Source organism: Oscillatoria sp. HE19RPO, from assembly GCF_024220515.1.
Lineage (GTDB): Bacteria > Cyanobacteriota > Cyanobacteriia > Cyanobacteriales > Laspinemataceae > Laspinema.
The window spans coordinates 1-45,227 of sequence record NZ_JAMXOT010000111.1 but is presented as its reverse complement, the minus strand read 5'-3'; the positions used below and the strand labels follow the sequence as shown (position 1 = coordinate 45,227).

The 45,227-nt window shown below is 47.6% G+C and carries 30 protein-coding genes and 1 other RNA gene; 17 read left to right on the top strand and 14 right to left on the bottom strand.

The features are described 5' to 3' along the window. Positions 1-638: 638 nt before the first annotated feature. The 3 genes from NG833_RS11135 (at position 639) to NG833_RS11125 (ending at position 7,109) form a co-directional block, all read left to right on the top strand. Positions 639-4,565 carry a Calx-beta domain-containing protein gene (locus tag NG833_RS11135; RefSeq protein WP_254565361.1) on the top strand — a complete coding sequence of 1,309 codons (3,927 nt, stop codon included), beginning with the start codon at positions 639-641 and terminating at the stop codon, positions 4,563-4,565. Positions 4,566-4,780: 215 nt separating this feature from the next. Continuing rightward, positions 4,781-6,214 (top strand): BCD family MFS transporter, encoded by a 1,434-nt coding sequence (locus NG833_RS11130; protein WP_254565360.1) that lies wholly within the window; start codon positions 4,781-4,783, stop codon positions 6,212-6,214. 88 nt (positions 6,215-6,302) lie between these two features. Then, positions 6,303-7,109, top strand: coding sequence for an inositol monophosphatase family protein (locus NG833_RS11125; protein ID WP_254565359.1), 807 nt, complete (start codon positions 6,303-6,305; stop codon positions 7,107-7,109). 44 nt (positions 7,110-7,153) lie between these two features. Here NG833_RS11125 and NG833_RS11120 read toward each other — a convergent pair whose 3' ends face one another. Genes NG833_RS11120 through NG833_RS11110 form a run of 3 tightly spaced genes read right to left on the bottom strand, consistent with a single transcriptional unit; the run spans position 7,154 to position 9,108 of the window. Then, on the bottom strand, positions 7,154-7,417 hold the full coding sequence (locus NG833_RS11120; RefSeq protein WP_254565358.1) for a hypothetical protein: 264 nt from the start codon (positions 7,415-7,417) through the stop codon (positions 7,154-7,156). Positions 7,418-7,431: 14 nt separating this feature from the next. Then, complete coding sequence (locus NG833_RS11115) at positions 7,432-8,337, bottom strand: ChaN family lipoprotein (RefSeq protein ID WP_254565357.1); 906 nt, start codon at positions 8,335-8,337, stop codon at positions 7,432-7,434. Between the two features lie 3 nt (positions 8,338-8,340). Then, entirely contained in the window at positions 8,341-9,108 is a 768-nt protein-coding gene (locus NG833_RS11110; protein ID WP_254565356.1) for a LemA family protein, read from the bottom strand. 388 nt (positions 9,109-9,496) lie between these two features. Here NG833_RS11110 and NG833_RS11105 point away from each other — a divergent pair, with 388 nt between their 5' ends. The 4 genes from NG833_RS11105 to NG833_RS11090 all read left to right on the top strand — a co-directional run bounded on the left by NG833_RS11105 (position 9,497) and on the right by NG833_RS11090 (position 15,400). Next, the gene (locus NG833_RS11105) at positions 9,497-11,080 is read left to right on the top strand and encodes a TPM domain-containing protein (protein ID WP_254565355.1); all 1,584 of its coding nucleotides are present in this window, start codon (positions 9,497-9,499) and stop codon (positions 11,078-11,080) included. Between the two features lie 95 nt (positions 11,081-11,175). Further along, a complete protein-coding gene (locus NG833_RS11100) occupies positions 11,176-12,930 on the top strand; it encodes a YgcG family protein (protein WP_254565354.1) in 1,755 nt (584 codons plus the stop codon). A 135-nt stretch (positions 12,931-13,065) separates the two neighbouring features. Beyond that, positions 13,066-14,427 carry a glycoside hydrolase 100 family protein gene (locus NG833_RS11095; protein ID WP_254565353.1) on the top strand — a complete coding sequence of 454 codons (1,362 nt, stop codon included), beginning with the start codon at positions 13,066-13,068 and terminating at the stop codon, positions 14,425-14,427. 241 nt (positions 14,428-14,668) lie between these two features. Continuing rightward, the gene (locus NG833_RS11090; protein ID WP_254565352.1) at positions 14,669-15,400 is read left to right on the top strand and encodes a 2-phosphosulfolactate phosphatase family protein; all 732 of its coding nucleotides are present in this window, start codon (positions 14,669-14,671) and stop codon (positions 15,398-15,400) included. A 65-nt stretch (positions 15,401-15,465) separates the two neighbouring features. Here the strand turns inward: NG833_RS11090 and NG833_RS11085 are convergent, their stop codons facing one another. Then, positions 15,466-16,212: a Mut7-C ubiquitin/RNAse domain-containing protein gene (locus NG833_RS11085; RefSeq protein ID WP_254565351.1), complete on the bottom strand. Its 747-nt coding sequence runs from the start codon at positions 16,210-16,212 to the stop codon at positions 15,466-15,468. Between the two features lie 118 nt (positions 16,213-16,330). Here NG833_RS11085 and NG833_RS11080 point away from each other — a divergent pair, with 118 nt between their 5' ends. Continuing rightward, positions 16,331-17,026: a Uma2 family endonuclease gene (locus NG833_RS11080; RefSeq protein ID WP_254565350.1), complete on the top strand. Its 696-nt coding sequence runs from the start codon at positions 16,331-16,333 to the stop codon at positions 17,024-17,026. Positions 17,027-17,257: 231 nt separating this feature from the next. On the opposite strand, the gene NG833_RS11075 is transcribed toward NG833_RS11080, so the two are convergent. Further along, positions 17,258-18,631, bottom strand: coding sequence for an AAA family ATPase (locus NG833_RS11075; protein ID WP_254565349.1), 1,374 nt, complete (start codon positions 18,629-18,631; stop codon positions 17,258-17,260). Between the two features lie 416 nt (positions 18,632-19,047). Here NG833_RS11075 and NG833_RS11070 point away from each other — a divergent pair, with 416 nt between their 5' ends. Both NG833_RS11070 and NG833_RS11065 read left to right on the top strand, forming a co-directional pair. Beyond that, the gene (locus NG833_RS11070) at positions 19,048-19,290 is read left to right on the top strand and encodes a hypothetical protein (RefSeq protein ID WP_254565348.1); all 243 of its coding nucleotides are present in this window, start codon (positions 19,048-19,050) and stop codon (positions 19,288-19,290) included. Positions 19,291-19,384: 94 nt separating this feature from the next. After that, positions 19,385-19,765: a hypothetical protein gene (locus tag NG833_RS11065; RefSeq protein ID WP_254565347.1), complete on the top strand. Its 381-nt coding sequence runs from the start codon at positions 19,385-19,387 to the stop codon at positions 19,763-19,765. 603 nt (positions 19,766-20,368) lie between these two features. Here NG833_RS11065 and NG833_RS11060 read toward each other — a convergent pair. Next, the gene (locus tag NG833_RS11060) at positions 20,369-21,700 is read right to left on the bottom strand and encodes a lipid-A-disaccharide synthase-related protein (RefSeq protein WP_254565346.1); all 1,332 of its coding nucleotides are present in this window, start codon (positions 21,698-21,700) and stop codon (positions 20,369-20,371) included. Positions 21,701-21,813: 113 nt separating this feature from the next. Between NG833_RS11060 and ssrA the strand changes: the two genes are divergently transcribed. Continuing rightward, positions 21,814-22,204: a transfer-messenger RNA gene (ssrA, locus tag NG833_RS11055) on the top strand. Positions 22,205-22,260: 56 nt separating this feature from the next. After that, entirely contained in the window at positions 22,261-23,241 is a 981-nt protein-coding gene (locus tag NG833_RS11050) for a hypothetical protein (RefSeq protein WP_254565345.1), read from the top strand. A 137-nt stretch (positions 23,242-23,378) separates the two neighbouring features. On the opposite strand, the gene NG833_RS11045 is transcribed toward NG833_RS11050, so the two are convergent. Next, positions 23,379-23,861 (bottom strand): 2TM domain-containing protein, encoded by a 483-nt coding sequence (locus tag NG833_RS11045; RefSeq protein WP_254565344.1) that lies wholly within the window; start codon positions 23,859-23,861, stop codon positions 23,379-23,381. A gap of 541 nt (positions 23,862-24,402) precedes the next feature. Here NG833_RS11045 and NG833_RS11040 point away from each other — a divergent pair. The 4 genes from NG833_RS11040 to nth all read left to right on the top strand — a co-directional run bounded on the left by NG833_RS11040 (position 24,403) and on the right by nth (position 30,877). Continuing rightward, positions 24,403-26,643: a CBS domain-containing protein gene (locus tag NG833_RS11040; RefSeq protein ID WP_254565343.1), complete on the top strand. Its 2,241-nt coding sequence runs from the start codon at positions 24,403-24,405 to the stop codon at positions 26,641-26,643. A gap of 653 nt (positions 26,644-27,296) precedes the next feature. Next, positions 27,297-28,580, top strand: coding sequence for a serine--tRNA ligase (gene serS / locus NG833_RS11035; RefSeq protein WP_254565342.1), 1,284 nt, complete (start codon positions 27,297-27,299; stop codon positions 28,578-28,580). A gap of 468 nt (positions 28,581-29,048) precedes the next feature. After that, complete coding sequence (gene rseP / locus NG833_RS11030; RefSeq protein ID WP_254565341.1) at positions 29,049-30,137, top strand: RIP metalloprotease RseP; 1,089 nt, start codon at positions 29,049-29,051, stop codon at positions 30,135-30,137. 62 nt (positions 30,138-30,199) lie between these two features. Continuing rightward, positions 30,200-30,877 (top strand): endonuclease III, encoded by a 678-nt coding sequence (gene nth / locus NG833_RS11025; RefSeq protein ID WP_254565340.1) that lies wholly within the window; start codon positions 30,200-30,202, stop codon positions 30,875-30,877. A gap of 456 nt (positions 30,878-31,333) precedes the next feature. Here the strand turns inward: nth and NG833_RS11020 are convergent, their stop codons facing one another. The 3 genes from NG833_RS11020 to NG833_RS11010 form a co-directional block, all read right to left on the bottom strand. Further along, positions 31,334-31,729 (bottom strand): pentapeptide repeat-containing protein, encoded by a 396-nt coding sequence (locus tag NG833_RS11020; protein WP_254565339.1) that lies wholly within the window; start codon positions 31,727-31,729, stop codon positions 31,334-31,336. A gap of 1,642 nt (positions 31,730-33,371) precedes the next feature. Beyond that, positions 33,372-34,280 carry a response regulator gene (locus NG833_RS11015; protein WP_254565338.1) on the bottom strand — a complete coding sequence of 303 codons (909 nt, stop codon included), beginning with the start codon at positions 34,278-34,280 and terminating at the stop codon, positions 33,372-33,374. Continuing rightward, positions 34,277-38,311: a PAS domain S-box protein gene (locus NG833_RS11010; RefSeq protein WP_254565337.1), complete on the bottom strand. Its 4,035-nt coding sequence runs from the start codon at positions 38,309-38,311 to the stop codon at positions 34,277-34,279. Before NG833_RS11010 ends, NG833_RS11015 begins: the two co-directional genes overlap by 4 nt. A gap of 630 nt (positions 38,312-38,941) precedes the next feature. Here NG833_RS11010 and NG833_RS11005 point away from each other — a divergent pair. Next, entirely contained in the window at positions 38,942-41,389 is a 2,448-nt protein-coding gene (locus tag NG833_RS11005) for an NACHT domain-containing NTPase (RefSeq protein ID WP_254565336.1), read from the top strand. Positions 41,390-41,876: 487 nt separating this feature from the next. Here NG833_RS11005 and NG833_RS11000 read toward each other — a convergent pair whose 3' ends face one another. The 4 genes from NG833_RS11000 to NG833_RS10985 form a co-directional block, all read right to left on the bottom strand. Then, on the bottom strand, positions 41,877-42,821 hold the full coding sequence (locus NG833_RS11000) for an endo-1,4-beta-xylanase (RefSeq protein ID WP_254565335.1): 945 nt from the start codon (positions 42,819-42,821) through the stop codon (positions 41,877-41,879). 131 nt (positions 42,822-42,952) lie between these two features. Continuing rightward, positions 42,953-43,567, bottom strand: a complete 615-nt coding sequence (locus NG833_RS10995; RefSeq protein ID WP_254565334.1) for a hypothetical protein — start codon at positions 43,565-43,567, stop codon at positions 42,953-42,955. A 398-nt stretch (positions 43,568-43,965) separates the two neighbouring features. Continuing rightward, positions 43,966-44,742: a hypothetical protein gene (locus tag NG833_RS10990; protein WP_254565333.1), complete on the bottom strand. Its 777-nt coding sequence runs from the start codon at positions 44,740-44,742 to the stop codon at positions 43,966-43,968. Between the two features lie 31 nt (positions 44,743-44,773). After that, the gene (locus NG833_RS10985) at positions 44,774-45,019 is read right to left on the bottom strand and encodes a hypothetical protein (RefSeq protein WP_254565332.1); all 246 of its coding nucleotides are present in this window, start codon (positions 45,017-45,019) and stop codon (positions 44,774-44,776) included. Between the last annotated feature and the right edge of the window lie 208 nt (positions 45,020-45,227).

Genomic DNA, 45,227 nt, shown 5'->3' with positions numbered 1-45,227 from the left:
GCGCAATGCTTGCGCCCTCCGGAGGGCGCAAGCATTGCGCCCCTACACATTCCTTCGTTTTAGCTGAACGTTTGGAGGATTTATATTTTGCAATCCCCTTAAACCTATTTTTAAAAGGATAAGCAAAATCCTACAATTGCTCAAGTCAGGACGAAAAATGCCAAAAAAAAATTACACCCAGAATCAGATTAGGTGACCCAAATTGAATGGATTAGGCGTGATTATTTGGGAGGGATTAGTCTTTTTATTGCAGTCCGGTAATTCTTGAGTCGCTGTCCCCCTCACAACATCAGGCTATACCCACAGTATTTTTCCCGTTAACGGTTTCTCTATAATTATCTAACAGAAATTTTGACGGTTAAACATACCACAAGTTACTTACCATAAGTGACTCAAAAAGTCAAGGCGATCGCCACCCACATCCGGTGAACTTATTCAGCCGAAATCCCTACAAGTGGGTCCCAGATTCAGGTCATTTATGAAAATACCGATGACATTCGAGGGTGCGATCGGGCATAACTGAGAAAGTAGGAGTCAGAGTTGGATTTCCATTCTTTCAGGGATGGAACCCGATCGGGGCGATCGCCAACTTATTGACTCAAGCACACTTTCCAGTCTAAAAGGGCAACTCAAACATTATGACAGTCATTCAAGGCACACCGTTCGATGATACCTTACTCGGAACCCTGGGCAATAATTTTATCTATGGGTGGCAAGGCAATGATGTCCTCAATGGTGCAGATGGGGAAGATATCCTCTATGGGGATCAAGGAAATGATAGTCTAACTGGGGGGAATGGCAATGACTTACTCGCTGGCAGTCAAGGCGATGACGTTTTAGATGGGGGGGATGGCAATGATATCCTCTATGGCGGACAGGGGGAGGATGTTTTAATTGGAGGATTCGGCAGCGATCGCCTGTTTGGAGAGGCGGGACTTGATACCTTTTATCTGGAATCGGGTGCGGATACCGTCACCGGAGGCCAAGATAAAGATACCTTTATTCTGTTTCCCACCCTAGGCGGTGGCACTTTAGCAGAAGCGGCGATTATTACGGATTTTAATCCCTTAGAAGATGAATTGGAACTGGCAAATGGACTCACCTTTGAAGGATTAAATATTTTTCAAGGAACGGAAAATTATGCCAACGATACGATTATCCAGGACCGGAATACCGGGCGATATTTAGCGATTTTGCTGAATGTGGCAACGCCTAGTTTTGTGCCAGAGGCGATCGCAGACACCCCAGTAGAAGAAACGCAAGTCCCCGCAGCAGAGGCAACGGAACAACCGGACATTGTATTTGCCACTCCCTCCCTTGTCATTTCACCGATTACCCAACCGGGAACGCCACCGGATAATACTCCAACGGATAATCCGCCAACGGATAATCCGCCAATTGATAATTCTATTCCAGGAACGCTGCAATTTACGGCGAGTCAATTTGCAGTGAACGAAGATGGGACTCCCGTTATGACCATCACTGTAGAACGGATAGAGGGGAGTGCGGGTGCAGTGGGTGCAACTATTACCCTCATCGATGGCACGGCAATTGCTCCCAATGACTATGATAATACACCTATTTTTGTGAACTTTGGCGATGGGAATGTTACCCCTAAAACCCTTGAGTTTCCGATTGTCGATGATGAGGTTTTAGAAGGGGATGAAACAGTTAATTTAACCTTATTTAATCCCACGGGAGGCGCATCTTTAGGGAGTCAAAATACAGCCATATTAACCCTTGTCGATAACGATCGCCCGTCGCAAATCCAATTTAGCACCCCTACCTACAGCATTCGGGAAGATGGGGGGAGTGCGACGATTACTGTTACCCGGGACAGTGCGATCGGGACAGTCAGCGTTGATTATGCGACCCAAACCCCCAATACCAATAATGCTGCCACCGCAGATGCCGATTATATTCCTACCCAAGGAACTCTGACCTTTAATCCAGGGGAAACCACGAAAACCCTGACGATTCCCATTTTAGATGATGACCTAGTAGAGGCAACAGAGACGGTGCAAATTGCACTTTCTAATCCTTCTGATGGGGCAATTTTAGGGGGAATTTCAACGGCAAGTTTAGAAATTTTAGACCATGAACCGGGACAGTTAGAATTTATCAGTGCCAGTTCCAGTGGATTAGAAGGCAACAGTGGGACGGCAGTGGAGACAGTTGTCGGAACAATCCGACGCAGTGGCGGCAGTGATGGGGAAGTCATGGTGCAGGTGGTGTTAGATAATCCGGCAGGGACCGCGACCTCTGGGGAAGATTATACCACAACCTTTCCGATTTCGGTGACCTTTGCTGATGGGGAAAGTGGCGATCGCGATGTGACACTCCCGATTGTCGGAGATTTGGTGAATGAACCGGATGAAACCATCCCGTTGCAATTAGTCAATCCCTCCAATGGTGCAAGGTTGGGAACCCAAAGCACCACGATTTATACCCTGGTGAATGATGATGGCGGGATTAATATTCCCACGGCGTCTAATTTCATCGCCGAGAATATCACAATCCCTGGGGGGACAACTCACACCTTTACCATTGATTATGCCGATAATGGGGCGATTGATATCAGTAGTTTGGATAATTCTGATATTCTGGTTACCCAAGCGGATGGGTCCCAAATTCCGGCGACGTTTGTGAGTGTCAATCCCCTGGGTGACGGCACACCGCGCACTGTAACCTATCAAATTGCTGCACCCGGTGGCAGTTGGGATACGGCAGATAATGGCACTTATACGGTCCTGTTACAATCCAATCAAGTCACGGATACCAGTGGGAATGCTATTCCTAATGCGACTCTCGGCAGTTTTAATGTTAATCTGGATACCCTCGCACCCACGGCGAGTAATTTGGGGGTGACGGATGTGAATACCAGTGGCGAAACGACTCACAGTTTTACCGTGGATTATGCGGATAATGTGGCGATTGATATCAGTAGTTTGGATAGTTCAGATATCCAAGTTACCGGATCTAATGGATTCAATAGTTTAGCGACTTTAGTTAGTATCAATAGCAGTGAAAACGGTACACCTCGCACTGCGACTTATGAAATGACTGCGCCGGGTGGGATTTGGGATAGTGAGGATAATGGTACTTATGCGATCGCCCTCGTGGGAAATCAGGTATTCGATACCAGTGGCAATGCTGTTCCTGCTACTAATCTGGGCAATTTCACGGTTAATTCTACCTTAACCCTTGACCCCACAGTAACCCTGGGAGTATCACCCGATCGCGTGTTTGAAGATAGTGGTGCAGAATTAATTTATACGTTTACTCGCACTGATAGCGTGAATACCCCCTTAACCAGTCCTTTAACGGCTAATTTTACCGTCGGAGGAACGGCAACCGTTGGTACCGATGGCAATGGAGACTACAATCAGACGGGTGCTGACACATTTGATACAACCGGAACCGTCACATTTGCACCCAATGCTTCAACGGCGATTGTCGCGATCGCACCCTGGGGAAATACCCAAATAGAACCGAATAAAATAGTCGAATTTACTTTAACAACGGGTGCTTATAACCTGGGTACTCCAGAGACCGTGACGGGTATAATTATAGATGATGATGCCCTCGTTTTAAATAATAACGATAGCGGGTATGGCTCATTACGACAAGCGATGATCAATGCCAATACCCAAGGCGGATCTCATGTAATTAACATGAATTTAATCAATGGAAATGAGATTATTCTGGAGTCCCCTTTACCGGCGATCGATAGTTTTCTAACCTTCAGTGGACCCGGTGCTGATTTACTAACGATTAGTGGGAATAATGCTTACCAAGTTTTTTATGTCAACAATGGTGCTTCAGCAAGTTTTCATCACTTGACGATCGCCGACGGTAGGGGTCAGGGGGGTGGCATTTATAATAACGGGGGTTTGGTACAATTAACCAACAGTGTTGTTAATAATAATTTTGGGATTATCAGTGGGGGAGGAATCTTCAATTCAGTAGGTCAAATTTACATCACAGCCAGCACAATTTCTAATAATTCTGCCTCCCAAGGTGGCGGAATTTGGAATAGTGGAACTCTCAATATCACTAAAAGTACGATTTCAGGCAATAGCGCAGATACCGAAGGTGGCGGCATTTACAATAATAATAACCCTGCAACCGTGAACATTACCAATAGCACGATTTCTAACAATTCGGTAAGCGGTACAGGTTCTGGGATTATGAATAACAATGGGGTCATTAATGCTAAAAACACAATCATTGCGGGCAATGAAAATATGTTCGTTTTGCACCCTGACTTCAGTGGTGTCCTCTCTTCTGGCGGCTACAATCTAATTGGTGATCCTACTGGAGGCAGTGGCTTCGCACCAACAGATATCCTGAATGTGAATCCGATGCTTGACCCCTTAGCCAATGCCGGTGGAACAACTCCAACTCACCGATTACAACCCGGAAGTCCCGCCATTGATGCGGGAGATGCCACCTTTCCCTCACCGTATATATCGCCCCTGCCTTTTGACCAACGGGGAGAGGGGTACGATCGCATCGTGAATGGAATCATCGATATCGGGTCCTATGAGTATCCCGGCGTTTAATTAAGCCACTGGGAGAGGAAGGCAGTCCCAGGTGCTGCCATTTCCTCTCCTCCAAAAATAAGGGGAATAAGTATCAGAAATTAGGCTAAAAGTCAAGCCCTCGCGCCTCAAATCTTAACCCTACCTTGGGGGTATATTTGCCCTCTATCTATCGGGCCGGGATTATCCTAACATGATGAAAGCTGAAGCTGTTGTTAGATAAATCCCAATTCGTTATGGCAACTGGCAAGATAACCGAACCCCCATCCGCCTTCTGTGAGGAAATCCTCAAGCCCAGAATTGACCTAGCAACCATGTTTCGTCTGGGTTTATTTCAGATGGGTCTGGGGATCATGTCCCTACTGACTCTAGGGGTGATTAACCGGGTGATGATAGAAGAACTCAGAGTCCCGGCATTGATTGCCGCAGGGGCGATCGCCATGCACCAGTTTGTCAGTCCGGCGCGCATCTGGTTTGGTCAGATGTCCGACTCCAAACCCCTATTGGGTCATCATCGCAGTGGCTATATCTGGATTGGTGCGGCCCTATTTACCGCCATTTCCTTCATTGCCGTACAAATTGTCTGGCAACTCGGCAGCAGTTTGGAGGCCACCGGCTGGAGTCCGACGACCTACCTCTGGGCGGGAGTTCTGGCCCTCGCCTTCGGAGTCTATGGTCTGGCCCTGAGTGCCAGTTCCACCCCCTTTGCCGCCCTCCTGGTGGATGTCTCTGATGAGGATAATCGCTCTAAACTGGTGAGTATCGTCTGGTCGATGCTGATGGTGGGGATTATCATCGGGGCGATCGTCAGCAGTAGTTTACTCAAGCAGATCACCCTAGATACCCCCATCGAACAGCTACAGGCATCGGTAAACCGTTTGTTTCTGATTGTCCCGGCGATCGTACTCGTCCTCACTGGGATTGGCACCGTGGGAGTCGAGAAAAAATATTCCCGCTTTGGCACCCGGTCAACTCCGGGGAACCGAGACGACCAAATTGGTTTGGGTGAGGCCCTGCGCGTCTTGACCGCCAGTCGCCAAACCGGGATATTTTTTACCTTTTTGCTAGTGATGAGCATCAGTCTGTTCATGCAGGATGCCGTCATGGAACCCTACGGTGGGGAAGTCTTCGGAATGCCAATCTCAGAAACCACCCAACTGAATGCCTTCTTCGGGATGGGGACCTTAATTGGGATTGCATCGACAGGTTTTTTAGTCGTTCCGCGCCTGGGTAAGCAAAACACCACCAAATTAGGCTGTATCTGTGCTGCCGTCTGTTTGGGACTGATTATCATGGCTGGATTTACCGAAAAACCGGAAATGTTGATGGGGTCCTTACTCCTCTACGGTTTAGCATCGGGTATTATTACCACGGGTGCCATTAGTTTGATGCTGGATCTAACTGCCGCAGAAACTGCCGGGACCTTTATCGGGGCCTGGGGATTAGCTCAGGCGATCGCCCGAGGACTGTCTACGGTTTCCGGTGGTGCAGTTTTAGATTTGGGTCGCTTGCTCTTTGGCGTACCCGTTTTGTCTTATGGTCTCGTGTTTGCTACCCAAGCAGTGGGGATGATTCTAGCGGTTGTCCTTCTGCGACGAGTCAATATTCACGAGTTCCGCGAGAATGCCAAAGATGCGATCGCGGCAGTGATGGCCGGTGAATTAGACTGAAGCACCCGGGAATTAAGCTCATATCCGCTCATTTCCCTTGATTCAATCGGCTATTAGCAACTGTACATTCGCAATTTATCAAAAACCAATGACTGATTTTTGGGATCAAGTTCTACATTTTGCGGAGACGACCGCGAATAAGGTCGGTAAAGAGCTAATGGCTGATTTCGGCCAAGTCCAGGCAGTAGAAAAAGCCGATGGCAGCTTAATCACGCAATCGGATAAATGGGCCGATCGCGAACTGTGCGATGCGATCGCCACTGGCTTCCCTGAACATGGAGTCCTCAGCGAAGAATCCGCACATATCTTTCCCGATACCGAATGGTGTTGGATTATCGACCCCCTAGACGGCACCACCAACTTCGCTCGCCGTATCCCCATCTGGGGCGTTTCTCTCGGCCTGCTGTATCGTGGGACCCCCGTCTTTGGGTATGTCCATTTACCCCCCCTCCATCAATCATTCCACGGGTTCTGGTCCGGTCAAACGGGTCTAAAATTACCCCAGGGAGCCTTTCTCGATCGCCGCCGGATTCATAGCAGTTCAGACCCCCTGGATCCTAACCAGTTTTTTAGCTTCTGTTCCCGCAGTATCGGCAACTATCAACCTCTTTTCCCCTGCAAAATTCGGATGTTAGGCGTTGCCAGCTACAATTTTCTCACCGTCGCTGCCGGGATTACCCTCGGAGGAGTAGAAGCGACCCCCAAAATTTGGGATATTGCCGGAGTTTGGCCGATCGTCCAAGCTGCCGGTGCCGTCTGGCATCCCCTAGAACCACAACCCATTTTCCCCCTAACCCCCGGCACCAACTACAGCGATCGCTCCTTCCCCACTCTCGTCACCGCCCAACCCAATCTCCTGCCTGTTTTTGAACCCTTTGTTCAATCCCTGGGGTAGGGTCATTGGTCCTTAGTCCTTGGTCATTGGTCATTGGTCATTGGTCATTGGTCCTTGGTCCTTGGGAGGAGATAGGGAAGATAGAAAGAATATTCTTCGTTCGTAGTAACGACTTCAGTCGTTATCTTATCTTCGTTCGTAGTAACGACTTCAGTCGTTATCTTATCTTCGTTCGTAGTAACGACTTCAGTCGTTATCTTATCTTCGTTCGTAGTAACGACTTCAGTCGTTTCCTCCTCCCCATCACCCCCATCCACCCAGGACAACTGACAAATAACAAATGACCAATGACCAATGACCAATGACAACTAACCTATCCTCCTCAGTGTTCCCAAAAATAGTCCGCAATAGGTCGATCGCCTATTGAGCGCAGTTCTTCGGGAAGATTAAATAATAAAGATCGCTGGACAAAGGGTTCCATTCCGAGGCGATCGCCCACTCGTCTTTCCACCCGACTCGGAATCCCATGTCCATACACAATATGCCCTTGTCCCGCTAAAACCACCACCTGAGTCTGAGGATTTTCCTTCACAAATTCCGTAATCGTTTCAGCCATTGTTTCATCCCACAAAACTTGGGCTAAAAAGAAATTCTCAAACTTCAAACTCGACCCATGCGCCGCTGCTTGATGCTGTTCAAAAACCTCCCGCACCATCTGCTGATAGTCCGCATTATCCGTCTTAATTTCCGTAAAGGGTGGAATAGATGCTCGTTCCTCTTCCGTTAATCCTTCCAACCCTTCCCTTGCGACTTTTCGGGTAATTTCAGTCGGCGTATTTAACGCTAAAATGGGTAACTGATTGTCTTTAGCAAAACGCACAATCTCGGCGTAATATTCCCAGGGAAATCCCCAGCGTTGCTCGTATTCCGTTTCTGCAATCAGTTCAGTTTCCGTGATTTCTCCCTGTAAATAACGGTCGATCGCCCCTTGAAAGGGACGCTGGAACATTTCTAGGGCGATCGCCAGATTGGGATTCTTCTGATGTAAGGCGCGGATAATCTCCAACTGCGCTTGATGATCCGCCTCACTGTCGTGAGTTTCCCCTAAATAAATCACATGGGCGTCCCCCAATTCTTGCAACACCTGTTCCTGGGGTAAGAGTCGGGAAAACAGACGATTCACTTCAGGCATTTGAGGCGTAATTTCTACCCCTTGGACTGATAAAGTACAAGCTAAAATAATTCCTAACGAGCAAGTACCGAGTTTAATAAAATTGGCTAGTTTCATAAATTAATCAATTCTGGGAACATCGCGATTTTCAGCAGCAAAAAAGGGTTTTGGACTAAACCCAGTCAAACCGGCAATCAGGGAATTGGGGAACGCCCGCACCTTTTGATTGTAGGCTTGCACCGCTTGATTGTAACGCATTCGTTCCACAGCAATCCGATTTTCAGTGCCCGCGAGTTCATAACTGAGATTTTGGTAGGCTTGAGAGGATTGTAATTGAGGGTTAGTTCCGAGAGATTGATTAAAGCGATTAATCGCTACATTAATTTCTGCGATCGCCGCCTGTTTTTCCGGTAAATTTTGTGCTTGGAGGTAACCTTCTCTGGATTGCATCAACAGGGCGATCGTTTCTTGTTCCGCCTCCGTTTGGACTCGCGCCAGACTCACCAAATTCGGAATTAAATCCGCCCTACGCTGAAACTGATTTTCAACCTGCGCCCAACTTGCCTCCACATCAGAAGCGCTGCTAGACAGAGAATTATAGGTAAAAATTCCCCAGAGGGCGACTGCTACCGCCACTCCTGCCGCCACCTTTTTTATCGTTTTTTGCCGTTCCTCTGCCGCTTGTTGCTCTTGCGCCTCAATCCGGCGTTTTTCCCGCACCTCTTGAATCGCTTTTTCCACAAACTCCGGCGGAATCTGCACATCTGAACCCGCCTCCTGCAATTGCTCCAGAGAATAACTATTTTGAGACCCCGAATAGTAACGGGAAGCCAGTTCTAGCACTTCCTGGGCCATATCTTCAGGAATTTGAGAATTAGAATCCTTCATCGTCCCACCTCTACCCAGTTCATAAAAAAATGTTAAATTCTCCTCTAATTTATCTCAAACAATGTCAGGATGTAACCAGGCTGTGCTACTGTCCATAATTATTTCCATAGCACAGGAGTTCAGTCTAAATCGAGACCCTGACTCCAGAAACAGTAGTTTGTTTCCTCAATCAACCTCTTGCTAACCGTTACACAACTCCCCCCACTCTTGTCGCCAGAATGACTTCAGCCCCTGCAACGCAACTTAAATTTAGGAGCGTCATATCAGAGAGGGCAGATCATATCATTCCTTAAATCACAAGAAAATGAATAAGAACCGAATAAATAAACACTCAATAAATCGATTCTTAAATTTTGTCAGTGATGGTTGTCATTGGGCAGCAGTTGAATTGAAAAAAAAGAGACTGTTTTGGACAATTTTACTCTCTTTATCTCTGATTGGCTTTCCCTTAATCAGTCACGCCCTCACCGTAGAAGATGTGCCTAACCCTCAACAACAATATCAGGGTTGGGTGACCGATATGGCAAATATTCTCAGCGAGAGTACCAAAACTCAACTCAATCAGATGATATCGGAATTGGAGGCAAATAATGGCTCAGAAGTTATTGTGGTAACGGTCCCCACAACTGCCCCTTCTCCTACTCCAAAAGAGTTTACCACAGAACTTTTTAATGAATGGGGCATTGGCAAAGAAGGCGTAGATAATGGCGTTTTATTTTTAACCTCCGTCGGAGATAGACGAGTCGAAATTGAAACCGGATATGGAGTCGAAGGTATATTACCCGATGCCAAAGTGGGTAATCTTATTAACACTCAAATTACCCCAAAACTTCGCCAAGGAGATTGGGATGGGGGGATATTAGCGGGCACTGAAGCATTAGTCAGCGTCTTATCGGAAAATCCCCTAGAAACTGGGTTGCCTGAACCCTCAATTCCCAGGGCACCCGTTGGCGCGAGTTCTATACTCGCCTTGGGACTCTCTTGGTTCGGTTTCAAGAAAGCTCAACATATCTCCCGCCAACCGATAACCCTAAACCCCACCGGGCGATCGCAAGTTATGGGTCGATTTAACGGGTACTCTTTTGGACTGTATTGCTGGACTGTTTTAGCCGTATTTAGTGTCTCCATTGCCCTGATTCTAGTGTGTTTCCTTCTCGATCCATCCCGACGGTTATGGCAAGGAGCATCCAGTATTTTTGTAGGGTTGACTTTCCTCTTAATTTTAGGGGTAGTTGGGAGGTTACTCTATCCCTCTATTTTTGCCCAAATGCAGGAAAAACAGAGGATTTTATCCGGCTCTAAAATATTCGCTAGGATTGGGTCAGGTCTGTTAACAGGCATCATTATCCTGGTGTTTGCAGCATTTTTGGGTATAGCTGTCATGGCGTTAATTTCCATAATTTGGATGCCCACAGATGGGGAGCAATCCCTGGAATTTTACGGAGTTATTTCTCTGAGTGTTTCGGCAGTATTTAGCCTGATTTGCGCCCAGGTGATTCTTTCCCTATTTCCACCCAAAACCCCCTTTATTTGTGAAGAATGCAATACCAATCTGACTGAACTCTCCGAGGATTTTCTGCGCGATCGCTTCACTGGACCACAACAAGTCGCCCAACAATTAAACAGTACCCGATTTGAAGGGTGGAATTGTTCCCAATGCTATCCCAATCAGCCCTCTCAATTTCACCTGAGACGCTATATCCTCAATAAACATCGCTTTCGTGAATGTCCCACTTGTCAAGAATTTACCGCCGTCATTACCGATCGCATTACTCTGCGCCGTGCCACCTATTCTCGCAGCGGACTCCAGCAGATCATTTATCAGTGTCAATCCTGCAATTATCGAGAAGATGAACAACGCAGAATCCCCCGCAAAACTCGCAGCAGTAGCAGTGGCAGCAGCAGTAGCAGTGGCAGCAGCAGGAGTGGAGGCGGCAGAAGTGGTGGAGGTGGTGCTGGGGGTAGTTTTTAATAGGAATTACAGCCCATCAAGTTAGAACTATTCCTGCAATTTTCACTCTAAATCTAACTCAATCCCTATAGTTAAACTGGAGGATTAATCACGCCATGCTAACCCGAAATATCCGCACCATAACCCAAATTTGTGGCTTCTTCCTGGGATTATCCCTGATTCTATTTCCCTTGCTCACTCATGCCATAACCGTGCAGGATGTCCCCAATCCCCAACAACAATATGGGGGATGGGTGAGTGATATGGCAAATATTCTCAGCAATGAGACTGAAAATCAACTGAATCAAATGATATCGGAATTGGAGGCAACTACTGGGGCAGAACTGGCGGTGGTGACGATGCCCACGACTGCTCCTTCTCCCAATCCCAAGGCATTTACAACGGAACTGTTTAATCACTGGGGAATTGGCAAGGCGGGGACAGATAACGGCGTCTTATTTTTAATGGCGGTGGAGGAACGCCGGGTGGAAGTGGAAACCGGATATGGAGTGGAGGGGGTGCTGCCGGATGCTAAAGTGGGGACTATTCTGAGAACTCAAGTGACGCCTCGATTCCGAGAGGGAGATTTTGAGGGCGGAATTTTAGCGGGAACTCAGGGATTAATTGAGGCGATCGCAGCAGATCCTCCCCCGTTAACACCGGAAATTGAACCCGAAACCATGCCCATGAATTGGACGCCTTTGCTATTCGTGGGCGGAGGAGCATTAGCGGCAGTCGCCGGAGGAACTGCCTATCAGAAAAGTCGGCGAATTTTCATCGAACCCACCGGGCGATCGCGCTCTACAAAACTCTTTCAAAACCCGCGCCGTCTTTATTGCAATCAGTGCAAACACCCCCTAAAACCCCTGGAATATTCAGAAATTAACTCCCATTTAACTCCTCCGGAACGAGTCGCCCAACAACTGGGAAGTGTTCAATTTAAAGGGGTATTCTGTGCAACCTGCCATCCGGAACCCTCAATCGGTGACGTTCATATTCTCAGTTATAAAACCCAGTTATCCAATGTCACCCATTGTCCCACTTGTCAAGAATTAACCGTAACGCGCCAAGTGAGTCAAATTGTCAAACAACCCACATGGAATCAAACCGGGAAACAATGGATCGCCGAGGATTGCCACTGTTGCGATCGCCATGAAGAACTCCTAGAAACTATTCCCTGCCTAGAACCCCCATCCAATGCCGTATTCCTCGAACCCACCGGGCGATCGCGGGTTCAGGACCAACGGAACTTTATGGGACCTCGGGAGGGCGATCGCCCTGCTCATTGCCTGCTTTGCCGCTATCCCCTAGAAAAAATCCAGGGTTACCCCCTGCAATCCTTACTCACAAAACCAGAAACCACCGCTCAAACCCTCGGCAGTGTCAAATTTATCGGGTGGAAATGTGCTAATTGTTACCCCGAATCTGGCAATCACCCGCTCCACATTCGCGGTTACATTGAAAACTCGGCCATTTTGGAATGTGCCATCTGTCAGGAATTGACCGTCACTCGCACCGAACAAGTCATCCAGGAACCCACCACCTCTAGTAGTGGCAGACAGGAAATTCGCGATCGCTGTCACTGTTGTGGCAACGAAAGCACCCAATCCATCATCCTTCCTGCCTTACCTCCTCCGCCTCCCGTTTATAGTTCCAGTAGTCAATCCAGCAGCAGTACCAGCAGCACAGACACAACCATTGCTACCCTATGGGAGACAAGTAACGATAGCAGCAGTAATGACAGTAGTAGTTACACCAGTGATGACATTAGTAGTTACAGCAGTAGCGATAGCAGCAGCTACAGCAGTAGCGATAGTAGTGACTTCGGGGGAGGGGAGAGTGGCGGTGGGGGTGCTGGGGAAGATTGGTAGATTGAAGTCCTGCGATCGGTCCCCTTGACCCCTGATTCCAGAAACTGGGTTTTTGCCCAGTTTCTGGAATCAGGGGATTGCGGTGCATGGATGCTATAATGAACTGTTTATCAAAGCAGTACACTCAGGGAATTAATGGGTACGGACAGCACTATCCTCGACGAAGCATGGCAGGTTCTTGAAAAATCGATTATTTATTATAACGGTCATCCCGTCGGGACCGTTGCCGCTTCAGATCCCAGTGCGGAAGCACTCAATTATGACCAGTGTTTTATCCGGGACTTTGTATCCTGTGCACTGGTCTTTTTAATGAAGGGCAAAACCGAAATTGTCCGCAATTTTCTGGTCCAGACTTTGAAGTTACAAATCAAAGAAAGACAACTGGATTTTCTGGAAGCGGGTCGAGGATTAATGCCCGCGAGTTTCAAAGTGGTCCACGGCAAACATGAAGAATATTTACTGGCCGACTTTGGCAACCATGCGATCGGGCGAGTCACCCCGGTTGATTCTTGTTTGTGGTGGATTTTCGTTTTACGGAATTATATCAACACTACAGGCGAATTATCTATTGCCCATCAACCGGATTTCCAAAAAGGCATCCGGTTAATTATGGAGTTGTGTTTGGTGGCTCGCTTCGATATGTACCCCACCATCTTAGTTCCCGATGGCGCTTGCATGATTGACCGCCGAATGGGCATTGACGGACATCCGTTGGAAATTCAATCTTTATTTTATTATGCCTTGCGATCGGCCAAAGAGCTCCTGCTCGAAAATGTAGAAAATTCCTACATTAATCAAGCGGTTGAAAAACGATTACAGTCGCTTAAAATTCATTTGCGACAACATTATTGGCTAGACCTCGATCGCGTCAATGCTATTTATCGATACAAAGGAGAAGAATATGGGGAAACCGCCCTCAATCAATTTAATATTTACTCCGACTCCATTCCCTACGATCGCCTCAGTCGGTGGTTACCCGAAGGCGGAGGCTATCTCGCCGGAAATCTCGGCCCTTCTCAACTCGATTGTCGGTTTTTTGCCCTGGGTAACTTAATGGCAATTTTATCCGGCTTAACCACCCCAGAACAATCCCTAGAAGTGATGACCCTGATTGAAAAGCGCTGGGAAAATTTAGTGGGACAAATGCCCATGAAAATTTGTTTTCCCGCCTTGGAAGGAAGGGATTGGGAAATGATGACCGGATGTGACCCCAAAAATCGGGCTTGGTCCTATCATAATGGGGGAAATTGGCCGGTGTTGCTGTGGATGTTAACCGCAGCGGCCCTACATACGGGAAAACCCGAAATTGCCCGTAAAGCGATTCAAATTGCTGCTAAACGCTTACAGAAAGATGAGTGGCCGGAATATTATGATGGGACAACCGGCAGACTAATTGGGAAAGAAGCCAGAAAGTATCAAACCTGGACGATCGCCGCCTTTTTATTGGCCCAAGAAATGATTGAACATCCCGAACATTTATCGATGATGGTGTTTTAAGGGCACATTCGTATCCCCTAGACTCGGCAGACTTTTCCTCAAAAATGCTGCCTGGGGGGACCGTCGGCATGGGAATCCGTGGCGCAACGGCCCCAAATCCCCCAGGGGGGGAGAGATATCAGGGATACCTACACCGGGTGAAATCGCCCCTAACCTCAAATTCTAAGAATATTTACCAAGAATACCCCCCAAACCCATAAAATAAGAACTCGGCAGTTTAACAAGCAGGTGTTTTCAAGCAGTGAAGCTCTTTGTCTACCACACTCCCGAACTGACCCCCACCGATAGCGTGCCCGATTGCGCGATCGCCGTTGACGTTTTACGCGCCACCAGCACGATCGCCACGGTACTCCATGCCGGTGCGGAAGCTGTGCAAGTGTTTAGTGATATGGATCAGCTCATGCAACTGAGCGCAGATTGGCCCGCTGAAAAACGCCTGCGTGCTGGAGAACGCGGGGGGGCCAAAGTTGAAGGGTGCGACTTGGGAAACTCCCCCTTAGATTGCACCCCTGAACGAGTCAAAGACTGTCGTTTGTTCATCAGTACCACCAACGGCACAAGGGCGTTGCAACGAATCGAATCGGCCCCCTCGGTACTCGCAGCGGCGTTAATTAATCGCCAAGCGGTGGTGAACTATCTGCTGGAAACCAATCCAGAAACCGTTTGGATTGTCAGTTCCGGTTGGGAAGGCAGCTATTCTCTGGAAGATACTGTCTGTGCCGGGGCGATCGCCGATGGTTTACTCGCCAATAGCAGTCTCTCACCCAAGGAACTCGCTGGCAATGACGAGGCGATCGCTGCCTTAGCTCTCTATCGTCACTGGCAAGACGATTTAGTAGGCTTAATGCATCACGCCAGTCACGGCCAACGCCTGCTCCGTCTCAACTGTAATGAAGATCTAAAATACTGTTCCCAAACCGATATTTTAGAGGTTGTCCCTCGACAAAAAGAACCGGGGGTTTTAGTTAAATAAACTGTTCATTTTCAAGAGATTAATGGGTAAGGTTGGCAATGCCAACCTTACTTTTTTATGTGGATTCATTTAAGCAAAATATCCCCCCTCACGCCATCAATGAATTCCTGCATCTTTTCATAATGGGAACCTTTCCAGTAGATTTTATCGCAAGAACTACAGCGCCGAAACTCATCATAATGTTCTCGGGTTTTCGGTTCCAATCGCTCTAAAATGCTTTGTTTAGTAACAGTTTCCAGTAATCCATTGCAGTGAATGCAGCGACTAAACGGCGTGATGGCATCGAACAACTCAAACCGGCGCAAAACTTCTTCGAGACGCTGATGAGGATTCGTCGATCGCACCCAATACCCATGAGTCACAATCCCGCGCTTCAGCAACCCGATATCCCGCGTCAGCAAAATCCGATTTTCCGCACTGGAAACCCGCGCTAACTCTTCATCGGGATAGTCGTTGCGATAGAGAGTATCAAACCCCAACATTCGCAAAAATCCCGCTAGTTTTCCCAGGTGGATGTCCAACACAAAACGGGGTTCAGGTTGGGGACGCAACCTCACCCGAGGCGAAAGTTCCACGGATTGAGAAATCGGATAGATATCGCAGCGATCGCCATCTTGCACCCGATAAGAAAAATCGACTGATTTGCCATTGACTGCGATCGTCTCAACTTCCGGATGGGGAATCCCAAACGACTCCAGAGAATCTTTAATCGAGGGATGATTTGGGAACTGATGCATCAGGGTGGCATTTTTGCTATCCCTGGGTAGAAAGTCGTTCAGTTCCGCATGGAAACAAAATTCAGCGCGGTTCATAGCAGTTTTAAAATTGATTAATTTATCATTAATTTTAGCAAATCCCATCCCAATCGCCAGGTTTAACCCATAACTTGAGTTAAAATGAGGGATACAAATGGAGTTGAGGGAGCCGACAATGATAATTTCACACAGTCAAGTCTCACCCCAAATTGAATATCCCGAGGAAGACGGTAAACCAATGGCCGAAAGCGATCCAGCACGCGATTATCTGATTTATACGGTGGAAACACTGGACATCCATTTTCAAAATCGTCAGGATATCTACGTTTCGGGAAATCTGTTTATATATTATGAAGAGGGAAAACCCGAATGCGTAGTTTCTCCTGATGCCTTTGTGGTGTTGGGTGTAGAAAAACGCAAACGACGCTCTTATAAAACTTGGGAAGAAAATGATAAAGCCCCTAATTTTGTTTTAGAGATTACCTCCAGAAGCACTCGCAGTCAAGACCAAGGCGCTAAAAAAGGGATTTATGCTTTTTTGGGAGTCTCTGAATATTTCCAATACGATCCAACAGGCGATTATCTGCGTCCTCGACTCCAGGGATTAAGATTAAGGGATGGTAATTATTTTCCCCTAGAACTAACTGCCTTACCCGATGGCACTCAAACAATATGGAGTGAAGTGTTAGGGTTAGAATTGCGATTGTTGCCTGGAGGCGAACTGCGGTTTTATAATCCCGCAACTGGGGAACTCCTCCTAAGTCATCGGGAAGAGGCGCAGGCGCGACAGGAAGAGGCGCAGGCGCGACAAGCAGCCGAAGCACGAATTGCTGAACTTGAAGCGCGGCTGCGAAGTTTAGAACAGCAATAAGATTCTTAAAGGGGATAGGGTTTTTGGAAATTCTAAGGTTTGTAATAGCGAGAAAGTGGCGAGTTCTCTTGTTGCTCCGCAGTTACGCGCTACTACAAACCTGAAATAAATTATCTCCAACAGGACTTACGCATATTTTCCGAGGGGACCCTAAATGTAGAGGCGATTCGCGAATCGCCTCTACAGATTTAGGGTTGATGCGTAAGTTCTGTACAAAAACTCAGGCAATCTTCAATCCCATCCCCGATTTTTCGCATACTCCCTCAACACCGGATTGAGGAAAAATTGAGTGACGCCTTCCCGTTCCTGAATTTCTACAAAAAAGCGCCTGCCGAGGGATTGCATCACATTAAAAAACTCAGCAGCAGAAAATTGCGTTAGTTGTAGCAGATTCAGTAATGTCACAGGTTCGGTGGCCGTGGCAAGTTGAGCGATCGCCTTCTTTTCCGCTACGGTTAACCTCTGAAACTTTTGGTCTAATTGTGCCTGCAAAGGTTCCCATAAAACCGGCGTTTGATAGGTTAAAAATTCCGCTACTCGACCGCCACACAATTCTCTGATTGAGGTGGCGGTTAGCTCTAACCAGAGGGGATTACCGTTATAAAGATTAATTAAACTCTCCCAAGTTTCTGAATCCGATAAATTTTGGTCTTGCAAAATTGCTTTCGCGGCGTCACCTAAACCCTGCAACACCAGCGATCGCACCGGATAGTTTTGCTTTTCCAAGGTAGTGATGGCGAGGGGTTTTTCATCGGCGATCGCCAGCACACAACTCTGATGGGTCACTTCGGCGATCGTCTTAAAAAACAGCCGATAATCTTCGTAAACTGATCCATCTTCCCCTGCTAGTTTGCCAGTATTGAAGGGAATCTGCAAATCATCGAGAACAATCAAACAGCGAGACTGACGTAAATGGGTGAGGAGTTGGGAGAGTTGCGTTTCCAGGCGATCGGGAATCTCGGCATCGGGAGAAAAGATCTGCAACAGATTGCTAAGAATTGCACCCAAATCCGAGTAAAAGCGCAGACTGCGATAGATGACATACTCGAATTGATTTTGAATTTGTTCAATCAAACTCAACGCCAGAGTGGTTTTACCCATCCCACCGAATCCGAGAAGTGCCACCAGACGACAGCGATCGGCAACAATGGCGCGATCGAGAGTCGCGAGTTCGTCAGTTCGTCCGTAAAAATTGAAGATTTCCGGCGCGTTGCCTAAGTCAAGATGCGGTTGAGTTTGAGTGGGTTGAGACGGTTGTGGATGGGTAGGCGATCGGCGAGATTCCGAACAAAGATGAACATTATTAACTGTTACTTTATCACTAACAATAGCTGATGAATAATTATAAAAATTTGCTTTCTCTAATACCGCTCTAAAATTCGCCTTGCTAACCTCTTTCCCCAACCCCTGCGACAGAAGTTTCCAGAGTTCCGAACCCACATCTCTAACATGACCCTCACTGGCATAAGTCTCTTGGGCAATTTTCGCGTAAGTCTCACCTTCCAAAGTGCCTTGCAAAATTGCCTCTTGCAGATAGTCCAAATGATTTCCCGTCTGAGTGAAAACCAGCTCATCAGCCAGTTTCAACACTTCCGTGATGTCCATAGGTCCAGATAGTGGTAAAGTTTGAGCTATTATATCCGATCTTTCCGACATTTCCGACAAACCCGATTCGACTATCGCCTCGAAACGCCGATATTTCCGACTTGGCAGGAGCTAGAGTTTCAGAGATGATGTTTGCATAAGGGCTAATCCTCAGCCCCAACAACCACCTTACCCAAGGACAAAACCGTGAGTTACCCAAGATCTGCAAAATACCAAGCTGACCCAAATGGAGATAACTACGTTTGCGGCAGTTGCGAGAGAAGCCAAGATCCTAGAGAAGGAGTACCCTGCATTAAGTGTGGAAAAGCAACCGTCACATGGCTACAATCTCAGGGTGAATCCTGGAGTTACGTCTTGAACAAATGGAGAAGGTTGGTCGGGTGAATCGAGAGATAAACAGAGCAATAGCGTGAATTATGGGAAAACAAGCGCAAGAACTCATCAATAAGTATGGAGGCGACTACACCTGGGAGCAGTTGCGCTCTACTAAAATAGATTATCAACTTTCCAAAATTCAATATGAATACCCCGGAGGTGTGAAAGGTAACACTTTTACTGAGTTAGAAGAGTTAGCCAAAGATGGAGATGCAGAAGCAAAGAAAGCGATTAAGCTTCTTCTTCAAACTCAGAGGCTAAATAACAAGTCAGGCCAAAACTAGCTAAAGAAGCTCTACTGCTCTTACTCCGGGTCAGCGTAGAGCCCGTTAATGAAGTCTAACAGATCCGGCTTTTCAGTATTTTGGGATTATAACCATGAAATTATCTGTAGATCGGCAAGAAAAAAAAGGGCCATTTGGGGGAACTTACTACGAATCTAAAATAAAAATAACTTTAACTGAAGAAGAGAAAGAGGTTGCCGATACCATCGAATTAATGAAAAAACTTATTTTTGACCCGACCGATCCCGGTGATCGTCAGGTACTTCATGTGTTAAGGGAGGGTCAAGTAAGTGTTTGGGATTTAACTAATGGTTACGGAGTAACAGCAAAATGTGATAAAGAGGCTGATCTCGGAAGTCTAGCTTTTGTTGAAAATAAAGTTCGGGAAAAGTGCAAGTATATTAAAGCTAAAATTGACAATTACATTGCAGCTAAAAACGCCCTAAATGAGGGAGGATATGAAGAAGAATTTTAAAAAATGACTTTAAAATAATCTTAGGAATAACCCGGGCATTTCCGGGTTATTATTTTATGTACTCATTTTCTCTATAAAAATTGAATATATCCGGCGCTTTCCCTAAGTCAAGATAGGATTAAGTTATAATTTGGATGGGGTTGTGTGGCATGGGTAGGCGATCGCCCAGATTCCGAACAAAGATGAACATTATTAAATGTTACTTTATCACTAACAAAAGCTGATGAATAATTATAAAAATTTGCTTACTCTAATCCCGCTCTAAAATTCGCCTTGCTAACCTCTTTCCCCAACCCCTCCGAGAGAAGATCTCTTCAGTTCCGAACCCACATCTTTAACATGACTAGGGCATAAGTCTCTTCCGCAATTTTTGCGTAAGTCTCCCTCTCCAAAGTCGCTCTAAAAACCTTGTCATCTAACCATTTCAGTCGGTTTTAACCGACTTTAGCTATGAGCCAGGGACTTAAGTCCCCGGCGGAATAAGGGATTCACAGCAAAATTATTCTCCTCAAATCTCAACATCATAAGAGTGTTTATCCCTGGCCCAATTATTACCCCTCCAGGGACCCGACCCAATCCGGTTAAAATTAGCTCGCGCCGGCTTTACCTTGAGGGAGATGGATCAAATACCTCCATTAAATGAGTGGCAATCCGTTGGGAAGCACCGGGTTCTCCCATGCGACGCTGACCATTTTCGCCGATGAGTTGCAGGAGATCCGGGTCCCGTAAGAGTTGCTGGATGACTTCGGCGACTTTATCCGGGCGCTTGACGAGGGTTACTGAGGGTCCCAGGAGGCGACTTTGAGCTTCGGCAAAGGCGGGGGTGAACTGGGGTCCTTTTCCGGGGAGGGCGATCGCCGGTTTGCCTAATCCCACAAATTGCTCGGTTGCAGTTCCTGCCATCGCGATCGCCACATCTCCGTAACGCAAGCATTCCACAAATCCCGTCTGAGTCAGCAATAAGCGGGCGTTTTTCTGGGTAAAGGTGAGGGCACCGGATGCTTGTAAGGTGGCGATCGCCCGATCAATTTCTAAGGGTCCTGGATTATCCCCAATCCCATCCAGGAGAGAGGAGTGGCGATGCCATCCGTAATTTTCTAACTCCTGGGAGAAATGTTCGAGTTTTAATCCGGGGGCGATCGCCGCGAGAATAACGGGATGGCGCTTATTGAACGTTTCCACCACCGACGCCAGTCCCCAGAGGATTTGTTGCCAATTCCCATAAGCTTCTGGTGCTCTGGATCCGGGTAATAGAGTGATTACGAGCGATCGCTGAGTTTCCTTCAGTTCCGCATCCGGGTCATAAAAAATTGGGGCTGTAGTATCCACCTCTAAATCATCCATCATCGGATTCCCCAAGTCATAAGCGGGAATTGAAAATTGCTGTAAGGTTGCTGTAGTAAGTGCATCCCGAGGAAAAACGGCGCGACAGCATTTATTCCGCATCAAAGCGCGTTCCCAGGGTAAATAGACAGAACCGGACCAACTTTCCAACCGTTCAAACCAAGTGCGACGGGGTAACACTCCTGCTTCATCCCGGAGATAATATTCAGACTTGGCAGTGCCGATAAAGGCGTAGGGAAGCCCACTCAAACGGGCAAATAGCAAGGGGACAATATCTCCAACCGCTAAAATGGCATCCCCTTGTTTCGCCCATTGTTGGATGGCTTGATATTGTTTCCAGGTTAATCCCAGCAATCCGTGAGAGATATCGCCCAATAACTGCCGTCCATCCATATAGACGAATCCCCCGGATGGCATGGGTTTGACGGGACCAATAATTTCTATCTCCGGCAGTTGCAGGTAGGCACGGCCCTCTCCTACCAGGGGGAGTGCGGCTAAGTCTGGAGAATGCGGATGCTGCTGGAGTTGGCGCAATACCCGCAGGGCGATCGCGTCTTCCCCATGACCATTACTCAGACAGAGTATTTTCAAATCTCACTTCCTCCATTGATTGCTCTCCCAGCCAGCTCTTGAGTCAAAGTCACAAATTAATTTGTTAAACCTGTTGTCATCCCCAAAATTTTGATTATAATAGAAGAAGACACGGGGCCGTACTGGTTTCGATAGTGGAGTGAAAGCTGCTCCGTGATTCAGGCCGAGAGTGAGTTGTCTCTCGTCAATCCCCAACTCAAAAAAAAAGTAAATGCGAACAACATCGTTCCTTTCGCTCGTAAAGCGGCCACTGTTGCTGCCTAAAAACCTCTAGCAGGTTTGAGCGGTCTATAGCTTGACTCCGTTAAAGGCTACAGACAAACCCTCAACGGATGCTCTAGTAAGGTTTCTCTGGTTACTTGCTAGTTAAGACTCAACCTGAGTATCCTGTCATCCGGGATAATGGATGGTCCCCGCCCAGAGGGTTAAATGGGCTACGCCTGTGAATGAGCGGTAGGTGAATACCTCTGCTAGACAGCAGTTCGATTCTGCTCGGCTCCATGGTTATTAAAAAAATCAACCCATCCGATACAATTATGTAAAGGATGGGTTGATTTTTTATGAACTCTAAAACAGCGATTGTTATCTGTGAAAACCCCAAATGTGGAAAGGAATTTACCAAGCCTTTAGCGGAGTTTAAACGCAGTGAAAAGCTGGGTAGACAGCATTTTTGCTGCTTAAGCTGCTATGGACAATGTAAAGGGGTCGCACAACTGGAGGGAAAAAGAACGACAGCACATTTAAAAAAAGGAGCAGAAAAAGATGAATTTTCTCCCTTTCGTCATCCTTTAAAAATTATTAGAAAATCGGTTAAGCAGCGCAAGATAGAGGCTTCGGTTACTTTACAAGACCTCAAGCTGATTTGGGAACAACAAGGCGGAATTTGCCCTTATACGGGATGGGATTTGGTGCTGTTCCCTTGCACCACGGACTACCAATCCCTTACTTTAACGACCAATCGAGCCAGTGTAGACCGGATTGATTCGGCAAAAGGTTACAGTCTGGATAATATTCAATTTGTGGCGGTGATGGCGAATTTGGCTAAACATTGTTTTAGGGAAACTGAACTCTTAGAGTTTTGTCAGGCCGTTTATCAAAATTATTACAGTCAAGGGAGGAGTATCGAAAACATTGCTCAATTAAATCCTGTTATGTTTGAGTCTCCCAGGCGCGGTTCCCGAATTGACAGCTATTCTCCGTTTAGAAAGCATTTGAATTTAGCTCGAAAACACGCTCAGATGAAGGGACGGGAGTGCAGTCTGACTTTGGAAGATTTGAAGCAACTGTGGGAAAGGCAGGGGGGACGATGTGTTTATACGGGATGGGAATTGGAGAATCCTCCGACTACGAATGGGTGGTTACGGTGCGATCGCCATCCTCGAAGGGCGAGTTTAGACCGAATTGATTCAACCCAGGGATATCGGTTGGGAAATGTTCAGTTTGTTTCGGTGATGGCGAATTATGCGAAACGGGATTTTGAGGAAGAACAATTGTGGGAATTTTGTGCATCTGTGGTAAAATATCTTCGTCAATCCGAGTGAAAAAAGGAGAGGGCTGCTTAATTCACAGATTCAAGGACCGTTCCCTTAACCTACTCTTGATAATTTTTCCCTAAAAGAAAATTGGGTGGGAATTACCCACCCGATAAAACTATCCGTTGATTAACCTTTGGAAGCATCTACAAGAGTCCTTCTTGGGGTTTGAGCCATTTGTTTAAGGTGGTATGGATAGTTTGTCCAATTTGCTGCTTCAAGCGCCAAGCGGCAAAGGCTTTATCGTACTCTTCTCCCGTCAGTTGATAGGTTTTCCATCCTTTCAGGGCAAGGAACAATCCCCACAGAAATAGAATCGGCAAAGTCCAGGTGAGGGTGTGAGCAGTCAGGAGATTCAAGACGACCAAAAATGAGTTGGCAATCCCATACCGAACTAGATGATTTTTGAACTTAGTCTGGCGATAAAGGTCAAAACCACGTCGTTCTTTAACTTGACCTTGGTTAACTAGCCATTCTTGTTCGGCATGGACAATATTTTCTGGTGGAATGCCGAGTTCTTTGGCGATTTCTACCAGTTGAACTCGGGAAAACTCTTCGGTTTCAGTTTGGCGTGCGATCGCCAGGTGCAGGATTTCCTGGACGGCTTCTTGGGTGTAAGATTCAGGCATTGCAGTTAGTTTCTATAGGAGGAATCGGATTAGAGAATTTTCAAAACTCTTTTTCCTGTTATTGTAGCGAATCTCAAGGCGGAACGGGCCTTTTTCTGAGTACGGATGACTCCCATACGAAACTGGGGATCCGGGAGATTTCCAGGGCGTCCTAGAGCATCGGTACCGGATCGGTGAACACCCGGAGCTTTCACAAAATTTTGGCTGATTAGCAACAAATTAGTGCCAAGACCTAGTTTTTGGGCTTGTTTCGTTGATCCCTACCCAGAGGTTCATGTCTTGAACTGGAATGGAAACAGTCCAAAGGGCGATCGCACCCCCATACGGAAATCCACCCGCGATCGTTGCATAAGCGCCTAGAATAAAACAATCCAATTTCACATTTTTATTTCCAGTTGGTAATTGCTGACACCCTCTAACCCTGCGGCAGATCCTCCCCGGTTTTTTTGCAAGACTTAAAGAAACTGCCTTGAACTCCTCTCCCTCTAATCCGTGATCTTCACTTTAAAAAAACGATTGAAGCTGGCCCTACCCCTTAACAATGCCTGAACCCTCTCACCCTGCCAACCCTTCCCTGTCCATGAATCATGCTCTGATGTATTCCTCTGCCTTGGAACGGGCAATTGACCCCAACCCACCCATCGTTTCCCCGGAAACATCCCTAGAAGAAGTCCTCGCCTTGATGAGTCATGTTAGAAGTAGCTGTCCCTTGCCGGACTCCACGGACTCCATTGAAACCAATATTTGGGATTCCGTGAGGGCGAGTTGTGTCCTTGTTTTAGAAGGAGCACCCACGGTTTCTGAACAACTGAATGCGATTCGAGATACGGGAAAACTCCCCGATCGCCCTGACCGAATTCTTGCGAGTAAAGTGGGGATTTTTACCGAACGGGATATCGTCAAAATGACCGCTGCTGGAGTTGATTTAAAAACCGTCCAAGTCTCCACTGTCATGACTGCACCCGTAGTTACCCTCACCGAATCCCAATCCCATGATATTTTCACCATCTTGTCTGTTTTTAGACAGCATCAAATTCGCCACCTTCCCCTGATTGACAATCAGGGCTATATTTTGGGAATTCTCACCCCAGAAACCATTCGCCAAGCTCTCCAACCTGTCCGTCTTTTAACTCAGTTACGAGAAGTTAAAGACATCATGAGTCCTAACGTGATTCAAGCACCCCTAAACGCTTCTGTGCTGGAACTAGCTAAATTAATGGCCGATCGCCGGGTGAGTTGCGTCGTCATTTGTGAAGACTCCCCCAACACAAATACCACCTACCCCCCCGCCAAAATTCCCGTGGGAATTGTCACAGAACGAGATTTAGTTCAATTTCAAGCCTTGCAACTGGACTTAGGGAAAATGCAGGCCAAAGATGTCATGAGTTCCCCTTTATTTTCCCTCAGTCCTCACGATTCTGTCTGGTTTGCCCATGAAGAAATGCAGCGCCGACGAGTGCGCCGGTTGGTGGTTTCTAGTACGGAAGGATATCTCTTGGGACTGGTTTCTCAAACCAGTTTATTGCAAGCCTTACATCCCACCGAAATGTATGGGGCGATTGAAACCTTACAGGAAGTCGTCGAAAATCGAACCAAAGAATTAAAAGAAGCCAACGAGCAATTGCAACGGGAAATAGAAGAACGCAAACGAGCCGAGATTGCCCTACAAACTGCCCATGATAATTTACAAAAATTGGTAGAAGAACGCACAGCGGAACTGCGAGCAACTAATGCCAAACTGGAACAAGATATCCTCAATCGCCAACGGGCCGAAGCCGCCCTGCGCGAGTCCGAAGGCCAGTTGCGACAGCAAGCCCATGAATTAGAAACTGCCATGCGATCGCTACAACAAACCCAATTCCAACTCATCCAAGCCGAAAAAATGTCCAGCCTGGGACAATTAGTCGCCGGGGTTGCCCATGAAATTAACAACCCCGTTAATTTCATTTATGGAAACCTCTCCCATGCGACCCAGTACATTAAAGACCTCTTAGAATTAATTGATTTGTATCAAACCCATTTCAATCAAGATGTTCCTGAAATTGAGGATAAAATCGAAGATATCGATTTAGAATTTTTAGTGAGTGACCTGCCCAAAATGATTGCTTCCATGCAGATTGGAGCCGATCGCATCCGGTCAATTGTCCTATCCTTACGCAACTTTTCTCGCCTGGATGAAGCGGATCGCAAGCGGGTTGATATTCATGAAGGACTCGATAGTACCCTATTAATTTTACAACATCGACTCAAAGCCCATCCGGGACGGCGAGAAATAGTCATCATCAAAGAGTATGGAAATTTGCCCAAAGTGGATTGCTATGTGGGTCCACTCAACCAAGTCTTTATGAATATTATCACCAACGCGATCGATGCGCTGGATATGGGACATAGCAAGAAAGAGCGACTGCAGGGTAAACCGCTGGCGCGATCGCCCTTATCCTCCATTCCCGCCACCTCCCCCACCATTCGGATTCGCACCCAAGTGGACGAAGGCGATCGCATTACCATCTCCATCGCCGATAATGGTCCAGGCATGACCGAAACCGTCCGTCGCCGCTTATTTGAACCCTTTTTTACCACCAAACCCGTCGGCAGTGCCACCGGGTTAGGATTATCCATTAGCTATCAAATAGTCGTCGAAAAACATAAAGGACAATTGCATTGCTATTCCACCCCCGGACATGGCACCGAATTTCTGATTGAAATTCCCCCTTTTCAACCCCATTTTGAACCTCCCTTGTCTGATGCCGCCAGCCAGAACCTACCCTACCACGACTCCTAAGTGCTAAGACAGCGACTGCTTAACCGTTCAAATTTCCAGGGAATGGATGGATGATGCTAAGACAACCCATGATATAATAAAGGGTTTTGAACTGTTTTAAACCCTAACCAACTGAATCAGTCAATTGTCCTCAAATTCAAATGATTTTAATCCTTGAATCAGCAATGATAAGATATAAAACTTATTAAAAAATGCCTGAACCTCACGGTTCAAGGTCGGTATTTAAGCTGGAGTTGGGGAACTGGGGCATCTCAATTTTGGCTAAAAACCAGTCGGACCTCTCCCCAAACCCCTCCCCTACCTCTCCCCGGCCCTCTCTATAGAGGAGAGGGAGAATAAGGAATAAATGTTTGTTGCTGGAGGGGCTTTGATACGGAATCCGGTTGTCAAAGGTCTGTAAAAACCCGCACCCTAAAGGGTGGGGCTATACGGACGAAGCCCGCCTGCGCGGGCTAAAACCGAAAACCGACTTTTACCAACCGGATTTGGTATGAGACTCCCCCTTCCGGCTCCCCCTTCCCTCTTAGGGAAGGGGGCTGGGGGGTTAGGTCTCTTGAAAAAATTGAGATGCACCCGGGGGGAACTGCCTCCCCAACCGACGCCCTGCTAGACTATCGTAACCAAAACTGACGCGCCAAAACAGAGGAACATTCGTGCTCGATATCAAGCAAATCCGGGACAATCCACAAACCATACAGGAACGCCTGAACCGGCGAGGGGAAGGCTATGATTTACAGCCCATATTAGACCTCGATCGCACCGGGCGAGAATTAGAGACCCAGCGATCGCAACTTCAAGCCCGCAGTAACGAAATTGGCAAGCTGATCGGCCAACAGATGAAATCCGGCAGCAAACCCGATGACCCCGCCATTCAAACCTTAAAAGAAGAAGGCAACCAACTCAAAGCACAACTCAGCGAACTCGAACCCCGAGAAAGAGAACTCAAAGCCGAACTCGACAACCTCCTCTTAAACCTCCCCAACCTCCCCAGCGAGTCCACTCCGGTGGGGAAAAGCGAAACCGAAAACGTCGAAGTGCGGCGCTGGGGGGACGAATATCTGCCCAAACATGACCAAATTCGCCCCCACTGGGAAATTGGCGAACAAATGGGGATTATCGACTTTGAACGGGGGGTAAAAATTGCCCAAAGTCGATTTATTAGCCTGATTGGGGCCGGTGCCGCCCTAGAACGGGCTTTAATTAGCTTTATGCTCGATCGCCACATTCGCCACGGCTATGTAGAAGTCATGCCGCCGGTTCTCATTAATAGCACCTCCCTGCGTGGGACCGGCCAACTGCCCAAATTTTCCGAAGAAAGCTTTCAATGTAGCGAGGATGACCTCTGGCTGGCCCCCACCGCCGAAGTGCCAGTCACCAATCTCTATCGCGATGATATTCTCGCACCGGAGAACCTACCGATTTATCACTGTGCCTATACCCCTTGTTTTCGCCGGGAAGCAGGGGCTTATGGCAAAGATACCCGAGGATTGATTCGACTCCATCAATTTAATAAGGTGGAACTGGTCAAAATTGTGGCCCCTGAGACCTCGGAAGATGAACATCAAGCCCTAGTCCAGGATGCCGAAGCGATTCTACAAGCGTTGCAACTGCCGTATCGGGTATTGGAACTCTGCACCGGAGACATCGGCTTTGGGGCGCAAAAGTGCTACGACTTAGAAGTCTGGTTACCCTCTTCGGGCAAATATCGGGAGATTTCTAGCTGTTCTAACTGTGGAGATTTCCAAGCTAGACGCGCCGCGATTCGATTTAAAGAAGCCGGGAAAAAAGGGACTCAATTTGTTCATACCTTGAATGGATCCGGCTTGGCTGTAGGGCGGACAATGGCAGCAATTTTAGAAAACTATCAGGATCCAGATGGTACAGTTCGGATTCCCGAAGTGCTGCAACCGTATCTGGGGGGTAAAACGGTCCTGTAAGGAGATAGGGGAGATAGGGGAGAGACGGGAGAGACGGGAGAGACGGGAGATTGTTTGTAGTAACGACTTCAGTCGTTGCTCTCGGGTCATGGCGATCGCCATGACACTTACCCTTATGGGATGAAGCACCTGTTTGGGGACTGGCGCGATCGCCTCCAAAGGAGCGCGTTACTTGGCATTAGCCAAGTAACGAGGAAACGACTGAAGTCGTTACTACGAACATCCCCCCCATCCTCCCCATCTCCCCCATCCTCCCCATCTCCCCCATCCTCCCCATCTCCCCCATCCTCCCCATCCTCCCCATCTCCCCCATCCCCAGAAACCGACGGGTCAGCCTAAAATAACAATAAGTCAGGACTTACGCATAATCTCCAGTCGGACTGAGGGACTGCGTAAGTCCGAACAATGAGTTAAGACGGGTTCATTGAGCCAGTCTGTGATAGTAACGGAGTTTAATTGGGGTTTGTAATGTCAGTATTGGCAGCGATCGCGGTTCTGGCGATGCTTATTTTCGTCCACGAACTGGGACACTTCATGGCAGCCCGATTACAGGGCATTCACGTTAATCGTTTTTCAATCGGATTTGGGCCCATTTTATGGAAATACCAAGGCCCAGAAACCGAATATGCCATACGCGGGATTCCCTTGGGAGGCTATGTCGGCTTTCCCGATGACGATCCCGAGAGCGAAATTCCTCCCGATGACCCGAATTTGCTGCGTAATCGCCCGATCCTGGACCGGGCGATCGTGATTAGTGCCGGGGTCATTGCAAACTTAATCTTTGCCTATCTGCTGTTAGTCGGACAGGTGGCAACGGTGGGAGTGCAAGACTTTGACTATCAACCGGGGGTAAAAATTGCCCAAGTGATGTCCGATGAGACTGCTGCTCATCGGGCGGGGATTCAGGCTGAAGATATTATATTGCAAGCCGATGGAGAGGAATTAGGCGCTTCTGCACAAGCGGTTCGCTCTCTGATGGAGATTATCCAAACCCATCCTGAGCAAGTTTTGGAACTCCAAGTGCTGCGGCAGGATGAAACCTTTAGAGTACCGATTTCCCCGGAACGCGATGAAAGCGGGAAAGGGATTATTGGCGTGCAACTGGCTCCTCACGGGACCCTGATTCGTCACCGCGCCGACAGTATCCCAGCAGCGTTTGGGGAAGGTGCCGTTGAGTTTCAACGGATTACAGTGTTGACGGTGCAAGGATTTGGACAGTTAATTCGCAATTTCCGAGAAACGGCGGATCAAGTGTCGGGTCCTGTAGCAATTGTGGCGATCGGGGCAAATATTGCTAAGTCTGATGCGGGAAATCTGTTCCGATTTGCGGCATTAATTAGCATTAACCTCGCGATTATTAACATTTTGCCGCTTCCGGCCCTCGATGGTGGGCAGTTGGCATTTTTGTTAATTGAAGGATTGCGCGGTAAACCGTTGCCGACTCATATTCAAGATGGGGTGATGCAAACCGGGTTAATGTTGCTGTTGGGATTGGGTATTTTCCTGATTGTTCGGGATACGGCCAATTTAGGTTGGGTCCAACAGTTATTTCAATAAAGGTAATGAAGGATGAACGGCAATGATGGCGTCATCCTTCATTGGTTCGGCAATTTTTTACTATGAATATTACTCGGAAGTGGGCGGCGACGAAGCAACGGGCGATCGAGATTTTAATTCGTCTGAAGCGATTGTATCCGGAGGCGGACTGTACGCTGAATTATGAGACGCCGGTGCAGTTATTGGTGGCGACGATTTTATCGGCACAATGTACCGATGAGCGGGTGAATCTGGTGACTCCGGAGTTGTTTCGACGGTTTCCGGATGCACAGGCGATCGCAAGTGCGGAGATTGAGGAGTTGGAACAGTTAATTCGTTCCACAGGGTTTTATCGGAATAAGGCGAAAAATATTCAAGGCGCTTGTCGGGCGATCGTGGAAAAACACAAGCATCAAGTGCCAAAGCGGATGGAATTGCTGGTGGAGTTGCCAGGAGTTGCCCGCAAAACGGCTAATGTTGTCCTAGCAAATGCCTACGGGATTAATCAAGGGGTGACGGTAGATACCCATGTGAAGCGCTTATCCAATCGGTTAGGATTGACGGAAAATAGTGACCCGGTGAAGATAGAACGGGATTTAATTCGTTTACTTCCCCAGGAAGATTGGGAAAATTGGTCGATTCGGTTGATTTATCATGGACGAGCAGTTTGTACGGCGAGGAATCCTGCTTGCGATCGGTGTGAGTTAGTGGATTTATGTCCCGCAGCGGATCTCAGTCTGCTTCCTAATGTATTGGAATAGTTTTCTCTAGCATTAAAACTCATGGATGCCCAATGATTTTGGGTAAAGAAACGACTAAAGTCGTTACTACGAACGAAGAAATTCTCTTCGGCTGTTTGTAGTAACGACTTCAGTCGTTTCCCCTGATTTGGCGTCAAATAAAGAAACGACTAAAGTCGTTACTACGAACGAAGAAATTCTCTTCGGCTGTTTGTAGTAACGACTTCAGTCGTTTCCCCTAATTTGGCGTCAAATAAAGAAACGACTAAAGTCGTTACTACGAACGAAGAAATTCTCTTCGGCTGTTTGTAGTAACGACTTCAGTCGTTTCCCCTGATTTGGCGTCAAATAAAGAAACGACTAAAGTCGTTACTACGAACGAAGAAACTTCCTTCGGCTGTTTGTAGTAACGACTTCAGTCGTTTCCGGATTATTCGTCACAACTTGAACTGATTCGGGGATTGACATAAAAGTCAATCAAACCTCACCTTTGCTCAGGGTGGAGAAATGGTGATAGGGGTCATAAACCGTTCCGTCTGGCATGATTGCGCCGCTTAAATCGGCCCCCCTCAAATCCGCCCCAGTTAAATTGGCATTCTTTAAATTGGCTCCACTTAAATTGGCCTGACAAAGTTTTGATTCTGATAAATTTGCTCCCTGCAAATCTGCTCCTTGCAAATCTGCTCCAGATAAATTAGTGCGAATCAAATTAGCTTTTTTCAAATTGGCTCCTGTAAAGACTACCCCTTTGAGGATGGCATTGGCAAAATTGGAGTTATATTTGGACTGTTCACACTTGTCTGATGGATTAACTGGAAAGCTGGGAAGAGTTGAGGTAAAAACTCCTTGAATTTGATTTCGGGCAGTTTTCATAAATTTAATCTTTATTAATTCAAGTAAAGTCGGTCTTCAACAGTCTCTCGAATTGGATTGGGGTGAGTCAGCACCCTGAGTCCGGTGTGGTTTTCGGCCTGGGGTGGAAAAAGGGGAGTTCGCGATCGCCCGTTTGTGGGTTGAAGGGTCCCTCTGGATTCGAGAAGCCGAGATCGCCACGGTGGATCTAGAAAGGGGTTCACTCCAGTTGGAAGGGATCGTCCGGTGATGGCAATTCTCCCAGAGCTCACGTGAATCTGGATCCGAAAGATCGGGTAAGCGCTGTTCAGGCTGGGGATAAGGGACCTTGACGAGCCGCAACAGCCGTTCGGTGGTATGATCTGGGAAAGAGTAACTCGGTTCAGGATACGGAACTTGGACCACCCGGCGGAGTTTCCATGTGGCCCCCACACTCTTGGCAGACGGGTCCTGGTTACCGATTTCCGTAGGTGGAGAAAGAAATTTGTTAAAAATTTGAAAATTATATGATTTCATCTTGCAACTCTCCACCAATTAGAGTTACAGTAGATATGGGTACATTAGAATAGTGGTTTTGCGGTTTGGGGCACGTTTGTGTCCCAACCTTTTCTTTTGTAGGGGAACTAGGGTTCAAGTTTAGAGGATCCATAGATTTAACCCAGAAGACTATAGAGGTTTTGCTGTGTTTGGGAGCTTCCGTTGGCAAGGTCCCAGGAACTCAGTTCATTTAAAAGGTTGTATTTCCCTGGCGGTTTGGAAAATATCCGGGGTACACTTGCAATAGGGTAGGTATGAGAACGTTCGGAACAGGGTTTTGAATAGTGGTTAGGACCTTGCCTGGTCCGAGTTTGGGTTTTGAATAATGGTTAGGACCTTGCCTGGTCCTGAACAGGGTTTTGAATAGTGGTTAGGACCTTGCCTGGTCCGAGTTTGGGTTTTGAATAGTGGTTAGGACCTTGCCTGGTCCTGAACGGGGACTTGAATAGTGGGTTTTACCGTGCCTTTTCTGGAATAGGGACTTTGAATAGTGGTTTTGACAGTACCTCTTCCTGAATGGGGACTTGAATAGTGGTTTAGACCCCGTAGGTCATGCCGGAAGTAGCCAATTTGATTGTGGATACTCTTTGACTCGCCGACCTGGTGTTGATTCAGGGAAGGATGTTTTAAAGTGGGTATCGAGGCTGCGGAGCCTCGTTACCCATTGCCCTCAACCGTTGCTTATCCTTAGTATTGTCGATGGATGTTTGCGATCGCGTTTGCAAACTGTTCAAGTTCTGTATAACTTTGAAAAATTTTGTTTGACTTCGGAAAAATGTTCTAATTCTCCCCAAAATCATTGAGTTGGGACCACCGGGGAGGGTCCAGTTTAGGGGCATGGAAGGGGCAACCTGCACTGAGAGATTAGCCTTTTAACGTCGTTGGTAGGTCACAATACTGAAGAGAACGACTGAAGTCGTTACTACGAACTTAAGAAACGACTGAAGTCGTTACTACGAACACCGGAAGAGAACGACTGAAGTCGTTACTACGAACACCGGATAACGACTGAAGTTGTTACTACTGACATCTTGCACCATTCTCAACACCGGCGGGGGTTTTAACCCCCGCCGGGTGTTGCAACAGGTGCAAGATCTCAGTTACTACGAACTTGGGGACTGCCGGTTTAGGCTTGATATGGGATAGAGATGACGCGGTTGAGGAGGGTGCAGAATTCGGTTAGGAATGTGACCTCTGCGGGGTCCCACGATCGCCCTTGGGAATGATAGACCGTGAGGACCCCTTGCCATTCTTCCCCTGGAGGAAAGGGGACGAGGAGGGCCGCTTTGATATTTAACGCTGCAAAATAACCGATCGCCTCTTCATTGACTGACGTTTGCAGATCCGCAAAGGCAACCGCCTCTCCCGATTGCAACCCCTGGTAACACCCCGTTTGTTGTAAGGAAGATTTCCTCCCTGACATGGCCTCACTTGCCACGGAGTCCATGAGACAGGTTCCCTGGCGATCGCAGAGTGCCACCCGATCCACCCCTAACAAACCTCGTAACTGCAACAGCAAACCGCAGAGAATTTCCTCCTGGGGTAAACCCTGAGTCAGACTCGCTGCCAGATAGCGAAACAGTCGTTCCCTCAGACTCACCTGATCCAATACCTGAGAAACTTGCGTCACTTGTTGTAGAGATTGAGACGCCTGCAATAACCGACTCACCCGCTGACGCAAAACCGCCCAATGGAGGGGTTTTGTGACATAATCCGTGGCCCCAGCTTCAAAGGCGCGATCGACGGAATCCGCATCATCGAGCACGGTAATCATCAGAACTGGAGTATGCTCCCCTCCCGGTAGAAGGCGTAACTGATGGCAACAGGTGAACCCATCCATCACTGGCATCACCGCATCCAGCAGGACCATATCCGGTTGCAGTCGCTTAAATTCTGCCAAACATTGCTCACCATTTTTAGCTTCAGCTACGGTATATCCTTCTTCTTCCATTGCTAGACGCAGCAGCGATCGCATGGAGCGATCGTCATCGGCGAGCAAAATTAACGGGGAATTCTCTTCACCAGTAGGAGTCATGAATTATCCTGTTTCCGTTCGAGTTCCAAAGCTTTAATCACCTTCTCATACTCCTTTTCCACCTGGTTGAGGAGCGTCTGTGCATTGGCAGTCGTACCTGCCCGACCTAAATTTTCTAGCTCTTTAAACAGATTCGCAAGGGTAAGAGCACCGAGATTGGCACTACTCGATCGCATCGAATGTGCCCCTTGACGCAACCCTTCGGGGTCCCCTTGCGCCACTGCCTCTCGCATTTCTTGCAGTTTTTCCGGTGCATCTTCGAGATAGTTGCCGATAATCAGAGACAACATCGCTGCCGCTTTGGAACCCGCCATATCCCGTAAAGAATCCAGAATCTGGCGATCGAGGACCGCTTCACCCTCGCCATCCCGGGAGGGTGGAGGATTAGAACCAAACAAATGGTCACTGATAAAGATAGACTGCATGGGCTCCCCCGACTCGGTTTGACCGGCACCGGATTGAATCTGCTCCAAAGCACTGGCCAAAGCCTTGATGCGAAAGGGTTTGGTAATATACCCATCCATCCCCGCAGCAAAGCATTTTTGGCGATCGCCCTCCATTGCATAAGCCGTAATTGCAATAATTTTCGGTGCAGGTTCGGGGCGGTTTTGCCATTCCTCGCGAATCTGCCTCGTTGCGGTCAATCCGTCCATCTGCGGCATCTCAATATCCATTAACACCACATCATAAGGTTGACGGCGCAAGGCTTCCAGGGCTTCTATACCATTTTGGACTAAATCGGCTCGATACCCAATCTTTTCCAAAGTCCGCATCGCCACTTCTTGGTTCACGGGATTGTCTTCTGCTAACAGAATCCGTAAGGACAGCTTTGGTGGAGAAGATTGCGCGACAACAGCACGAGGGGGAACCGGATTGAAGGTCTCCGATCGGGTTAAGGGGGGACTTTTTTCAATTTGAGCTTGAGGACAGGCGAGGGTAACAATCGTAAAGTAAAAAGTAGAACCGGGAAACTGAGAGTCTCCAGAAAAAGGCTGCGCTTGCCAATTTTCTGGAGGATTTCCGGCACAGGTTCCCATACTTTCCACCCACATCTGACCCCCCATCGCTTCACATAAGCGTTTGCTGATGGCTAAACCCAATCCGGTGCCGCCATAGCGTCGCGAGGTAGACAGATCTACTTGGGAAAAGGATTCAAACAGGCGGTGCATTCCTTCGGGGGGAATGCCGATGCCGGTATCTTGAACTTGGAATTGAATTCGATAGGGACAAGATTGCTGATTGTCTGTGGCAATCAGGTTGCAGGGGAGAGCAGAGGCACTCACCGAGACGATCGCCTCTCCAACTTCGGTAAATTTGACCGCATTCCCCAGGAGATTGACCAAAATTTGCTGGAGTCGGGTGCGATCGCCCATAATCTGGGCGGGAGTCTCCGGGTGAATTTGGGTGACGAGACGGATCCCTCGGGCCGTCGCTTGGGGGGCGAGAACGCTGACTGCTCTTGCGATACAATCCGGCAAGGAAAAGGGTCGTTCGTCGAATTCCAATTTACCGGACTCAATTTTCGACAAGTCCAGGATATCGTTAATAATCCGTAATAAACTCTCGCTGCTGTTGCGAATCGTTTCACTCCACTGTCTTTGTTGTTTAGTCTGGGCGGTATCCAGGAGGAGGTCCGTCATGCCGATCACCCCATTGATGGGGGTGCGGATTTCGTGACTCATCATGGCCAAAAACTCACTTTTGGCTTGATTGGCCACTTCTGCTAACTGTTTGGCGCGATCGAGGGCGAGATTTTGTTCGGCGAGTTGTTGACGTTGTTGGGTTTCGCGTTCGAGTAACTCCGCTTGCGCTAAGGCAATCCCGACTTGATCTGCCACCGCTTCGAGGAGTTCGATTTCATCTTCGCGCCACTGTCGCAATCTTTGGCATTGGTGCAAGGCGATCGCCCCATTGGGTTCTCCTTGATAGGAGGTCCGAATCGCCATCAGCGATCGCACGCCGAGTTGCTTAAATACTGGGCAAATAACGGAACTCACTGCGTTATCCTGCATATCATCAATGGCAGTCGCTCGGTCCTGAGTGATTAAGCGTTCGGCGAAGGGATTCCCCCGAATCGGAATCTCTAAATTCAGCAGGGAAATCGCCCCGGGAGTCAAATACTCCGTCACGCAGTACAATTGCGCCTCGGGTAAGATTTGATAGCGAAGCAGCAAACACCGATCCACCTCCAATGCTCGCCCCAGTTGGGTTGCCGTGGTTTGTAAAATTTGGTGCGTGTCCAAACTTTGGCGAATTTTCTGGGTGATTTGTCGCAGGAGTAGACTGCGATGAAAGGCTTGGGCGAGGGCTGTTGCTGCCTGTTGCCGTTCCAGTTCCCCCCCAATCCACTGCGCCATTAATTTGAGTAATTCTTGTTCTACCGCAGTAAAGGGACGGCGACGGGGATCCGGACTAGAAAAGCTCAGGGAACCATAAATTTGACCGGCAACGGTGACGGGGGTGCCGAAATAAGCGGGGGTCGGGTCCGTGGAAGCAGGGGGGTCCGATTTCCCCTCGGTGTCTACAGGGGACTGAATCCTCGTGAGCATAGGGGCTGCCTCTAATGTCTCACTCCCTGGGCGATCGCTGGTCAAAACGGACTCCGAACTAAGGGCGCAACTAGGGGGATGGACGGCAATCACTTCCAGGCGATCGCCCACCAACCTCCCTAACAGTCCCCTCGGGAGCTCAAACCACTCGCATCCCAGTTCTAATAATCGTTGTAAACGTTGGTCAAAACTTAGGGTGGCATCCGCGCTGACTTCATATAAAGCCCTGATACTCGCTTCACTAAAGCGCAATTCTCGTTCCGCTTGCTTGCGCCAGGTTAGGTCAAATCCCGCAAAAACTGCCGCCTTACCTCCGAGATATTTCTGGGCGACGACTAAATAATGCCAGGGAAGTCCATCCACTTCCCATTCCATTTCTACAGAGGTTTCTGATTCGCTACTCTGGAAAAATTCCTGGACAAACTCTTGAATTTGGGTTCCCGATTGGAGAGTTCCAATCGGTTGTCCGATAAAGGTTTCTGGTTGAATATTGAAGGAACGCCCTAGGTAACGGTTAATCCCGAGACAGGTCAAATTAGAATCAATCCAGGCGATGCTACCGGGTACCGAGTCTAGGACGGCACGCAGTTGATCTCGCGCTTGTCGCAGTTCTTCCTCGACTTGGTGGCGTTCCGTCATGTCCCGAACTGTCACCACCCGAACCAGGCGGTTTTGATAGTCAATCATTTTCGGCTGCAATTCTGCGGGAAAGGTTGAGCCATCTTTCCGGAGTCCGACAACGAAATAGGGGCGATCGCTCTGGTTTTGAATGTTCTGCGAGACGATTTCCCGATACTCTAGGGTGACTAATGCCACACCAGGGGTCCCAATGAGTTCTTCTTTTTCATAACCCAGCATCTGAGCCAGAACCCGGTTCACATCCATAATGATCCCGCGATCGTGCAAGAGAATTCCTTCGCAAGTGGCAGCAGCCAAACAGCGATATCGTTCTTCCCGTTGTTGGGCGGCTTCCATTTGTTGCCTAGGGGTGATGTCATGAACCCAACTCAGATTTACCGCAACTCCATCGATATGAATGGGTTTCGTCTGGATTTCCCAGGAGGGTTGATCCTCTCCGATGAGGGGACTGCTCTCGGGAACCTCCTTGATTGCTTCCCCTGAGAAGTCACCTCCTGGGGGATGATCGCCTCGGGAATCAAGTTCCTCCAGTTTCAGTTGCTTTAAAGCGTCAATCCCATATCCATAAAATTCAGAGGCAGCGAGATTCGCATCGAGAATCATCCCGGTTTCTGGATCCGCGATCAATTGCACTGCCGGATTTTCTGCAAATATCCGCCGGTAGAGAATTTCCTTCTCGGTGACTTGGGGGTACAATTGCTCTGGTGCAACCGGCGCAGTGTTATCCGGCAACGATGCGATCGCCTCCGGGTCCCTTTCTCCAACCCAGTGCATCCTTTTTGACCACAGATACCCGGCGATCGCACCCACAATCAACCCACAGAAAATCCCTATCCACTGCATAGCCTGCTGTTATGGTTTCTTTCTCTCATCATAAGGCTGTGAGGGGATTGGGGGAAGGGGAGATGGGGGTGATGGGGGTGATGGGGGTGATGGGGAAGATACCTATCTCCCCTATCTCCCCCATCTCCCCCTTCCTCCCCAGGGGGACCAACTTCTTGTATAATAGGGGTTTAACCCCCCGGCAGGGATTGCATTTTTCAAAACTTAAGGGAAACTCATGTTTTCTAGACTTCTTCATTCCCCGAGACTGGGTTTGACATTAAAGGTGATTTGCCTCACTCCACCCTGAGTCGGAGATCGCTTCGGGGTCCAGAAGTTATCACCACTGGCTGCCGTCAGGGATCATCAGGGTCATAGGAGAAAGATCCCCCAACACCGGCAACCGCGATCGCTGCATTGGAAATGTTCTGCCCCCATATTATAAATAGCTGAGATTGCTTCTGCTTTTTTAACCCGATTGCAGCTTAATTCAGCAATCCATTATCAATAGAGATCTTCATCCTTAGTTAGATGGAGTCATCTCATTCCTTATGCTACTGTTAACCCACAAACCACTTCTCCCCACAGTGGATAGCATCCTCTGTGTTCCTAAACCACAAGATAACTGCTTACAAAAACTAGATTATCCCTATGAGAAAAAGATCGCTAAATGCTTCAAAAACTGGAAAGCTCAAGGCAAAAGTTGCGTTTGAAAGAAGTGGCTGGACGCAACAAGATTTAGCCTTAGAAGTGGGTTTGGAAACCCGTCAATCTATTTGGAAATTTTTGACAGGACGGCCTATTGAACGGGCGATTTTTATCGAAATTTGCTACAAATTAGACTTGGATTGGCAAGAGATTGCCGAGTTACCCCCTGAAGTTACCCCAGAGCAGCCCAAAACCGCCGAGGATCCCAGTTTAGACCCGCCCATTGAAGATATCACCGCCTTAGTCACCGAAATGCGATCGCGCATGAGGGAACCCATTCTCGCTCAATGTGGAACGCTACGTCTTTTAGACAACTCCCAACCTGTCGCGCTCGATGATATCTACATCCAGGTTAATATTCTCGAACAACTGAGTCGGCAACGATGGCTAGAAGTTTCGGACCTCCAATTTCAGCCCAGGCAAACTCGTCAGTCCAAGAATCAGGTAAACCGGAGCATTTCTGCATCAGAACAACAGCCGCAGATGCCAGCAATCCAAGCGGTTTCCACCTATTCCAAGTTGTTAATATTTGGTAAGCCCGGAGCCGGTAAAACTACATTTTTAAAATCCCTGGCTCTGCGCTGTATTCAAGAAAAAACAGACAAAGAAACAGCCGATACTCCGGATGTTTTGGGTCTGCCTGTTTTTATTAGAATTAGGGACTGGACAACGGAAAGTAAACAGAGTGGAAATCGCAGTTTACTTGATTATATTACTAAAAATTTTAACCACTTTGGCCTATCGGCAGCTAAGGTTGAAACCTTGCTGCAAGGCGGTCACGCCTTGGTTCTGTTAGATGGATTAGATGAAGTCCCAGACAGCGACAGCCGAGAAATCGCTCACGAAATCAACCAATTTTGTGAAACCTACTATCAAAATAGGGTGGCGATCACCTGTCGCTTGGGAGGAGGCGAGTACCACTTTACTGGGTTTACGGAAGTAGAACTGGCTGATTTTGATGGCTCACAAATTGAAGCGTTTGCGGACAAGTGGTTTGTCGCAGCCCGTGGCGATCGCGAAGGGGGTTTACTGCTCTCTCAACGCTTTTTAGAAAAGCTCAATCTGCCTGAAAATCAACCGATTCGGGAGTTAGTGGTTACGCCAATTCTGTTAACCCTAACGGCGAGTATCTTTCAGACAAAAGAAGATTTCCCTAACAAACGCTCTAAACTCTATGAAGCTGGGTTAGATATTCTCCTGGTGCGATGGGATGAAGCCCGAGGCATTCAACGGGATGAAGTCTATCGCAATTTATCTTTGCCTAGAAAAATAGAACTGTTGAGTCAAATTGCGGCAACCACATTTGCTCAAAGTAATTACTTTTTTGAAAAGCGGGAAATTGAGCATTATATTGGGGATTATTTGGCAACGTTACCCCAAAGCAATACCGAACCGGAAACCTTGCGATCGCAAAGTGCCACGGTCCTAGATGCGATCGAAGCTCAACATGGTTTATTAGTCGAACGCGCCCGGGGAATTTATTCCTTTTCCCATTTAACCTTCCAGGAATATTTTACCGCTCGTCAGATGGCGGCGACACCGGATCCCAATGCCTTGGAAGAAGAGTTACAAGGGTTAGCGAGTCATGTCTGCGAACCGCGATGGCGAGAAGTGGTGTTACTCACCTCGGAATTGTTAAGAAATGCTGACCCTCTGCTGCAAGCGATGAAGCAGCAAATTGATGTGATGTTGGTTGCCGATGGCAAGTTGCAGCAATTTTTAGCCTGTACCAGTGCTAAATGCCAACGGCTGGAAGGATTGTACAAACCCGCAGCAATTCGGGCATTTTACTTTACCCTGTTTCGCGATCGCAGCTTGGGTTTAGCCCTGGCCCTGGATCCAAGTTTAGCCCGGGATTTGGCCCCGGAGTTAGCTTTGGATTTGGAATTGGCACGCGCTTTGGAGTTGGTTTATAGTCTGACTCGCAACCCCAATGTCAAACAGATCCTCTCCCTGGGATTTGCCCTGGACCTCGATCGCAGTTTAACCCACGAGCCAGAATTGCGCGAAGGATTGCAGGAACTCAAGGACCAACTGCCGGATCCAGGAGAGGGTCGCGATCGCTTAATTGCCTGGTGGGGCGATCGGGCTCATGCCTGGGCTGAACAATTTCGCGCCTTGTTGATTGAGCATCGCCAAATCGGTCACAATTGGCAGTTTACCCCCCGACAACTGGCTCTCCTGGACCAGTATTATCAAGCCAATCAACTCCTGGTGGATTGTCTGCATGGCGAGTCCCATTGCTCCTCCGTCGTGCGATCGCATCTAGAGGCAACCCTCATCTTACCCGTTGGAGAAATCGAAACCTCCGAAATCGCCTCCAACTCCTCCTCTGACTACTTTATTCAAATCAGTGACGGTTCTATTCCCTTCGCTGAACTGATGCCCTAAGTGGATGGATTGGCTTTAAATCGGTCTAGGTTCATGCGCCGCAGGCCGATTTATCAGTTAGAATGAATCCCCTGGGATAGAGTAACGCGATCGCATTAAAAGGGGTCCCTCTATTCGATGGGAGGGACTACATACAACTCAACCAATAGGGTGCATTGTAGAAACCAGAATGGGGGCTGGAATTTAAAATAGGTCTCTTGAGATACTGCCCCTATCCTTACCAGGGTAATCTGATTGAGTGGGATAACCTGGGAACCGGACACGAAATCCAGTTCCTGCTCGATAGCCCCAATGCAGCGAGATAGTGTTCCCCCTAGCCACCAAGTAGGTTTGGCCCTAACGGAGAAAACCGTCACCCTAAAAGTTTGTTGAGGATCGTCAGAGGGGAAAAACATATCAGGCAACCTTAACCCAGACAGATAATCCTCGTCTGATATTTCATTATCGATTTGCGCGTAAGGTTGCCAATAAGCGTCATTATCGTAACTCATCCGGCTATCCCCTTTGACTGACTTAAAGCGTTGAGAATTGCGTGGTATGCTTGCTTAGGCTGATAATCTACGTCGAACAAGAAAGGTTCTCTTTCTGGACATCTCCAGGCATCGCGATCGGTGATTCCCCATAAATTAAACGTTGTGATTCCACAATCGCCAGCTAAACGGAGTAACTCCGAGTAGGCAATACCATGAGAAAATTGAGAAAAATTGCCGTTGATACTGGTTTGACCCCAAATGGTAACCTCACTAAAGTGAGTGTCGATTCCCCTAGATTGGATTGTTTTAATAAAATTTTTCAGCCTAAAAAGTTTAAAAATACCCGCTAGATTGTGGTGAAGTTGTATCCCTATTCCATCTAGGGGGATATCCATAGAATCACAGCTTTCTATAAGATTTAATACAGCTTGCTGTTTTAGGGGTCTATGCAAGCTAAACTCAGAATAAAAAAGTTGAGCATCGGGTCTTACTTCCTTGGCCCAAAGTAATGACTGGTGTATCCAATCGTCACCGATTGAAGCGCTTAAAATCGTATTTCTGGGGTGACCTCTATCATCAAAGGATTCCCCGCAAATATCCCAGGTTTTGATTTGTGGATATCTTCTTAATGTTTCAATAATATAATTTTTAACCGTAGCTTTGAATTGATAACCTTCCATTTCCCTTGTCCAGTCAGGGATGGACCGCGCCCATAACATCAGGTGACCGCGAATTTCTAGGTTATGTTTAGTCGCAAAATCAACTAACCAATCAGACTCATCAAAATTAAAACTATCCGGATTTTTCGCGACAACTCCCAGCTTTAACTCGTTCTGTGGTGTAATGAGATTAAAGTTATTTACAGCGATTTCTTGCAGTAATTCATCGTTTTTTAATACGGAGACTTTTTCCGAACAACCGAGATAAAACCCTTGGGGGATAACTTCTCTCAATCCCATATTTTTTGGACTTTACTTGAGGGGCAGATATTCACAAAAAAAGCGCTTTTATTCCCCTTTTTCGCGTTGTTAGAAGAGGAATGAAGCGCGGGATGGATCGGGCTAGGGTTACCCATAGCCCAATATAAGTATTAACCGCCGCCGCCGCCGCCGCCGCCACCTCCAGAACCCATCGCATTCGGGTTACTGGTAAGGTAAACCGTGTTATTTGGAGAGTCAAAGACAGGAGCCGGGATCATAGGAGTGCGCCAAATGTATTTTCTATCCCAGGGAGTGACTAAACCCATGATTTTGGGCAATGTCTCCCCTTTTATGGCTCCTTTATCGCCCGCGCCAACGCCATTGATTAACCATGCTCTTAACTCAGCAACCCCAATCGTTCGGCTTAAACTGATCGAGAATGAGTTGCGCGGGATGGATTCAGAGAGTAACTGTCCCGTGGCTGAATCGTAATATTTCACCGGGATAGGGGTTCCGGGAATTAAGAGCACTTTATATTGATAGCTTCCCCGTTGTCCCTTGATGGCGAATTCTCGTTTCGCGTTCGTTTGATTGGTATTGCCTGTAGTGCTAAATTCTCCGACCCGTGGAGTGGCAATGCTTAAGCCTAGCCATGAAGCAATACAATCTTTGATAAAACAACGCTCGTTAGTGAAATCATCTAAGTTGGTCGCCGTTTTATCCTTTGCAATCCCGGTGATCGCTTCGACATAGAAGCCGGGTAAAGGTCCTGGTCTTAGAGCCATAGGTATTGATGGTTTTCTGCGTAGTGTTTGATATCCGGTATCTACCGGCTTGATGTCGGCTTGATGTCGGCTTGATGTCGGCTTGATGCCGGGAATCTACCGAGAAGCCACTGCGAAGCTAGAGGGAATCTACCGGGGAGCTATCCATGAGCTAACGGAAAACTCCCGGGGAGCTATCCGTGAGCTAACGGGGAACTCCCGGGGAGCTATCCGTGAGCTAACGGGGAACTCCCGGGGAGCTAAAGAACTACCGAAATAAGAGAGGCAATCACTTAGTTAACTCTCATTCAATATTTCTTTTTCCATCCTTCTTTCATGACATTAACATGACTTTTTTATGATTTCCGGTTAAACTGTCTGGGAACCGTCTATCGCACCTTAAGGTACGATTATTTTCTTTAATTATTTTCATATCGCACGACCCAATCAGGTACGGTCTTTCTAGCACCCGTGGCGAAGTATTTGCCATATTTAGGATAAACCGTCACTTCCTTAAAATCAGGGTTATTGGTCTGACTTGCTTTAGGCTGATAGGGTAGCCTATAGCTTGGATCTATTTCATTGTAAATATTAAACAAGACGTTTCTGACGTGCTGCAAATTTCTCCCGTAAATTATCACCTTGCTATTGTCCTTTAAGGTTAGTATGCCCTGAATTGAACCCTTGTCTAAACTGTAGAAAGGGGGAAACCCGTGGGGGGTTGAATGTTGATAGTGAGGAATGGTGACAACATATTTCGCGCTACCCAAGGTCCCATCTTCTTTCTTCTCGGCACACTGGACAATCAATTGAGGTCTATCCGCCTCTGGCCGGAGTTGCCACCATTCGGGGACAACTGCGAAATTGTCATTCTCACAGGATGATTTTTGGAAATCTGCCAGTATTTTGGCGAGGTGTTTGCTCATATCGATTAGAGCGGGTACACCTTTTTTCACTCCCTGATATGTTATATCAGATTCATCGCCGCACTTTTCCTTGATTCCAAAGTTCCAACTGAAATCAGTGTCTAAATTTGCTTTTAATAAGTTTAAAATATTGGTAACATTTGTTTGAATTTGTGTAACCTGACTAGCGGTTCCGTTGACCGTATTGTTTATACTGTTAAGCAAGTAACAAACATCACAACTCGGTTCCCAATAATTATTGTCAACTGGATCGTCATCGCTGTAAGTCATCTTTTAATTCCTCCTTATTCTAAACGAATGGCTATTTATCTCCAGACAAGTACAGAAAAGCAAGAAACATCATAGAGGCGAGAAGTCCCGCGCTTGCACCCCAAATTGCACCGTTGAATTGCGCGCTCAGAAAAGTTTCTTGTATTTTGGATTCTAGCCGCTCAATCCTTAACAGCAATCCGTCATATTCATTGCGTCGAAATTTAGCTAATTCTTCTATTGCAGAATGCAAGAGTGTGAAGCGCGAGTTTAAAATTTTTTTATCTTCGTCATCCATCCCCTAACCCTCTAAATAATCCCCTGCCATTAGTCCACTGTAACGGGGATAGTTTCCGGATTCAACTGTAACTTTTAGATAAAAGTTACAGTTACAATAAAAGCGGGGAACCCTTGCTATGGTGAGTTTATAGCTTAATCGCTTAGGGATTGAGTTAGGTGATTGTTGATGTTTTGTGCTGTTTATTGTCTAAAGTTACAGTTTTAAA

Bases quoted from the DNA above. Each gene is read 5' to 3' on its own strand.
- NG833_RS11080 (WP_254565350.1), top strand. From the start codon at position 16,331: ATGATAATTTCACACAGTCAAGTCTCACCCCAAATTGAATATCCCGAG.
- nth (WP_254565340.1), top strand. From the start codon at position 30,200: ATGAATATTACTCGGAAGTGGGCGGCGACGAAGCAACGGGCGATCGAG.
- NG833_RS11015 (WP_254565338.1), bottom strand. From the start codon at position 34,280: ATGACTCCTACTGGTGAAGAGAATTCCCCGTTAATTTTGCTCGCCGAT.
- NG833_RS11115 (WP_254565357.1), bottom strand. From the start codon at position 8,337: ATGAAACTAGCCAATTTTATTAAACTCGGTACTTGCTCGTTAGGAATT.
- NG833_RS11045 (WP_254565344.1), bottom strand. From the start codon at position 23,861: ATGCCTGAATCTTACACCCAAGAAGCCGTCCAGGAAATCCTGCACCTG.
- NG833_RS11075 (WP_254565349.1), bottom strand. From the start codon at position 18,631: ATGGACATCACGGAAGTGTTGAAACTGGCTGATGAGCTGGTTTTCACT.
- NG833_RS10990 (WP_254565333.1), bottom strand. From the start codon at position 44,742: ATGACTTACAGCGATGACGATCCAGTTGACAATAATTATTGGGAACCG.
- NG833_RS11130 (WP_254565360.1), top strand. From the start codon at position 4,781: ATGGCAACTGGCAAGATAACCGAACCCCCATCCGCCTTCTGTGAGGAA.
- NG833_RS11010 (WP_254565337.1), bottom strand. From the start codon at position 38,311: ATGCAGTGGATAGGGATTTTCTGTGGGTTGATTGTGGGTGCGATCGCC.
- NG833_RS11040 (WP_254565343.1), top strand. From the start codon at position 24,403: ATGCCTGAACCCTCTCACCCTGCCAACCCTTCCCTGTCCATGAATCAT.
- NG833_RS11070 (WP_254565348.1), top strand. From the start codon at position 19,048: ATGGGAAAACAAGCGCAAGAACTCATCAATAAGTATGGAGGCGACTAC.
- NG833_RS11100 (WP_254565354.1), top strand. From the start codon at position 11,176: ATGCTAACCCGAAATATCCGCACCATAACCCAAATTTGTGGCTTCTTC.
- NG833_RS11085 (WP_254565351.1), bottom strand. From the start codon at position 16,212: ATGAACCGCGCTGAATTTTGTTTCCATGCGGAACTGAACGACTTTCTA.
- NG833_RS10995 (WP_254565334.1), bottom strand. From the start codon at position 43,567: ATGGCTCTAAGACCAGGACCTTTACCCGGCTTCTATGTCGAAGCGATC.
- NG833_RS10985 (WP_254565332.1), bottom strand. From the start codon at position 45,019: ATGGATGACGAAGATAAAAAAATTTTAAACTCGCGCTTCACACTCTTG.
- NG833_RS11020 (WP_254565339.1), bottom strand. From the start codon at position 31,729: ATGAAAACTGCCCGAAATCAAATTCAAGGAGTTTTTACCTCAACTCTT.
- NG833_RS11110 (WP_254565356.1), bottom strand. From the start codon at position 9,108: ATGAAGGATTCTAATTCTCAAATTCCTGAAGATATGGCCCAGGAAGTG.
- NG833_RS11065 (WP_254565347.1), top strand. From the start codon at position 19,385: ATGAAATTATCTGTAGATCGGCAAGAAAAAAAAGGGCCATTTGGGGGA.
- NG833_RS11050 (WP_254565345.1), top strand. From the start codon at position 22,261: ATGAACTCTAAAACAGCGATTGTTATCTGTGAAAACCCCAAATGTGGA.
- rseP (WP_254565341.1), top strand. From the start codon at position 29,049: ATGTCAGTATTGGCAGCGATCGCGGTTCTGGCGATGCTTATTTTCGTC.
- NG833_RS11095 (WP_254565353.1), top strand. From the start codon at position 13,066: ATGGGTACGGACAGCACTATCCTCGACGAAGCATGGCAGGTTCTTGAA.
- NG833_RS11005 (WP_254565336.1), top strand. From the start codon at position 38,942: ATGAGAAAAAGATCGCTAAATGCTTCAAAAACTGGAAAGCTCAAGGCA.
- NG833_RS11125 (WP_254565359.1), top strand. From the start codon at position 6,303: ATGACTGATTTTTGGGATCAAGTTCTACATTTTGCGGAGACGACCGCG.
- NG833_RS11000 (WP_254565335.1), bottom strand. From the start codon at position 42,821: ATGGGATTGAGAGAAGTTATCCCCCAAGGGTTTTATCTCGGTTGTTCG.
- NG833_RS11135 (WP_254565361.1), top strand. From the start codon at position 639: ATGACAGTCATTCAAGGCACACCGTTCGATGATACCTTACTCGGAACC.